The sequence below is a fragment of the Yersinia nurmii genome (assembly GCF_001112925.1).
Classification (GTDB): Bacteria; Pseudomonadota; Gammaproteobacteria; order Enterobacterales; family Enterobacteriaceae; genus Yersinia; species Yersinia nurmii.
Genome location: NZ_CPYD01000011.1, coordinates 1 through 57,671 on the forward strand (window position 1 = coordinate 1; position 57,671 = coordinate 57,671).

Consider the following 57,671-nt stretch of genomic DNA (forward strand, 5'->3'; position numbering starts at 1 on the left):
AGATGAGAGAGGATCTCTTATTTCTTGGAAACATTATCGTGTACTGCTGATGCGGATAGATACATCGAACGCATCAGATATTAAGTGGCCACTAAAGCCTGAGTGATTTGGAATATTTGGCAGGGACGCCGGTCGGATCTGGATTGTGCTGGTCGATTTTGGCCATCCTTAAATCTGAGTTTGTGCTTTTATAAAAACCATACTGGTTTCGGCAGGTAAGGGTGTGTTTATCATTGTATTCAGTAGTGATAATATGGTTACTCATTTCGTGGCGAGTTAGAAGACACAAAACGATATGTGTACCAAGTTGCGTACCAATTTAACAAGCGTGGGTTAAATTGTGAATGCAACTCTTTGAATTCAAACAATAATTGTATATTACATGTGATCTGTCGTGTGGGTCACCACTGTAAATAAGGAATTAGAATGCCCGTAATTACCCTTCCTGATGGCAGCCAACGTCATTTTGACAAAGCTGTTTCTGTGCTTGATGTCGCTATGGATATCGGTCCCGGGTTAGCAAAAGCCTGTATCGCTGGCCGTGTTAACGGTGAGTTGGTGGATGCGACCGATCTGATCGAATCCGATGCGCAATTAGCCATTATTACCACCAAAGACGCCGAAGGGCTGGAAATTCTCCGCCATTCCTGTGCGCATTTGTTGGGACACGCTATCAAGCAGCTGTGGCCAAACACCAAAATGGCGATTGGTCCGACTATCGACAACGGTTTCTATTATGACGTCGATTTGGAACAGACTCTGACGCAGGAAGACCTGGATCTGCTGGAAAAGCGGATGCATGAGCTCGCTGACAAAGATTATGATGTGATCAAGAAGAAAGTGAGCTGGCAGGAAGCTCGCGATATTTTTGCAGCCCGTGGCGAAGAATATAAAGTGGCGATTCTCGATGAGAATATCAGCCGCGATGATCGCCCAGGTCTGTATCATCATGAAGAATATGTCGATATGTGCCGTGGTCCACACGTACCGAACATGCGCTTCTGTCATCATTTTAAATTGCAAAAAACCTCCGGCGCTTACTGGCGCGGCGATAGCAAAAATAAAATGTTGCAGCGCATCTATGGCACCGCGTGGGGTGATAAAAAGCAGCTAAACGCCTATTTGCAGCGTCTGGAAGAGGCCGCCAAGCGTGACCACCGTAAAATCGGTAAACAGCTTGACCTCTATCACATGCAGGAAGAAGCGCCTGGCATGGTGTTCTGGCATAACGACGGTTGGACTATCTTCCGCGAGCTGGAAACCTTTGTGCGGATGAAGCTCAAAGAGTATCAATATCAGGAAGTTAAAGGCCCATTCATGATGGACCGCGTACTGTGGGAAAAAACCGGTCACTGGGAAAACTATGCTGAGCATATGTTTACCACTTCATCGGAAAACCGCGAGTACTGCATTAAGCCAATGAACTGTCCAGGGCACGTACAGATCTTTAACCAAGGGTTGAAATCTTACCGTGACCTGCCGCTGCGTATGGCAGAATTTGGTAGCTGTCACCGTAACGAACCGTCCGGCGCTTTGCATGGTCTGATGCGCGTGCGTGGCTTTACTCAGGACGATGCTCACGTTTTCTGTACTGAAGAGCAGGTTCGCGATGAAGTCAATAGCTGTATTAAGATGGTGTACGATATGTACAGCACCTTCGGCTTTGAAAAGATCGTGGTGAAATTGTCTACTCGCCCGGAAAAACGTATCGGTAGCGACGAACTCTGGACTCGGGCTGAAGAAGATTTGGCCGCAGCGCTGACTGAAAATGGTATTCCGTTTGATTATCAGCCGGGTGAAGGGGCGTTCTACGGACCAAAAATTGAGTTTACTCTGCATGATTGTTTGGATCGTGCGTGGCAGTGTGGTACCGTACAGCTCGATTTCTCATTACCGGGTCGCTTAAGTGCGTCTTACATCGGCGAAAACAACGATCGTCAGGTTCCGGTTATGATTCACCGGGCAATTTTAGGGTCAATGGAGCGCTTCATCGGTATCTTAACCGAAGAGTATGCTGGCTTCTTCCCTACTTGGATTGCTCCGGTGCAAGTTGTAGTGATGAATATCACTGATAGCCAAGCTGAATATGTCCAAGAAGTAACCAAAAAACTGCAAGATGCAGGGATTAGGGTGAAAGCGGACTTGAGAAACGAGAAGATTGGCTTTAAAATTCGTGAACATACGTTGCGTCGGGTTCCATATATGTTGGTCTGCGGCGATAAAGAGATCGAATCAGGCAAAGTTGCCGTTCGTACTCGTCGCGGTAAAGACTTGGGAAGCTTGGATGTCAACGTGGTCGTAGACAAGCTGCTAACAGAGATTCGCAGCCGTAGTCTTCATCAACTGGAGGAATAAAGTATTAAAGGCGGAAAACGAGTTCAACCGGCGCGTCCTAATCGCATTAACAAAGAGATTCGCGCCACAGAAGTTCGCTTAACAGGCGTTGATGGTGAGCAGATTGGCATTGTCAGTCTGAATGAAGCTCTTGAAAAAGCCGAGGAAGCTGGTGTTGATTTAGTAGAAATCAGTCCGAATGCCGAGCCGCCGGTTTGCCGTATTATGGATTACGGCAAGTTCCTCTACGAGAAGAGCAAATCGACGAAAGAACAGAAGAAGAAGCAAAAAGTTATTCAGGTCAAGGAAATCAAATTCCGTCCTGGTACCGATGATGGCGACTATCAGGTCAAACTACGCAACCTGATTCGCTTTCTGGAAGATGGCGATAAAGCCAAAATCACCCTGCGGTTCCGTGGGCGTGAAATGGCGCACCAGCAGATCGGTATGGAAGTGCTTAACCGCGTCCGTAAAGACCTGTGTGAAGATTCTGATCTGGCCGTTGTCGAGTCCTTCCCGACTCGTATCGAAGGTCGTCAGATGATCATGGTGCTCGCACCTAAGAAGAGACAGTAAGGCATTCAAGTAGCAGGTTTCATAGCGCCTTGTGCGGTATGAGCCTGTTCGCCTAGCTAGCTCGTTGTAATTAACAATGCGAAGTGGATATATTCAATGCCAAAGATTAAGACAGTACGCGGCGCCGCTAAGCGCTTCAAAAAGACCGCCAACGGTGGTTTTAAGCGTAAGCATGCTAACCTGCGTCATATTTTGACCAAAAAAGCTACTAAGCGTAAACGTCATTTACGTCCTAAAGGCCTGGTATCTAAGAACGATCTGGGTCTGGTCGTGGCATGTCTGCCGTACGCATAAGTATTTTTGGTTTGAATTAAGACGATAGGAGAAGTACATGGCTCGCGTAAAACGTGGTGTGGTAGCACGTGCACGTCACAAAAAGATTTTAAAGCAGGCGAAAGGTTACTACGGTGCCCGTTCGCGCGTTTATCGTGTTGCATTCCAGGCAGTGATCAAGGCAGGCCAATACGCCTACCGTGACCGCCGTCAACGGAAGCGTCAATTCCGCCAACTGTGGATTGCACGTATTAACGCAGCTGCTCGTCAGAGCGGTCTGTCTTACAGCCGTTTCATCAATGGTCTGAAAAAGGCTTCTGTTGAAATCGACCGTAAGATCCTGGCTGACATCGCAGTATTCGACAAAGTGGCATTTGCCGCTCTGGTAGAAAAAGCGAAAGCAGCGCTGGCGTAAGTCAGAATGAAAGAGGGAGCTTGCTCCCTCTTTTAATCTTTGTAACCTTGGCAAATTTTGTCAGGATAACTAATCAGTCAACAGACTTATCGTTCAACAGCGTTTTGTTATTCGTAAGGTTAGATAATGATGCAATCAGTTATTTTCCGTTTCTTTTTTTACTTTAGCACCTGATTTCAGGAGGCTTGCGCGTAAGAAAAGAAACGAAAAGTAGCGCCGAAGCCTCCCACCGTGGAGGCTTTTTTGTTTCTATACCTCAAGTATGTGCTTGAACCTATTGAACCAAGGTTTCCAATTCTGGCCGCACGCAGTAAAATATGTGTCAGAAGATCAATATCTTGTTGTTCGATAACGTCTAGGCCTCTGTGGGACAGGGCGCAATAATAGAGAGAATTTTTACACAAAACAGTTTTATCCAGCGGTTTAAATAGCAGTTTAATAACTACAAGCGGGCCATACCGGCCAGAGGAAGAGGAAAACAATGCCACATCTCGCAGAGCTGGTTGCCAAAGCTAAAGCAGCCGTAGAAGAGGCCCAGGATGTTGCCGCGTTGGATTTGGTGCGCGTCGAATATCTAGGCAAAAAAGGCCATTTGACCCTCCAAATGACGTCGCTACGTGAGCTGCCAGCCGAAGAGCGCCCAGCAGCAGGTGCCGTGATTAATCAGGCAAAACAAGAGGTTCAGGACGCGTTGAATGCGCGAAAAGAACTGCTGGAATCAGCAGTTCTGAACGCGCGTTTGGCTCAAGAAACTATCGATGTCTCGCTGCCTGGTCGCCGGATGGAAAACGGGGGCTTGCATCCTGTTACCCGTACCATCGATCGCATCGAAACCTTTTTTGGTGAGTTGGGCTTCTCCGTGGCGTCAGGCCCGGAAATCGAAGATGACTATCATAACTTTGATGCGCTGAATATTCCGGCTCATCATCCGGCGCGTGCCGATCATGATACCTTCTGGTTCGACGCAACGCGTTTGCTGCGCACTCAGACTTCAGGCGTGCAGATTCGCACCATGCAGGGCCAACAGCCGCCAATCCGTATTATTGTTCCTGGCCGGGTTTATCGGAATGACTACGACCAAACGCACACACCTATGTTCCATCAGATGGAAGGTTTGATTGTCGACCGCGATATCAGCTTTACCAATCTGAAAGGTACTTTGCATGATTTCCTGCAAAACTTCTTTGAGGAAGACCTACAGATCCGCTTCCGCCCATCCTATTTCCCGTTCACCGAACCTTCTGCCGAAGTGGATGTGATGGGTAAAAACGGTAAATGGCTGGAAGTATTAGGCTGCGGTATGGTTCACCCTAACGTATTGCGTAACGTCGGTATTGATCCAGAGATCTACTCTGGCTTTGCTTTCGGGATGGGCATGGAGCGTTTAACCATGCTGCGTTACGGCGTGACCGACCTGCGTGCATTCTTCGAAAACGATCTGCGTTTCCTCAAACAGTTTAAGTAAGGCGGGTATATCTCATGAAATTCAGTGAATTTTGGTTACGCGAATGGGTAAACCCAACCATTAGCAGTGACGAATTAGCCCACCAAATCACCATGGCTGGACTGGAAGTTGACGGCGTTGATGACGTCGCCGGTGCATTCCACGGCGTGGTCGTTGGTGAAGTTGTGGAGTGCGGGCAGCATCCCAACGCAGACAAATTGCGTGTAACGAAAATTAATGTCGGTGGTGATCGTCTGCTAGATATCGTCTGCGGCGCACCTAACTGTCGTCAAGGGCTGAAGGTTGCTGTAGCGACCGTGGGCGCGGTTTTACCGGGTAATTTTAAGATTAAGGCTGCGAAACTACGTGGTGAACCTTCAGAAGGGATGCTGTGCTCATTCTCTGAACTGGGTATTTCTGACGATCACGACGGGATTATCGAGTTGCCACTGGATGCGCCAATTGGCGCCGATATCCGTGAATATCTGCAACTGAATGATAAAACTATCGAAATCAGCGTTACGCCAAACCGTGCCGACTGTTTGGGTATTCTCGGTGTTGCTCGCGATGTCGCGGTAGTGAATCAGTTAGCTTTGACCGAACCGGATATGAGCCCGGTTGCTGCAACCATCAGCGATACCTTCCCAATTCGCGTGGATGCGCCGCAGGCGTGCCCACGTTATCTGGGACGCGTAGTGAAGGGGATTAACGTTAAGGCCGCTACGCCGTTGTGGATGCGTGAAAAACTGCGTCGTTGTGGTATCCGCTCTATCGATCCGGTTGTTGATGTGACTAACTACGTATTGTTAGAACTGGGCCAGCCGATGCATGCGTTTGACGTGGATCGTATCGACGGCGAAATCATTGTTCGTATGGCTGCAGAAGCGGAAGAGTTGACGCTGCTGGACGGTACTAAAGCCAAACTGAGCGCAGATACGCTGGTTATCGCCGATAAGCAGAAAGCGCTGGCTATGGCCGGTATTTTTGGCGGCGAACATTCAGGCGTTAATGAGGCAACTCAGAACGTATTGCTGGAATGTGCTTTCTTTAATCCGCTGTCCATCACCGGGCGTGCGCGCCGTCAAGGTTTGCATACCGACGCTTCACATCGTTATGAGCGTGGTGTCGACCCTGCGTTGCAACATAAGGCGATGGAACGAGCAACGCGTTTACTGATGGATATTTGTGGCGGTGAAGCCGGTCCGATTATTGACGTCACTTCAGAAGCAGATTTGCCGAAACGCGCCACGATTAATCTGCGTCGTGAAAAACTGGATCGCCTGATCGGTCATCATGTGCCAAGTGAACAGGTTACCGATATCTTGCGTCGTTTGGGTTGCCAGGTGACTGAGCAGTGTGATAACTGGCAGGCAGTTGCACCGAGCTGGCGTTTCGATATGGAAATCGAAGAAGACTTGGTGGAAGAAGTTGCTCGTATTTACGGTTACAACAATATCCCAGATGTGCCGGTAAAAGCAGATTTGGTGATGACCAAACATCGCGAAGCTGACCTACCATTGAAGCGTGTGAAGGCATTATTGGTCGATCGTGGCTATCAAGAAGCAATTACTTACAGTTTTGTTGATCCAAAAATCCAGGCTTTATTGCATCCGAGTCAAGAGCCTCTGATTTTGCCAAGTCCGATTTCCGTGGATATGTCGGCAATGCGCTTGTCTTTACTGACGGGTCTGCTAACGGCGGTGGTTTATAACCAGAATCGTCAGCAATCTCGCCTGCGTTTGTTTGAGAGTGGTTTACGCTTTGTTCCTGATAATACAGCAGATTTAGGTATTCGACAGGACGTAATGCTAGCTGGTGTGATTGCCGGTAACCGCTATGATGAGCATTGGGATCTGGCGCGTCAGCCGGTGGACTTCTATGATTTGAAGGGGGATTTGGAAGCAATTCTGGAGCTTACCGGCAAATTATCTGACGTTCAGTTCCGTGCAGAATCGCATTCCGCACTGCATCCGGGTCAAAGTGCTGCAATTTATTTAGCGGGAGAACACATTGGTTTCATTGGTGTAGTTCATCCTGAACTGGAGCGTAAGCTCGATCTGAACGGCCGAACTGTGGTGTTCGAATTGTTGTGGAATAAGGTCGCAGACCGCGCCGTGCCTCAGGCCAGCGAGATTTCGCGCTTCCCGGCAAACCGTCGAGATATCGCTGTTGTGGTGGCCGAAAACGTTCCCGCAGAAGATATTTTGGCAGAGTGTAAGAAAGTTGGCGCAAATCAGGTAGTTGGCGTAAACTTGTTTGATGTGTACCGTGGCAAGGGCGTAGCCGAGGGTTATAAAAGCCTCGCTATTAGTCTGGTGTTGCAGGATACCGCCCGTACACTGGAAGAAGAGGAGATCGCCGCTACCGTTGCAAAATGTGTAGAGGCGTTAAAACAGCGATTCCAAGCATCCTTGAGGGATTGAACCTATGGCGCTTACTAAAGCTGAAATGTCAGAACATCTGTTTGAAAAGCTTGGGCTTAGCAAACGGGATGCCAAAGACCTGGTAGAGTTATTCTTTGAAGAGGTACGTCGTGCTCTGGAGAATGGCGAACAGGTCAAATTGTCTGGCTTTGGCAATTTTGATCTGCGAGACAAAAACCAACGTCCGGGCCGTAATCCGAAGACCGGTGAGGACATTCCTATTACGGCGCGCCGTGTGGTGACTTTCCGTCCTGGGCAGAAGCTAAAAAGCCGGGTAGAGAATGCCACTCCCAAAGAGTGAGTAATCCGACAAAAAAGGCCGCGTAAGCGGCCTTTTTCTTTTTTAAGCTTATAGCTAGTAGAGCCAGAAATGCGATTTCTCTTTATTCATCCTGGGGAAGCGGTGAAGATCGCGGACACAATCATCGAGATGAAAGCCAACATAATGAAAACCACCCGAATTACGGGAATCACGGGCAACCGTCCAATTCACCGCAGTAGGGGGCCAGCATCGCTAAGGAATTTCTACGCTTTCCTGCCGTGTCTCTCTCGTAGGAAGGCGTCAATGATTGTATTTACGAATAAAATCCGCGTCCTTGCTACACAAAACTTTCACTTGTCCTGCTAACCCCCTAATATCTGTCATTAAACCTAGGCGCCAAGCCTTTTTCTATCTCGGATCATGATCCTGTTTTCCCAGTCATGTTCTGTCAGCAGGATTGCAGAATGTTATGCAGATAAGTCAGACATTTATCTTACTCCAACAGCGCCAGCTGCGGCGGGATCGTCGTTATCTCGGGCTTCTCGCCTGCGGCATGTTACTGGCTCTGTCGCTTGCTCTTTGCGCGGGTGAGGTTTGGATATGGCCCGATCGGTGGCTAAGCGCCGGTGGAAAATTATTTGTATGGCAACTGCGTTTACCTAGAGCATTAGCTGTAATGATGGTTGGTGCCAGTCTGGCGGTAGCGGGAGCCATAATGCAAAGCTTGTTCGAGAATCCGTTGGCCGAACCGGGGTTATTAGGCGTGGCGAACGGCGCTGGGCTGGCGCTGGTGCTGGCGGTTTTATTTGGGCACGGCTTGCTGCCGGTGTGGGTGCTGAGTCTGAGTGCAATTATCGGTGCGTTGCTAATGACCTCGCTGTTACTGGCCTTTGCCCGACGCCGACGTTTAACCAATGCCAGATTGTTGCTGGTTGGTGTAGCTTTGGGGATTGTATGCAGTGCAGTGATGACGTGGGCGGTTTATTTCAGTACCAGTCTGGATCTACGTCAGCTGATGTATTGGATGATGGGCGGTTTTAGCGGGATAGATTGGCGGCAGTGGTTACTCGTGTTGCTGTTATTGCCAGTGGTGATTTGGCTTTGTCTGCAAGGAAGAATCCTGAACTATATGGCGCTGGGAGAACAGCAGGCTCGACAGCTTGGGGTCTCACTTCATCTGTGGCGAAATCTATTAGTGTTGGCTATCGGTCTGCTGGTAGGCACCAGCGTTGCATTAGCCGGTGTGATTGGCTTTGTCGGTCTGGTGATCCCACATATTTTGCGATTAACCGGGCTGACCGATCAGCGATTCCTGTTAACAGGCTGCGCTCTGGCCGGGGCAGGAGTGCTACTGCTCGCCGATGTGATTGCCCGTGTTGCCTTGTTTTCCGCGGAATTGCCGATTGGCGTGGTGACCGCAACGCTGGGAGCACCGCTGTTTATCTGGTTACTGATTAGGGTGAAAAGCGTAGAGTAGTGAACGGATAACCTGCTTATCGTCGCTTCAAGAGGACTTTGCATTAATATCGCTCAAGGTTAATTCGGTAAAGGTTTAGCTCTCTATAATAAAAATTTAACTCTCTACAATAAGGATGACATCCGATGACCGCTCCGATTTATGCAACTGAACTACATACCATCGATCATCAAATGACGTCGTTGAAGGCCTATAAAGGCTCTGTGCTGCTGGTGGTGAACGTTGCCTCCGAGTGCGGACTGACCAAACAATATGAAGGTCTTGAAAAACTGTACAAAGCCTATCATCACCAAGGTTTTGACGTTTTAGGATTTCCGAGCAATGAGTTTGCCGGTCAGGAGCCAGGCAGCGATGAAGAGATCCAGGCATTTTGCCGTGGTACCTTTGGCGTAGAATTCCCGATGTTCAGTAAAGTAGAAGTTAATGGCCCAGGCCGTCACTCCTTGTATCAACAATTAATTTCCGCTAAGCCACAGGCTTTAACGCCTGCGAACAGCGAGTTTTTCCAGCGAATGAGCAGTAAGGGGCGAGCACCAAAACAGGTCGGCGATATATTGTGGAACTTCGAAAAGTTCCTAATTGGCCGGGACGGCACGGTTATTCAGCGTTTCTCACCGGATATGACGCCGGAAGATCCGACAATCATTGCTGCGATCGTTCAGGCGCTGGCTCAGCACTAGTTTTCACTTAACTTATTAGCTAACGAGATTATTGTGACGTTATTGCAACTCAAGGATGTCAGTGTTGCGGGCCGATTGGCCCCGTTTTCAGCGCAGGTTGATGCTGGGTTGCAAATACATCTTATTGGCCCGAACGGCGCGGGAAAGAGTACCTTGCTAGCCTGTGCCGCGGGTGTATTACCTGCCGCAGGGTTTATTTCGCTGGGCGCAATGCCTCTTGCGCAGTATTCCGGCGCTGAATTAGCGCGGTATCGGGCTTATCTCAGTCAGCAGCAGACTTCGGTTAGCCTGATGCCGGTATTTCAATATCTCTCGTTGCATCAGCCCGTAGGTGCGGATTCGGAAGCCGTGGCGATAACCATCGGTTATTTATGTGAAAAATTACGTTTAGCCGATAAGCTGCCGCGTTCTCTCACTCATCTTTCCGGCGGAGAATGGCAGCGGGTTAGGCTGGCGGCTATTTTGTTACAGGTATGGCCAACGGTAAATCATCATAGCCAACTATTACTACTTGATGAGCCAACCAATAGCCTTGATGTGGCGCAAAAAGTTGCGTTAGACGCGCTGCTACGGGAGTTTTGCGCCAGCGGTCGCAGTGTGATTGTCAGCGCTCACGATCTGAATCATAGCTTGCAACAGGCCGACAGAATCTGGTTACTGGCGCAGGGAAAACTGGTTGCGCAGGGCGAAACGCGGGAAGTGATGCGACCAGAGATATTATCGCCGGTTTTTGAGGTGGATTTTCAATTACACAGTTTCAATCAACAGAATTGGATTGTCTGTCAGAGTTAATATTCATTACATTAAATTATTTAGATTGTTAATTATTCAATAATTTAATAGCGGATATAAGATGGCGTTGGCCTAGCTATTATTAGAAGAGGTTGACTCTGTTTTTTCGCTCAATTCAATATAATAACCCAATGGCACCATCGATATTTTATAGATTGGATTATATGTCTAATGCAATTATTGCTTGGTAAGGAAGTCACTCCGTCAAACTTTCTCAGAGGGCCACTATCGGTGAGCCATTTAAGGCAATTTCATCTTATTATTTATGAATTATTGGTTGCTATAGGTTTTGAGGCTCCAGAGATAGCTGAAAATCAAGATATCATTACGTTGACCATTGATGATGCTTTGCAATTAAATCTCTGCGCTATAGATCAAGAATACTGGATGCTTCAGGCCCTTGTGGGTATGGTGAGCAAATTGTCATTAAAGGAAATGATTGGTTTATTGAATAAAAATAGGCCAACAGATTATTTGTGGCAGCCGGTTTTTGCCTTTGATGAAAAAAATGATGTGATCTGTTGGCTACGGCTTCCGCTATATGGAATGGATATACCAGGGTTGTTATCCATAATGGAACAGTTTATTTCAGATGCGCGTATAGAGCGGATAGAGTCGGATGGTTTTTCTCTATAAATGTCTTTTTCTTTATTCTGTTATGAGGGTGCTAGCATGGTGGGTAAACCAATTGAAAACAATGACTATTTAAATATTGGGTTGGGTCTTAAAAGCGAAAAAAATCGGGTGCTTGGTATGGATAATAAAGGCCAGTGCGTAACATTTGGTCGCTTCTCAGCCTACTTACATCCACATCAGGTCAAAAGATTTTTAGTTGAAGCTAAAAAAACTGAGTATGGAGTGAATATCAACGGAACGAAGATAACTTATGGCGCCGTAATTCGTCAGGCGAAAAACTTATCTCATAACGAATATGAGATTGGGCACGTTTTTGATAAAATAAGTCACAAACATCGTTTAAAAAGTCAGCTCATCACTTAAAATACAAAGGCATTTCTACCTTCGTCAAATGAGTCATATGTAGTAAGTAACATGAAATTTCAAGTGAAAGAGGAACAGTCGGATTTGATTTTGACTGTTCATCGATATCCTCACATATAGTGAATACGCATTAAGCTGGGTCATTATTGGCAGAGATGGGGAACATCGCTGCCAATGTACATTATTTTCGATAATAAGATATTGATCAGACCTTTTCTGTATTTTCTTATCCTTTCGTGCACACCACCCTAACTTCTTATTTCTGAATAACGCGATGCAGCAATGAATGACTGAGGTATGGTTATTTTATTAACCCAAAGCGTCACACAAAGAGTTTATTATTTTATTTAAATCATTTTCATAAATTATATGGTTATCATTATTTTGGGGTTTTGGTTATTTATATAACTGAAACTGAGTTTAAATCTGAAAACATTCACGTTTGTTTGGTTTGTGTAGCCAAAAATGAAATTTACTCTCTTGATTTATCAGAACATTTACATTTAGTCACTTCTGGCTAAACTTTACGCATACAACACAAAATAATGCTTTTTTTTCTGTTCTTAAGGTTGGATTAAGATTCATTGTCTACATTTATCAGTGCTGTGCAGTGAGAGCAATCGTGGCCGCGTTTAGTTTTCGTTAACTTACTCCGACTTATAGTGACGTTAAATTTGTTGTGTCCTACTGGGTACATTCATGGAAAATTTCTTACCTTTCTCTGTTCCTGCTATTGGCAGTGAAGAAATTGCTGCCGTTACAGAAGTTCTGACATCAGGGTGGATTACCACCGGACCGAAGAATCAACAATTAGAACGCGAGTTTTGCCAGGCTTTTGGTTGCAAACATGCCGTAGCGGTGTGTTCTGCCACGGCGGGAATGCATATTACTTTAATGGCGCTGGGAGTTGGGCCGGGCGATGAAGTGATTACACCTTCTCAAACCTGGGTTTCTACCCTCAATATGATTGAGTTATTGGGCGCTGTTCCGGTGATGGTCGATGTTGATAGGGACACACTGATGGTAAGCGCTGAAAGTATTTCCGCCGCTATTACCCCTAAAACCAAGGCGATTATTCCGGTGCATTATGCTGGCGCGCCCTGTGATTTAAACAGGATTAGGCATATTGCTCGTCAACATCAGATTCCGCTGATTGAAGATGCGGCGCATGCGGCTGGAACGCGCTACGGCGATAAATGGATAGGGCAGCAGGGAACGGCGATTTTCTCTTTCCATGCGATTAAGAATATGACCTGTGCCGAGGGTGGATTAATCGCAACCGATGATGACGCGCTGGCTGAAAAAGTACGTCGTTTAAAATTTCATGGGTTAGGCGTTGATGCTTTTGATCGTGAGCTAAAAGGCCGTAGTCCGCAGGCAGAAGTGGTCGAACCGGGATATAAATATAATTTATCCGATATTCACGCGGCTATTGCTGTGGTGCAACTTAAACGGCTGCCGGAAATAAACGCTCGCCGTCAGGCATTGGCTGAACGTTATATTCAGGCATTGGCAGGTTCACCGTTACAACCTTTGGCATTGCCTGATTATCCTCATCATCACGCCTGGCATCTATTTATGGTTCGGGTGGATTTTGAGCAGTGCGGTATAAACCGGGATCACCTCATGGCGGAATTAAAAGCCTTGGGTATTGGCTCTGGTCTGCATTTCCGTGCGGCTCATACGCAAAAGTATTATCGCGAACGTTATCCTGATTTAACTTTGCCAAATACCGAGTGGAATTCAGCCCGGCTTTGTACTTTGCCTCTGTTCCCCGATATGAAAGATAGCGATGTTGACCGCGTGGTCAACGCATTAGCAACTATTATAGGGCCTCGCCGTGTCACAGCCTGAAGAAATAAATAAAGTCTCGATTGTTATCCCTGTTTATAACGAACAGGAGAGCTTACCCGCATTATTGGAGCGAACCTCGGCGGCTTGCCAATTATTACGTCAGCCTTATGAAATTATTTTGGTGGATGACGGCAGCAGCGATAATTCGGCAGAAATGCTCACTGCTGCGGCAGAAAAACCGAATAGCTGCATTATTGCCGTATTGCTAAACCGTAATTACGGTCAGCATTCTGCCATTATGGCAGGTTTTAATCAGGTCAGTGGCGATCTGGTTATTACGTTAGATGCGGATTTGCAAAACCCGCCGGAGGAAATTCCCCGTTTAGTTAGCGTTGCCGAAGAGGGTTATGACGTGGTCGGTACCGTGCGTGCTAATCGTCAGGATTCTATGTTCCGTAAAACGGCGTCCAAGATGATCAACATGATGATCCAAAAAGCGACCGGGAAATCGATGGGGGACTACGGCTGTATGTTACGTGCCTACCGTCGGCATATCGTTGATGCGATGTTACACTGTCACGAGCGCAGTACTTTTATTCCGATACTCGCCAATACCTTTGCCAGAAAAACCACGGAAATTAAGGTTCATCACGCCGAGCGCGAGTTTGGCGACTCCAAATACAGTCTGATGAAGCTGATTAACCTGATGTACGACCTGATCACCTGCCTGACAACCACGCCGTTGCGTTTGCTCAGTCTGGTTGGCAGCGTCATCGCACTGTCAGGTTTTACCCTATCGGTATTGCTGGTGGCATTACGTTTGATTTTTGGCCCGGAATGGGCTGGCGGCGGCGTGTTCACGCTGTTCGCGGTGTTATTTATGTTTATTGGGGCACAATTCGTTGGTATGGGTTTACTCGGTGAATACATCGGGCGAATTTACAACGACGTACGCGCTCGCCCCCGTTATTTTGTGCAAAAAGTGGTCGAGTCTCAGCAGACCAAAAAAACTCAGGAAGAAGAATGATGAAAGCGATTGTATTTGCCTATCACGATATTGGCTGCGTGGGAATTAATGCACTGGTTGAAGCGGGTTATGACGTTCAGGCGGTGTTTACCCATACTGATGATCCGAAAGAGAATCACTTTTTCTCTTCCGTTGCGCGGGTTGCCGCCGATCTACAATTGCCGGTGTTTGCCCCCGAAGACGTCAACCATCCTTTGTGGGTTGAGCAGATCCGCGAAATGCAGCCGGACGTCATTTTTTCATTCTATTATCGTAACTTGTTGAGCGATGAAATTTTATCTCTGGCTCCGCAGGGCGCATTCAACCTGCACGGCTCATTGTTACCACGCTACCGCGGTCGTGCGCCGATTAACTGGGCGTTGGTAAAAGGTGAAACCGAAACCGGCGTAACCTTGCACAAAATGGTGAAACGAGCGGATGCGGGCGACATCGCAGGTCAGCGTAAAGTAGCTATCAGCGATACGGATACGGCGCTAACGTTACATGCAAAAATGCGCGATGCCGCGCAGGCTCTGTTGCAGGATTTATTGCCAAAAATGAAGCGTGAGCCGTTAACGCTAACGCCACAGAATGAAGCGGACGCCAGCTATTTTGGTCGCCGTACCGCCGCCGATGGCGAAATCGATTGGGTTAAATCCGCTCGCGAATTACATAATCTGGTACGCGCAGTGACAGAACCTTACCCTGGTGCATTCAGCCATTTGGGACAGCGTAAGTTGATTGTTTGGCGTGCCAGGCCACTGGACATCGAGCACCAAAAATTGCCGGGAACCGTCCTTAGCACCAATCCATTGGTGGTAGCCTGTGGTGAGGGCGCGCTGGAAATCATCGCTGGCCAAGGCGAATCTGGACTGTACGTGCAGGGCAGCCGTTTGGCATTGGAAATGGGGATGGTCGCTGACGTACGTTTAGGGGTTAAGCCGCTAAATAAAAAGAAAAGACGCACCCGAGTCCTGATTCTGGGCGTCAATGGATTTATCGGTAACCATCTGACTGAACGTTTATTACGTGACGACGGCTACGAAGTTTACGGTCTGGATATCGGTTCTGATGCGCTGGGTCGTTTTATGCATAATCCGCGCTTCCATTTTGTTGAAGGTGATATCAGCATTCACTCGGAATGGATTGAATATCATATTAAGAAGTGCGATGTGATATTACCATTGGTCGCGATTGCCACGCCGATTGAATATACCCGTAATCCGCTGAAAGTTTTTGAACTGGATTTTGAAGAGAACCTCAAAATCGTGCGTGACTGCGTGAAGTACAATAAACGTATTGTTTTCCCATCGACCTCTGAAGTTTATGGTATGTGTGATGATAAAGAGTTTGATGAGGATCATTCTCGTCTGATTGTCGGGCCGATTAATAAACAGCGCTGGATCTATTCTGTCTCCAAGCAATTATTGGATCGAGTTATTTGGGCATATGGCGAAAAAGAAGGTCTGAAGTTTACCTTATTCCGTCCGTTTAACTGGATGGGGCCGCGTTTGGATAATCTGGATGCTGCTCGTATCGGTAGCTCCCGTGCCATTACTCAGTTGATATTGAATTTGGTGGAAGGTTCGCCAATCAAACTGGTTGACGGCGGGGAACAGAAACGCACCTTTACTGATATTAACGACGGTATTGAAGCCTTATTCCGCATCATTGAAAACCGCGAAGGGCGTTGCGACGGTCAGATTATCAATATTGGTAACCCGACTAACGAAGCCAGCATTCGTGAACTGGCTGAAATGCTGTTGGCCAGCTTTGAGAAACATGAATTGCGCGACAAATTCCCGCCGTTTGCTGGCATGAAAACCATTGAAAGCAGCGCTTATTATGGCAAAGGGTATCAGGACGTCGAACATCGCACGCCGAGCATTGAAAACGCCCGTCGTTTGTTGAACTGGCAGCCAGAAATCGCCATGCAGCAAACTGTCGCTGAAACGTTGGACTTCTTCCTGCGCAGCGCGCTGGACGATCAATCCATTGAACAGGATGATGGGAAGGCTAAATGAAACGAGTGGGCCTGAGGATTGACGTCGATACTTACCGTGGCACCCGCGATGGGGTGCCTTCACTGTTGAGTGTGTTGGATAAACACGGTATTCAGGCCAGTTTCTTTTTTAGCGTTGGGCCGGACAACATGGGGCGCCATTTATGGCGCCTACTACGTCCCCGTTTCTTATGGAAAATGTTGCGTTCAAACGCAGCTTCGCTGTACGGCTGGCAGATTCTGCTGGCCGGTACCGCTTGGCCGGGCAAGTTAATTGCCAAACATTTAGGCTACGTGATGAAAGAAACGCAGACTGCCGGTCATGAAGTTGGCTTGCACGCTTGGGATCATCAGGGCTGGCAGGCAAAAGTCGGTACTTGGTCGGAAGAACAGCTCAAAGATCAGATTCAGCGTGGCGTGGATGCATTGCAAGACTGTATTGACGGGCCGGTTAGTTGCTCTGCGGTCGCCGGGTGGCGCGCCGACGAGCGAGTATTAGCAGCGAAACAGCCGTTTAACTTTAGCTATAACAGTGATTGCCGCGGCACTCATCCTTTTCGGCCAATATTGCCTGATGGTAGTGAAGGCAGTGTACAAATTCCCGTAACATTACCGACTTACGATGAGGTCGTCGGCAGTGAAGTCCGTCCACAGGATTTTAACGATTTTATTCTGGATGCCATTCTGCGGGACAGCGGAGTACCGGTTTATACCATTCACGCCGAAGTTGAAGGAATGTCACAAGCCGCGATGTTTGAAAATTTATTAGTGAAAGCGCAGAAGCAAGGAATTGAATTTTGCGTTTTAAGCTCATTGTTACCGGAAAATCGTTCAAGCTTGCCGATAGGCAAAGTTGCGCGTTCTGCTTTCCCAGGCAGAGAGGGGTGGTTAGGCTGTCAGTCTGAGGTGACAAATTCATGAGCGACGCGTTAAAAAAAGGTGGCGTAGCGCTACTGGCGGTCTTTTTTGCTGTGTTATATATCCTGCCCTTGAACGGCCGTTTACTGTGGCAACCGGATGAAACCCGCTATGCGGAAATTAGCCGAGAAATGCTACAGCAGGGTGATTGGGTCGTGCCGCATTTATTGGGTATTCGTTATTTTGAAAAGCCTATTGCCGGATATTGGTTTAATAATATCAGCCAGTGGATCTTCGGTGATAATAACTTTGCGGTACGTTTTGGCTCAGTATTCAGTATTGGACTCAGCGCCATTTTGGTATTTTGGCTGGCGACATTAATGTGGCGTAATCGTAATACCGCGCTGCTGGCTAGCCTGATTTATCTCTCTTCACTGCTGGTATTCAGTATCGGGACTTATAGCGTTCTCGATCCTATGATTACGCTGTGGCTGACAGCATCGATGCTGTGTTTTTATCTGACGCTAAGGGCCAAAACCTCCCGACAGAAAATGACCGCCTATGCATTTTTGGGGCTGGTTTGTGCCATGGGCTTTATGACCAAAGGCTTTTTGGCATTGGCCGTTCCAGTGATTGCGGTTATTCCCATTGTGATTCAACAGCGTCGAACCAAAGAGCTGCTGCTGTTTGGCCCGATAGCTATCATCAGTGCCTGTTTGTTGAGCCTGCCTTGGGCGTTAGCGATTGCGCAACGTGAACCTGACTTCTGGCATTATTTCTTCTGGGTGGAGCATATTCAGCGCTTTGCCGAGAAAGACGCACAGCACAAAGCGCCATTCTGGTATTACCTGCCGCTGATTTGTCTGGGCGTATTACCTTGGTTAGGACTGTTGCCGGGGGCATTGCTCAAAGGCTGGCGTGAGCGAGTTGCTCGTCCCGAATTCTTCTTCCTGCTGAGCTGGGCAGTGATGCCGTTTATATTTTTCAGTATCGCAAAAGGCAAATTGCCAACCTATATTCTGCCGTGTATTGCGCCGATATCATTGCTTATGGCGGCTTATGCGCAGGATTGTGTGGCTAAGTTGCAAATGCGCGCGCTGAAGGTAAACGGCTACATCAATCTGATTTTCGGCACCGTCTGCGCGTTGGCCGTACTGTTGATCGGTTTGGGCGTATTTTCTCATTTGGTGGTGTATGCCGCCGATGAGAAAATTAAAGTGATTCTCGGGACACTGTCATTTGCTGCATGGGGATTTGTCGGCTATCTCAGCCTACGACAAAATGCCCGCCATTGGCGCTGGGCGGCCGTTTGCCCGCTGCTGTTTGCGTTGCTGGTGGCGTATGTTATTCCGCAACAGGTGATTAACTCCAAGCAGCCGCAGTATTTTATCCAGCAAAACAGCGCGGAGCTTGAGCAAAGCCGCTACATACTCTCGGATGGCGTCGGCGTGGCTTCGGGTCTGGCTTGGGAGTTGAAACGTAGTGATATCATTATGTTCAGCGAAAAAGGCGAAGTGAATTATGGTTTAGCCTATCCGGATGCGGCGGATCGTTACGTCAGTTTTGAAGATTTTCCTCAATGGCTGGCTAAGGCGCGTAAACAGGGGAATGTTTCACTGGTCTTGCAGTTATCCCGAGGTGAAACCTTGCCAGAAAGCCTGCCTGCAGCGGATCAGGTGACGCAAAACAGCAGAATGGCGTTGCTGTGGTATAAGCAAATTCCATGATGAGTTACTTGCTGTTATTGATGGTGAGTCTGCTGACCTGCGCCGGGCAGCTATGTCAAAAGCAGGCGGCTCAGATTTGGGCTACAGACCAACCGCGCCGTCGTGCTCACACCGTTAGGTGGTTAGCTACGGCGGTGCTGTTGCTCGGATTGGGGATGTTGCTGTGGCTTCGGCTGCTGCAACACCTGCCTTTAAGCATCGCTTACCCTATGCTCAGTTTTAACTTTGTCTTGGTCACGCTGGCATCACGCTTTTTCTTCGGTGAAACCGTTGGCGTGCGCCATTGGTTAGGCATTGTCGCCATTATGTTGGGAATTCTGCTGATGAGTTTACCGTGATGAAAGGTTACTGCTGGGGAATCGGTAGCGTGCTGTTGGTGACGTTGGCGCAGCTATTATTGAAATGGGGGGTGATTCATTTACCGCTGATTAGCTGGGCTGGCTTGGATCTGCAATTCTTCACCGATCATCTGTCGCCACTTGCCGCCGTCACGGCGGGTTTAGTCGGCTATGCATTCTCGATGCTGTGCTGGTTCTTTGCCTTGCGTTATTTGCCATTAAATCAGGCTTATCCGCTCTTAAGTATTAGTTATGCGCTGGTTTATCTGGCGGCGGTTACTTTGCCTTGGTTCCACGAAAGTGCCACTTTATTAAAGACGCTGGGAGCCGCAATTATCCTGTTTGGCGTTTGGTTAATACATTCGAAGCCGATTAAATAGCTTTAACAATATTATCTTATTCAGATAACTTGTTTTTTTCGCGCACGAAATATAGATTAGCCAGATGAATTCAGCATGATAGCTTGGTTTTCTTATGGTTTCCGCTCAAGGAAAGCCAACCGGGCTTAATATTCGGTGAGAGATCTATGCGGATGCGTTTTTGGATTTTTCTGGCCTGTCTTATTCTTGCCGGGTGTAGTAGCAGAGCTCCAGCACCCAGCGGACACCTATCTGACCCGATAGTCGTTGTCGCACAGTTAAAAGAGCAATTGCGTCAATGGCAGGGGACGCCGTATCAGTATGGCGGAATGGACCAGCGCGGCGTCGATTGCTCCGGTTTTGTCTATCGTACTTTCCGCGATCGTTTTGATATGCAATTACCCCGAACCACTGAAGCGCAAACCAATCTGGGCACCAAAGTATCTCGCGATGAGCTGATGCCGGGGGATTTAGTGTTCTTCAAAACGGGTAGTGGAGGGAATGGATTGCATGTTGGTATTTACGATACTAATGATGAATTTATTCACGCATCTACCAGTAAGGGCGTCATTCGCTCTTCGTTAGAAAATGTGTACTGGAAACGCGTTTACTGGCAGGCGCGCCGCATCTAACCGCCGATAAACAGCCGTAACTATGTTATCTTAACGGCTGTTTATTTTGGTGCGGAGCCCTTTATGCCATCCCTTCGTTTATTCATTTCTGATTCCTATGATCCTTGGTTCAATTTGGCTGTAGAGGAATGTATTTTCCGCCAAATGTCGCCGGATCAGCGAGTGCTTTTCCTCTGGCGAAACGATAATACCATTGTCATTGGCCGTGCTCAGAATCCGTGGAAAGAGTGTAATACGCGGCGTATGGCCGAAGACGGCATTAAACTGGCGCGTCGCAGCAGCGGCGGTGGGGCGGTATTCCACGATATGGGCAACACCTGCTTTACCTTTATGGCGGGCAAACCTGAATACGATAAAACGGTTTCCACTCAAATTATTCTTAATGCCCTCAAGACATTGGGTATCGACGCCACGGCCTCGGGTCGTAATGATCTGGTTGTTGTCACGGAAGGTGGCGAGCGCAAAGTTTCTGGCTCTGCTTACCGGGAAACCAAAGATCGCGGCTTCCATCATGGAACCTTATTAATTAACGCCAATTTAGGGCGTCTGGTTGATTATCTTAATCCCGACCCCAAGAAACTACAGGCGAAAGGCATTGCCTCGGTGCGGTCGCGTGTCGCTAATCTGGTCGAGCTCATACCGAGTATCGATCATAAGCAGATTTGCAGAGCCATAGAGCAATCCTACTTTGATTACTACGGTGAACGCGCGCAGGCAGAAATTATTTCTCCACAAGCATTGCCGGATTTACCGGGCTTTAGCGAGCAGTTTGCCCGCCAAAGTAGCTGGGAATGGAATTTTGGTCAGGCGCCAGCTTTTAATCATCAAATGGACACGCGTTTTCAGTGGGGCGGCGTTGAGGTGCATTTGGATGTATTACGTGGTTCTATCGAGCGTAGCCAGATATTTACCGATAGCATGAATCCAACGCCGCTGGAAACATTGGCCGAGCGGTTACCGGGCGTCGCTTATCGTCCTGAAGCGGTGGACGCACTTTGTCAGACGTTGATCGCAGATTTTCCTGATTCACAGGCTGAATTAGTTGAACTACGCCATTGGCTGGTTGAGGAACTGAAGTAATGCCGGATTTTGATAACAGCTATAGCCGGGAGTTACCTGGATTTTATACCCGTTTGCGGCCAACGCCGTTAAAAGGCGCGCGTTTGCTGTACCACAGCGCATCGCTGGCAGCAGAACTTGAACTGGATGACAGTTGGTTCTCCGGCGATAAAGCCAAGGTTTGGGCTGGGGAACAATTGCTGCCGGGAATGGATCCGCTGGCTCAGGTATATAGCGGTCATCAGTTCGGCGTATGGGCAGGGCAATTGGGAGATGGACGGGGAATTTTGCTCGGTGAACAGCAACTGAGCGATGGTCGTCAGCTGGATTGGCACCTGAAAGGCGCGGGGCTGACGCCTTATTCACGAATGGGGGATGGGCGGGCGGTGTTACGCTCGGTAGTGCGTGAGTTTCTGGCCTCTGAAGCACTGCATCATTTAGGTATTGCCAGCAGTCGTGCACTCACCATTGTGACCAGCGAGAATCCGGTATTCCGCGAACAGCCTGAGCGCGGTGCGATGTTGTTGCGAGTGGCGGAAAGTCATGTTCGTTTCGGTCATTTCGAACATTTCTATTATCGCCAGCAGCCAGAACAGATTAAGCAATTAGCTGATTACGTCATTGCCCGCCATTGGCCGGATTTAAGTGACGAAGCTAGGCCTTATCTGGCTTGGTTCACCGACGTGGTAGCGCGCACGGCGAGAATGATTGCGTCCTGGCAAACGGTAGGTTTTGCTCATGGTGTAATGAATACAGACAATATGTCGATTCTTGGTATCACCATGGATTATGGCCCGTTCGGTTTTCTGGATGATTACCAGCCGGACTATATTTGTAACCATACCGACCATCAGGGACGCTATGCCTTTGATAATCAACCGGCGGTGGCTTACTGGAATTTACATCGTTTGGGGCAGTCTCTATCCGGATTACTGACGGCGGCAGAGCTACAGCAGGCATTGGACGCCTACGAGCCGGCGCTGATGGCGGCCTACGGGCAGCAAATGCGCGCCAAACTGGGCTTTTTCACTACCGATAAACAGGATAACGATTTGTTGACCGGTTTATTGAGCCTGATGATGAAAGAAAAACAGGATTACACCCGTACGTTCCGTCGACTCAGTGAAACGGAGCAATCTTCCGCTCATTCACCACTGCGGGATGACTTTGTCGATCGGGATGCCTTCGATAGCTGGTATGCGCAATATCGGACGCGGCTACAGCAAGAAACTATTGATGACGCTCAACGGCAGCAGGCGATGAAGTCAGTGAATCCTAAGCTGATTTTACGCAATTACTTGGCTCAGCAAGCGATTGAGCTGGCAGAAAATGACGATATCAGTGCATTGCACAGGCTGCATTTGGCGTTGCAACAGCCTTATGCCGATAATGCTGAATATGACGATTTGGCTGCTTTGCCGCCAGATTGGGGAAAGCATCTGGAGATATCCTGTTCCAGCTAGAAGAACCATGAATATTTATATTTCAAATATAACTGGTTGGGAGGACCAAGTGGAAACGCTTGGCCTCCGTTTTTTATGCCCCTCTACCTGTAACGCGGCTGCTCCAAATTTAACCGTTTAGTTTTAACCAGTTGGCCCTTAAACGTTTGGTACAAATCATCTGAGCACATACGGGGAATAATGGCGTGGGCTAGCAATATCTAATCTAACCTGCGCAGTCCGAGTGGCTGAAAATCATATGCGCAGGTTAGATGATGGGAAGGGGATTATTGTCGTAAATAAACCTGTGGCAACTGATTTTCAGGATGACTGTACACGCCTAAATCCGCCTGATACCAACGGGTTAGTATGTCGGTATGCAGCACTTCCTGTGGCGTACCTGCGGCGACCAATCGGCCTTGATGCAGCAGTAAAATCCGATCGGCATACAGCGCGGCCAGATTGAGATCATGCAGGACACAACAGACCGACAACGGTTGTTTCTGCGTGAGCTGCCGCAACAAACGCAAACTGTGCTGCTGGTGGTGTAAATCCAGCGCCGAGGTTGGTTCATCGAGGAACAAACAGCGCGGAGACGGTTCTCGTTGCCAGAGCTGGGCCAGCACGCGGGCTAGCTGAACGCGCTGCTGTTCACCGCCAGAAAGCTGGCGATAATCGCGTTTAGCCAGGCTAGTACAGCCGGTTTGTTCCATAACCTGTTGTACTGCCTCGCGTTCCTGTAGTTTCCCGTGGGGCGTCCGCCCCATCGTCACCACCTCTTCCACGCTGAACGGGAATTTTAGGTCGCTGTATTGGCGCATCACTGCCCGGGTTTTCGCCAGTAGCGACTGCGGCCAACTGGCCAGGGATTTGCCTAACATATGGCAATCGCCGCTGCTGGCGGGCAAATAGCCGGTGAGCAATCGCATCAGCGTGGACTTCCCCGCCCCGTTAGGGCCGATAATGGCGATCATTTCGCCGCTGCGAATCTGTAATGACACGTCTTGTATGAGCTGACGTCCACCCAAAGCGAAACACAGGTTTTGCGCATCCAGTAATAGCGGTTGACTCGAATGAGAGGAAAATGCTGAATTATCCACGGGCGCGCTCCGGTTGACGTAATACCAGCCACAGGAAGTAAGGGCCGCCGATCAGGCTCGTGATCAACCCTACCGGCATTTCCGCAGGTGCAACCAGAGTACGAGCGATAGTATCGGCGGTCAGCAGCAGACAGGCTCCACCCAAAGCCGCGCCGGGAAGCAGCCAGCGATGATCGGCACCTAAACGCATCCGAATCAGGTGGGGAATCACCAGACCGATAAAGCCAATGACACCGCTTAAAGCTACGGCGGCACCTACCAGTAATGCGCTGAGGAGTAACAGCAATAGCTTAGTGCGATTAACGTTAACGCCAAGATAATGCGCTTCTTCGTCACCTAATTGCAGCAAATTGAGTTTGCGCGCCTGGAATAACGTGGCCGCGCAGGCTGGCAGTACAAGCGAAGCGGCGATCAGTAAGGTTGGCCATTGAACCTGACTCAGGCTGCCCATCATCCATAGGGTAAACTGACGCAACTGCTGATCGTTGCTGAGATAGCTGAGAACCCCAATTGCCGCCATGCACAAAGCGTTAATGGCGATACCGGCCAACAGCAATCGGGACAGATTGCCGTGGCCAAACCGGCTTAGGGAGAAGATCAGCAGCGAAATTAGCAAACTACCGATAAACGCGGCGATGATATGACCGTAAAAGGCCAGTACGCTGGGAAGACTAAAAGGCAAAACGATAACCATCGCGACGCACAACGCCGCGCCGCTGCTGATGCCCAGTAAACCGGGATCGGCCAGCGGGTTGCGAAACAAGCCTTGCATCACTGCACCTGAGGTTGCCAGCGCACAACCCACCACGATAGCCAACAGCACGCGAGGTAAGCGAATATTCAGCCAGATCTGCCAAGAGGCATCGTCCAGCGAACTGTTCCACAGCGTGCGAAATGACAGCGTTAAAGCCCCCATATTGGCGGAACCAAGAGCCAAGAGAACCAACAGCGTTAGCAGGCCGCCCAGCGCATAACCGGGTGGCAAGTATCGTCTCATTGACTCTGCTCCGCCGCCGCACGTATCTTGAGAAGCACATTCGGCGTCTCCAGGCCAAAACCCAACAGCGCCATATCATCCAGAATCAACACGCGCTTGTGTTTACCGGCTGGCGTTAAGGACAGACCGGAAAGCAGCCAGACTTTATCGATGCCGCCGAGGGATTTCACGCCATCGGTGGTCAGTAAGAGTAAATCCGGTGCGCTGGCGATCACGCCTTCCTGCGACAGCGGGCGATAGCGGTTAAAGCCCTGCATGGCATTTTGCGCGCCCGCAGCGCGAATCATCGCGTCCGCAGCGGTATGCTGGCCAGCGGCCATAGGCGCGACGCCACCGTGGCTCATCACAAACAGCATTTTGACCGGCAGGGCGGTAGTGTTAACCGAGGCCAGTTTTTGCAGATAAGTTTGGCTAAGCTGCTCGCCTTTATCTGCCTGATTGACTGCAGTGGCGATCAGGGCAATCTTTTCAGGTACGGCTTCTGGCGTGGTATCACCGGGAATGGTGACCACTTTCACGCCGCTATCGGTCAACTGTTTAAGCACCAGAGACGGTTCGGCCAGTTGGCTGGCAATAACCAGCGTTGGCTTCATCGCCAGAATCCCTTCGGCATTGAGCTGGCGCATATAACCTACGTCCGGTAGGCTGCGAATGGCTGCTGGGGTCAGGCTGGTACTGTCGCGGGCGACCATTTCTGAACCTACGCCTAGGGCGTAGGTAATTTCAGAGACATCGCCACCAATAGTAACGATGCGTTCGGCCGCGACACTAGCCAGTGGCAGCGCCAATGTTAATGTCAGAAGCCAATTTTTCATGCGGCGATGTCCTTGGTTGCCAATGAAGCAATCTGCTCGCGCCATTGGATCTGCTCAGGCTGACCTTCGCTGCGCTGACCAAATAATTGCGCAATTTGGGTGCCATCTGCGGCAAACAGTTCAAGACTAGTGACAAAACCGTCTTTAGTCGGTTTGCGCGTTACCCAGCTTTCGGCAATGGTGCTGGCAATCAAATGCAGAGTGAAGCGACGGTTGTACACGTTAACCCATTCCTGGAAAGGCGCTTCTTTCTCAATGTGTGGCATGACACGTTCAATCTGACCGGTAAAGATCTGCACGCAGCCGCCGTTGCCGACAAAGATCATGATTTCATTTTGTTGTTCTTTAGCCGCGTTCAGAATTTGCACCAGCGCGCTGTTATCCACCGGATAAGCCAAATCATCGCCGACGGCGCGGAAAGCCTGCTGGCGCGTCAGGTTGTTACGTTTCAGCAACTGGAAGAACTGGTGAATGTCGGTCATTGCCCGCCATTCCTGATCGATTTGCTGATGATTGTCATTCGGTGTCACTTCAGCGGAATCAGCCTTAGGATGAATAACGATCTCCGGGTTGTTATCGGTACAGTATTTCTCGACCAAAGCATGCCATGCAGCCATGTCGGTCTCATCAGTGTTATACACTTTATGAACTGCATTACCTTGTAGATCAAAGAATTGGAAGCTAAAACGCTCGCCGTTTTTAGCTGCTTCACGCAGAGCGAAAACGGCATCCCACTGGCCGAGGAACAGACGCAAATCCAGTTCACGCGGATTTAGGATCAATCCAGCGTGGCCGTTCAGGCTCTGATTCTGGTAGCGACCCATTTGCTCGTGTACCGCGTAACTATTGCGAGTAATAGATTTGGTCACGCCAACCGCTTCAAGTTCGGTCAGCAGAGTGCGAGCGTCCACGTTAAGGCGCTCGGCACCGTGACCTACGCGAGCGTGGGTCAATTCAGCTTCGCTGATACCAAGGATCTCTGCCAGATCGCGTGCAAATTTGCCTGGATTGTCGAGTTTAGCGCGCTCATATTGGGTAAACAGTATTGCTGACATTCATTCTCTCCTGCTGGGAAATACCTGAGCCAGAGTCGGGCCTAGCTCAGGCAATTTAGACGGGGTAACTCATACCTAGGGATGAATTACCATTGATAGCTAACGAACAGTTTGGCGTTGCGACCATCCTGCGGAATACCTTGTGGTGAGTAATATTCTTTATCGAAGGCATTACCCAGCACGGCGGTGGTCGTCACCCCTTTGAATTGATCGCGGCCTTTATAGCTAATGTAGAAATCATTGACGCCGTAACCGGCTTGCTGTTTGGTGCTGCGGGTCACGATGTTGTTGCGTTCAACCATAGTGGCGACCCAACCGGCAGAGAAGCCTGTCGAAGCAATCGGGATATCCAATGCGCTGGTGACGGTGTCTGGATTGCTGCTGTCGAGGAATTCGCCGGTGTCCATATTTTTGCCGCGGGTACGGTTATAGGCCAGATTCCAGCTAAACCAATCGGTTTGGTAATCCATGGTGGCATCCCAACCCCAGATTTTGGCGCGGTTAATATTGATAGAGGTGGTAGTGAAGGTATCGACTCTCATATCAATTTTATCTTTGGCCTGCGTATCAAAGTAGCTGGCCTTGAATTTCAGGCTATCGTTCCCGGCTAAAACGCCATCAAAGTTCAGGCCGAAACCGAACTCCTGCGTAGCATTGCTTTCGGGGCGAAGATTCGGGTTAGGTTTCCAATAGTTATTAAAACGCCCCATCGAGAAGTGTTTGGAATCATTATATATTTCGCCCATTGTCGGGGCGCGGAAGGCTTGGGCATAAGAGCCGAAAACCATCAGCCAGTCGGTTGGGTTTACGGTGACAGCACCGCGAGATGACCATTTATCTGCGTCAACATCGGCATTACCCTGGCTGCTGGCGCTGTAGCTGTCGAAACGCGTACCCGCCAGCAGGGTCACCGGCAGATCCCGTAGTGTGATTTCGTCCTGCGCCCAGCCGGAAGCAAAGTTGATTTTTGCCTGAGGGAAGCTGGTGGTGGCGCCGCCCGGCGTTTGTTCCTGACGATAAGCTTCGGTGCCGTAGGTCAACAGGTGTGATGCTGCGCTGTCTGTGAACAGGCGAGTACGGTTTTCCAGTTTCGCGCCGTGGGTTTTCTGCTCACGACCTTCAAAGCCGGTACCCGGGGTAGTGGTATCAATATTGACATCGGAGTAGTAGGCCGTTGCCGTGGCATCCAGCCAATCCTGGCCCTGCGGATGCAGCGTATAACTTAACTGCGCGTCGCGCTGAATGGTCGAGCGGTTGGTCATCAAGTTACCGGCGGAAGCGGCGGGCGTTTGTGGATTCTTTGGCTCACGGGCGCGGTTATTGTAATAGCGCAGGTTGGTGCTTAGAGACTGATTATCATCAATGGTCCAAGTCCCTTTCGCCAGAACGTTGCTAATCGCTTCGTCATTGGGGGCGTTGAAACCATTGCTCTGGCGAATATTACCGACGTCGCGAGTGCCAAATGAAATCAAACCGTCCAGATCATCGGTTTTACCGAAGGCAGAAGCGCCCATGCCCAAGCTATGGTCACCGGTAGCACCTAAGCCAAATACGCGGTAACCGGTATTGTGACCCGGCTCCAGCAGATCGGCGGCATCCACAGTTTGATAGGAAATAACGCCACCCAATGCGCCGCTGCCGTATAGCATGGCCGCTGGGCCACGCACGATTTCAATCTGTTTGACCAGCATAGGATCGAGGAAGGTGCTATTGATATGGCCGGTGTCGGTGCCTTGACGGATGCCGTCGACCAGTGTCAATACGCCGTTACGGTTATAGCCGCGCAGGCTGACGTCCTGACCGTTAGTGCGCCCCGTGCCTGAAATTAGGATGCCCGGCACGCGACGCAGCATATCGGCTGAGGTGCTGGCCGTCTGGCTGAGCGGTGAATCCCCTTCAATAACCGTCACCATCATTGGTGCGTCAAAGCTGCTGCGAGGGTTACCCGTGGCGATAACGGTCATGGTTTCACTGGAATGAGCCGCTTTTTTCTTGGCTGTTTCTGTTGTGGCAGCGGATTCGCTCAATGTGGTAGTCGCAGCGTAGGCCAGCGAAGGAATGGCGCAGGCGATAGCCAAACTTAGCGATGACGCACGGAACAACGTAGATGAAACACGAGACATCTGGCAATTCTCCATATGTAGTTAAACATAATCATTAGAATGCTGGCTGCCTCGATCGGACGATCTGGGTGGCTCGCGAAAAAGTATCTCAAGGAACAGTTATTATTTGGTCAATATCAACTTGCCGGATTTGGTCTGCCGCAGCTGATAAAATTGCCCTTGATGGTTGATAATGACGAGTCCATGTCTACCAAGCAGTTGCTCGCTATTGATGCAAGCAGGTTGCTCCAACGGCGGGGGCGAATCTTCCGTTCCGCTAGCAGTTGCAGGATACAAATTGCTGTAAGTAGAGTTATTCATTAGATGCAAACAGAAATGGTTATCAATTTGATAATCATTATCATGTGAATGAGAGGTTACATCAAGTAAAATATTGCCATGGACAACTTTTTTGATTTCCTGCTGTCTCTTGTCTATCTCATTAATTACAAAAAGAAAAAATTATATACAAAACAACTCTTCTGATGAAAGCGACGAGACGATAGCCGAATAGGCTAATTTATTTAACAATTGGGGTTATTATGTTATGTAAAAGTCAGCGCTGAGGAAGAAGGGAATTCAGGAAGAATCAACCAGTTCAGATGCCTGATGACATCTGAATCTGGCCAAATTTGAAGCAACAATGATTAACGCTGATTGTCGGTTGGGGCAGGTTAGAAACGGGTATTCACCGCGTCATTCAGAATCGCTAATAAATGTTCGGTATCGGCCCAGCTCAGGCAAGGATCGGTGATGGATTGGCCGTAGGTTAACGGCTGTCCGGCCACGATTTTTTGCGTGCCTTCGACCAGGAAACTCTCCGCCATCACACCTACGATGGCCGTAGAACCGGCGCGAATTTGCTGACCGATATCTTCGGCGACGTCCAACTGGCGACGATGCATTTTCTGGCAGTTGCCGTGGCTGAAATCGATCACCAAATGCTCGGGTAAATCGAATTCACGCAGGCTATCACAGGCAGCAGCAATGTCTGCCGCGCCGTAGTTAGGCTGTTTACCGCCGCGCATAATAATGTGGCCGTAAGGGTTACCGCTGGTTTGGTAGATGGTCATCTGTCCGGTTTTGTCCGGCGACAGGAACATATGACCGGCCTGAGCCGCACGAATGGCGTCAATGGCGATGCGGGTGTTGCCATCGGTACCGTTTTTAAAGCCAACCGGACAGGACAACGCTGACGCCATTTCACGGTGGATCTGACTTTCCGTGGTGCGCGCGCCGATTGCACCCCAGCTAATTAAATCGGCAATATATTGCCCGGTTACCATATCCAAAAACTCGGTGGCGGTTGGTAATCCCAATTCATTAACGCTCAGCAGCAGCTTACGTGCCAATTCTATGCCCAGATTGACCTGACAGGAGCCATCTAGCGTCGGATCTGAGATCAAACCTTTCCAGCCCACCACGGTGCGAGGCTTCTCGAAATAGGTTCGCATCACGATTTCCAGTCGATCCGCATAGCGTTCCCGCAGTACATTCAAGCGAGTAGCATAATCAATGGCAGCACCCAGATCGTGAATAGAGCAGGGGCCGACCACCACTAATAGACGAGGATCTTCACCGGTCAGGATTTTTTCAATACGCTTACGTGACGCTGTCACGTTACTTGCTACGTCGGAAGAGATAGGCAACTTGTCCGCCAACTGCTGTGGCGTGATCAGGCTATCGATGCGCGCGGTCCGCAGTTCATCTGTTTTATGCATGGATATTCTCTAAAAATGTTCTTCTCTGCGGCAGGAATACCGGGAAGTGATGGCGATCACAATAAACCAAAACCAGACGAATTCAACCGCCGCAGAGGAGATTAATAGAATTTATATCGAATTCGGAATGATCAATCATTTATATGAATACAACCTTAAAACATCCGGCGACTCATGCCTAAAATATCTAGGATTTTGGTGGATATCTCTTCAACGGAATAATTGGTGGAATTTAGATAGCGGATTTGATTCTTGCGAAACAGCGCCTCGACTTCGCCGACTTCCATACGACACTGTCGCAAAGAGGCATAACGACTGTTTTCCCGCCGCTCCTCCCGAATCGCTGCCAGCCGCTCAGGGTTTATGGTTAAACCGAACAGTTTGTGCTGAAAGGGTTTAAGCGCCGCAGGTAACTGCAGATTATCCATATCATCGGCAATAAAAGGGTAATTGGCGGCACGAATACCAAATTGCATCGCCAGATACAGACTGGTGGGCGTTTTGCCGCAGCGGGATACGCCCAGCAAAATCACCTGCGCCTGATCCAGATTGCGCAACGAAATGCCGTCATCATGAGCCAGCGCATAATCGATAGCGGCGATACGTGCGTCGTATTTTCCCAAATTGCTTTCGGTCAGGCCGTGGGTGCGGTTAAGTACCGGCTGAGGCGCAATGCCCAGTTCGTCCTGGAGTGGCGCAACCAGCGACTGGACGATGTCCTGACAGAATCCCTCACTACGTTGGATAATCTCGCGTACTTCCGACGAAATAATCGAATAGAACACCAGCGGGCGGACGCCGGTAGATTGATAAATCTCATTTATCTGCTGGCAAACCGCTTCTGCACGGGCGGCGCTTTCGACAAAAGGTAAGGTAAAAGTCGTGGCATTAACCGGAAACTGCGATAGCACGGCGTGTCCCAATACTTCCGCCGTAATGGCGGTACCGTCTGAAATATAAAAAACGCTTCTTTCCACCCTGACTCCTTTAAGCCACTGTCCGAATAATCATCTGTGATCTGTCTGATAGTGTGCCTTATTCCCGATTTGGGTAAAGCTTTTGCCGCAGAATTGCCCTTAAAAAATTTTTTTGTGTTGGGTTGATCGATTCACCTGTCCATAGCTAACGGAGCATTGTGCTAGTCTGATTCCTGCTGTTTAACAGCAAAGATAACTTTTATTCGTACCCTACTGAATGTAAAAAGGATTGTTTAGATGTCGAACAATGGCCGAACCCTGCGTAATGTGCTTTGGTACAACCAGCTTGGTATGCACGATGTTGACCGTGTGGGCGGTAAGAATGCCTCCCTGGGTGAAATGATAACCAATCTTTCTGAACTGGGCGTTTCTGTTCCCAACGGATTTGCCACCACGGCCGAGGCGTTTAACGACTTTCTCGAGCAAAGTGGCGTTAACCAACGTATTTATGAGCTGCTGGATAACACCGACGTTGATGATATCGCGCAGTTGGCTAGCGCCGGTGCTCAGATTCGTCAATGGGTGATTGATACGCCGTTCCATCCTGAGTTTGAACAAGCCATTCATGAAGCTTATCAACAGCTAGCCGACGGCGAGCCGGAAGCCTCCTTTGCCGTGCGCTCCTCGGCAACGGCGGAAGACATGCCCGATGCGTCCTTTGCGGGTCAACAAGAAACCTTCCTCAACGTTCAGGGTATCGATGCGGTGATGGTGGCAATTAAACATGTGTTTGCCTCCCTGTTTAATGACCGCGCCATCTCTTATCGGGTGCATCAGGGTTACGATCATCGCGGCGTGGCGCTGTCTGCTGGCGTTCAGCGGATGGTTCGCTCCGATCTGGCCTCGTCCGGCGTGATGTTCACCATCGATACCGAATCCGGTTTTGATCAGGTGGTATTTATCACCGCCGCCCACGGTTTGGGTGAGATGGTGGTGCAGGGCGCGGTTAACCCTGATGAATTCTACGTTCATAAACCTACGCTGCGTAATGGCAAACCGGCCATTGTGCGTCGCAATATGGGTTCGAAAAAAATTCGCATGGTGTATGCCGATAGCCAAGAGCATGGCAAACAGGTGTGTATTGAAGATGTGCCGGAAGATCTGCGCAATCGTTTCGCTTTGACAGATAAAGAAGTTGAATCCCTGGCTCATCAGGCTTTACTGATTGAGCAGCATTATGGTCGCCCGATGGATATCGAGTGGGCAAAAGACGGTCACACCGGCAAGCTGTTTATCGTACAGGCGCGTCCGGAAACCGTTCGTTCCAATGAACAAGTGATGGAACGCTACCTGCTGAACAACCAGAGCGAAGTGCTGGTGGAAGGGCGAGCTATCGGTCACCGAATTGGTTCAGGTCCGGTCAAAGTTATTCATGATATCAGCGAAATGGATCGCATTCAGCCCGGTGATATTCTGGTGACAGATATGACCGATCCGGATTGGGAACCTATCATGAAAAAGGCGTCGGCCATTGTCACCAACCGAGGGGGACGTACCTGTCATGCGGCGATTATTGCCCGTGAACTGGGGATTCCTGCGGTTGTGGGCTGTGGTGATGCCACCGACCGTCTGTGTGAAGGCCAGAAGGTGACCGTATCCTGCGCCGAAGGGGATACCGGCTTTGTCTATCAGGACCTGCTGGACTTCTCGGTGCAAAGCTCCGAAGTGACCGAGCTGCCTGAATTACCGCTAAAAATTATGATGAACGTCGGTAATCCTGATCGTGCCTTTGACTTTGCCCGTTTGCCAAACGAGGGGGTCGGTCTGGCGCGTCTGGAGTTTATTATCAACCGCATGATTGGCGTGCATCCAAGGGCGCTGCTGGAGTTTGATAAGCAGGAACCGGCGTTGCAGGCTGAAATTAAAGCGCTGATGCACGGTTACGACGATCCGGTCGAGTTTTACGTTGGTCGCCTGACCGAAGGTATTTCGACGTTGGGCGCGGCTTTCTGGCCAAAACGCGTGATCGTGCGTCTGTCTGACTTCAAATCCAACGAGTACGCCAATCTGGTGGGTGGCGCCGCTTACGAACCCCACGAAGAAAACCCGATGCTGGGCTTCCGCGGCGCTGGGCGTTACGTGGCCGATAGCTTCCGCGATTGCTTCGCGTTGGAATGTGAAGCGGTCAAGCGAGTGCGTAACGAAATGGGGTTAACCAACGTTGAAGTCATGGTGCCATTCGTGCGTACTGTGGCGCAGGCGGAGGCCGTGGTAGCCGAACTGGCTAAGCAAGGGCTGAAGCGTGGCGAGAATGGTTTGAAGGTCATTATGATGTGTGAAATCCCCTCGAACGCATTATTGGCCGATCAATTCCTCGAACATTTCGACGGATTCTCGATTGGTTCGAATGATATGACACAGCTGACGTTGGGCTTGGATCGTGATTCCGGCGTGGTATCAGAGCTGTTTGATGAGCGCAACGAGGCGGTGAAAGCCTTGCTGTCGATGGCGATTCAGGCGGCAAAACGTCAGGGTAAATACGTCGGGATTTGTGGGCAGGGCCCGTCAGATCACGCCGACTTTGCTCTGTGGCTGATGGAGCAGGGCATTGATAGTCTGTCTCTGAACCCGGACACCGTCGTGCAAACCTGGATGGATTTGGGGCAGGTTAAACCTGTAACCCATTAATATCTAAGGCTCGTCACTCTTTAAAGATCCGTAGCTTAGGCTGCGGATTTTTTTATGGAGATTTATAACCTTTAGAAACTGTTTTTTAGTGGGAATATAAGGGGGAGAGGCAATGATTTATTATTTTGCCCGGAGGACAAAAAAAAGCCCATCATAGGAGACAGGCAAAGACTACACACAGCAATTAGGGTATTCGGTGCTGATATTACGATAAAGCAATAATCTACTGATTTATTTAAATATCTTAAATGAGGCGTTGATTAATAATAATCTTAGAGAAAATAAGTTAGATAGTCATTAAGAATCATCCTAATAAAAACAGTTGTTTATCAGTGACTAAATGAAAGAGTGTGGGCGGTTTTATAGAGAATGACAATGCTGTTTTAATAAACTTGAGTTTCTTAACGCGAAAACAGAATGGAGTGTGTTGAGCTTAAGGCGTTATCTATTATTTAGGTAAGGAGGAAATGAGTATTTAGGCAAGGAGAAAATAATGGCTCGCCAGTATTACCAACGAGCCAGTGTGCTATTAGAGTTCGTCTAAGTGTTTAGCGACTTCGGCGACATCTTCTACCGGCTCTGGCGCTTCATGAATCCAGGCGGTCACCAGGCGATATGAGACGGCCAGAACCACCGGGCCAATAAACAGGCCAATCATGCCGAAGGAAAGCAAACCACCGATAACGCCAGACAGAATGAGGATCATCGGCAGGTCTGCGCCCATACGGATCAGCACTGGTCGCAGTACACCGTCCAGCGTTCCGACCACGCAGCTCCAGACTAATAGTAGAGTGCCAAAAGTATTGTCCCCGCTCCAATACAGCCAGATAACCGCAGGAACCAGCACGAGTAAGGGGCCAAGTTGCGCGACGCAGCAAACAAACATCACTACCGTCAATAACATGGCGTAGGGGATGCCGGCGATAGCCAGTCCAATTCCGCCCAGAATCCCTTGCACCAGTGCGGTAACAACCACGCCCAACGCTACGGCCCGAATGGCTTGCGCCGCCAGTATGACCGCAGCATCGCCGCGTTTTTCTGCCAGACGTACGGCAAAATGGCGAATCCCCAATGCGACGCCCTCACCGTGGAAATACAGCAGGATACTGAATAACACCATTAGAGTCAGATGTAGCAGGAAGCGGCCAACGTGAGCGGCCTGAGCCACAAACCAGGTGGCGGTTTCCCCCACGTAAGGCTGAACTTTCGCCATGAGTGCATTACCGCCGCCGGCTATCAGGGTATGCCAGCTGCTGTAGAGTTTGTTACCGAGCATCGGAATAGATTTTAGCCATACCATTTCCGGTATCTGTAAATTCGCCGGGCTGCTGGCCCATTTAATTAACGGAGCGCTATTCTCCAAAATGCTACTGACTAAGAGCGCAATGGGGATAACGAACAGCAGAATTAACAGCAGTGTCATAATGACAACGGCTAATGAGCGCCGCCCCCAAAGTAACCCCTGCAAACGAATCAATAAAGGCCAGGTAGCAATAACCACCATTCCCGCCCAGGCGAACCCCATAATAAAGGGTTGAACCACCCAGAAACTGGCAATGATCATTATCATAATGAAAATCACGCCAAATATGAGTTTGGGTAAGTCGTAACGATGTTGCTGCGGGTAATTCATCGGTGAGTTCTCGTTTCGATAAGTATGGCAAGGTCGCCGTATTCGGACTGATTGTCTAATCATGGTGTATTTTTGCGTAATTTAACAGATTCATAGCATTTTTACTGACGGGGCGGAGTCATAAAAACACGTTTATTTTGCAAGATAGATTCATTCGGCTTGAATCATCCTGTTAGGGAAATAGTCTGTGTAACAGAGATAGAATGCCGCAGAGATAGATTCGACCATAATGGCCTATCGGCGCGGAAGGGTTTACATCATCTTATACTAAGCCCATATCCTGTTTTACAACGCCGGTTTTACCGTAATTTTTGCCGCCTGAAAGTTTCTGGCGTGGGCTTTTTTACGCGCTAAGCGTGTTAATCTGTTTGTTGGAAGGAGCAATATAAAATGTTGATCGTTAATCAATTATTATTCTATTCCTCCCTGCAATGAGCTAAGCCTTTCTCATCATTCTGAATTGTCATAAATGATTCGACAAGAGCATTAACAAGCGGCTAACCTTTCTGCCACTGGAGTACGTATATTCGCTGATGTGACAGGGTGATGCGCGGCGGATGGCGTGTGTGAAAACAACATAGATAGGGTCAACCATAATGATCCCACGGATTTCTCAGGCCCCTGGTGTCTTACCGCTGGTGCTGGACTTTTTGGAAGCATTGAAGCAAAACGGTTTTACCGGCGACACCGCCACTGATTATGCCGACCGCCTGACGATGGCGACGGATAACAGTATCTACCAATTGCTGCCCGATGCGGTGGTATTTCCGCGATCCACCGCCGATGTCACCCTGATTAGTCGTCTGGCCGGAGAGTCGACGTTTCAATCGTTGACCTTTGCCCCACGCGGCGGCGGCACGGGCACCAATGGTCAATCGCTGAATACCGGTATTGTGGTGGATATGTCCCGCCATATGAATCGCATTCTGGAAGTCAACACCGAGCAAGGTTGGGTGCGAGTTGAGGCCGGTGTGATTAAAGATCAGCTTAATCAATATTTGCGTCCGCACGGCTATTTCTTCTCTCCCGAACTCTCTACCAGCAACCGTGCCACGTTAGGCGGCATGATTAATACCGATGCTTCCGGGCAAGGCTCGTTGGTGTATGGCAAAACGTCCGATCATGTTTTAGGTCTGCGAGCGGTGCTATTGGGTGGCGAACTGCTGGATACTCGCGCACTGCCCACTGCTCAGGCCGAAGCTATTGCCGCCGAGGACTCGGTAATTGGGCGTATTTATCGCAGTGTGCTGGATAGCTGTTGGGATAACCGCGCGTTGATTCTGGAAAAATTCCCCAAGCTGAACCGTTTCCTGACCGGTTACGATCTGCGCCATGTTTTGAGTGATGATCTTCAATCATTTGATTTGACACGTATTCTGTGCGGCGCAGAAGGCACTCTGGCCTTTATTACCGAAGCCACGCTGGACATTACCCGCCTGCCGAAAGTGCGGCGGTTGGTGAACGTTAAATATGACTCCTTCGATTCGGCATTGCGTAATGCGCCTTTCATGGTGGAAGCCAAGGCGCTGTCGGTGGAAACGGTGGATTCTAAGGTGTTGAATCTGGCCAGAGAAGACATTGTGTGGCATTCGGTTAAAGAATTGATCACCGATGTGCCAGATAAGACGCTATTGGGACTGAATATTGTCGAATTCGCCGGGGATGATCGGGCGCTTATCGACGGGCAAATGGCCTCTCTGTGTCAGCGGTTAGATGAACTGATGTCTATGCAGCAGGGCGGTGTGATTGGCTATCAGATTTGTGACGATCTGGCCGGTATTGAGCGCATCTACGGTATGCGCAAAAAAGCCGTAGGATTGCTCGGGAACAGTAAAGGTCAGGCTAAGCCCATTCCTTTTGCCGAAGATACCTGCGTTCCGCCGCAAAATCTGGCGGACTATATCGTCGAATTCCGTCAGTTGCTGGATAGTCATAACCTGAGTTATGGCATGTTTGGCCACGTAGATGCTGGCGTGCTGCATGTGCGTCCGGCTTTGGATATGTGCGATCCGCAACAGGAAATGCTGATGAAACAGCTCTCCGATCGGGTCGTCGAGCTGACGGCGCGTTACGGGGGTTTACTGTGGGGAGAACACGGAAAAGGTTTCCGCGCTGAATATAGCCCGGATTTCTTCGGTGAAAAACTGTATCACGAACTGCGGCGCATTAAATCTGCCTTCGATCCGCTCAATCGCCTGAATCCGGGGAAAATCTGTGCTCCGTTAGACAGCGATGCGCCGATGATGAAAGTCGATACCTCGGCAAAACGCGGCGTGATGGATCGGCAAATTCCGCTGAAGGTGCGCACGTCATTCCGCGGCGCGATGGAATGTAACGGCAACGGATTATGCTTTAATTTCGATGCTCGAAGCCCGATGTGCCCTTCGATGAAAATCAGCGGTAACCGCATTCATTCACCGAAAGGTCGCGCCACATTGGTGCGGGAATGGCTGCGTTTACTGAGCGAGCAGGGCGTCGATCCTCTTGCGCTGGAAAAAGGCCTGGCTAATCGTCAGCCTAGCCTGCGTGGATTGATCGAAAAAACCAGACATAGTTGGCGCGCCAATCGAGGGGACTACGATTTTTCCCATGAAGTAAAGGAGGCGATGTCGGGCTGTCTGGCCTGTAAAGCTTGTTCGACTCAATGTCCGATTAAGATTGACGTGCCGGGGTTTCGTTCGCGCTTCCTGCAGCTGTATCACACCCGTTATCACCGCCCGTTGCGAGATTACGTGGTCGCTGGCGTGGAAAGCTATACCCCGCTGATGGCCAAGGCGCCCAACGTAGTCAATTTTTTCCTGAAACAGCCGTGGGTGAGCGAGCTGAGCCGCCGGAGTATTGGGATGGTGGATTTACCGCTGCTCTCGACGCCGACTCTGAAGCAGGCGCTGTCCGGCCACTATGCCAGCACGATGACGTTGGAACAGTTGGAACAACTGAGCGATGAAGAACGTAGCCATCATGTGCTAATCGTACAGGATCCGTTTACCAGTTATTACGATGCGCAGGTGGTGACTGATTTGGTTCGGTTGGTGGAAAAGCTCGGTTTTAATCCGGTATTGCTGCCATTTTCTCCTAATGGTAAAGCCCAACATATCAAAGGTTTTTTACAGAGATTTGCTAAAACCGCGAGTAAAACCGCCGAGTTTCTTAATCGAATTGCCTTGTTAGGAATGCCGCTGGTGGGCGTCGACCCGGCCTTGGTACTGTGCTATCGCGATGAATATCAGGAAATTCTTGGCGATCGTCGCGGTCACTTTAAGGTGCAACTGGTACATGAATGGTTACAGGCGACATTACCGGAGCGCCCAGCGCAGCCATTGAAGAATGAACCTTGGTATCTGTTTGGCCACTGTACTGAAAGCACCGCGTTACCGACCAGCGGGCAGCAATGGGCGGGAATATTCTCACGCTACGGCGCACGGTTGGAAAACGTTAGCGTTGGCTGTTGCGGCATGGCGGGCACCTACGGTCACGAATCGAAGAATCTCCATAACTCGATTGGCATTTATGAACTATCATGGCAGCAGGCATTGCAGAAATTGCCGGTAAAACGCTGTCTGGCAACGGGTTATTCATGCCGTAGCCAGGTAAAACGAATGGAAGGAAATAGCCTCAGGCATCCATTACAGGCTCTATTGGAGATAGTTTAATGCTTTGGAAACGAGCAGCTACGCTGGCAGATCTGAATCAAGTGGGTGAGGGTTGCATGGTGTCCCATTTGGGCATCGAAATTACCCGCATCGGTGACAACGAAATCGAAGGGACAATGCCGGTGGATCACCGTACGCGCCAACCTTTTGGTTTATTGCACGGCGGCGCGTCTGTGGTGCTGGCGGAGTCGCTAGGCTCAATGGCGGGTTATCTATCCACCGAATGTGATCAACAGGTGGTAGGGTTGGAAATTAATGCCAACCACCTGAGAGCGGTTCGGGAAGGGGTGGTTCGCGGCGTGTGTCGGGCGGTTCACGCTGGCCGCACTCATCAGGTTTGGCAGATCGAGATTTTCGATCAGCAGGATCGGCTTTGCTGTACATCACGCCTCACTACGGCAATTTTAGGTCGCTAGCGTCTGTCTTTATTTGCCTAATCTAAAGCGGTATTTTCAGAACCGGACAGCGCCGGTTCTGAATATTTCTTAATCCTTGTCAGACACAGTTTCCTTTCATTCAACCCCTTACCCGCGAACGGCTTATTTCTTCACGATCAAATCGGTAACTTTTTGCCGCAGAGGTTTCCTCCGAGGGGGATTTTCGGCTAAAGTTAGCGTAGAAATAGGTATTTCCTATGAATGTTTTAAATTATCAGAAGCAAAGGGAAATTAGCCTCTGATAATGCAGGGTTTTCAGTTATTATTATGAAATATATTGTGTAATTTCATAGTGATAATATGGTGCGACTCTCCTCCGTATTTTCTGGCCATCGCAGCGTTCCTTACTGGTTGCCGCCTCATCCGGGGTTAAAAAGGCGCTTTTCTTAATATCCCTGCAAAACAAACGGTTGAAGTGATAATTATTATCACTACCATTGTGAACAATCTGTGTTGACGCCGAATGATGTTCAACCAGCATAATAACAACTAATAAGGTTGTTGAGATAGATAAGGTAGGTCATATGCAACAGGATACAGTTGGTACATTTTCCCTCGACGACAATGATTGGCTGGGCGTCACCATTACTGACAGTGCTGCCGCGCAGATTACCCGTTTAATGCAGCAAGATCCCGACGTGAAAGGGCTGCATCTGGGCGTTAAACAATCTGGTTGCGCTGGGTTTGCCTACGTGATGGACATGGCAAAAAATCCCGCCAATGACGATCTGGTTTTCGAGCATGGCGAGGCCAAAATTTTTGTACCGTTAAAAGCGATGCCTTTTATTGATGGCACGGAAGTAGATTATGTCCGCGAAGGGCTGAATCAGATCTTTAAATTTAATAATCCTAAAGCTCAGCATGCCTGCGGTTGTGGCGAGAGTTTTGGCGTTTGAGTGATGTAAACGAAATGACACGAAGCAATGTAGAAGTGCCAGATGATGTGCAGGCTTGGGTCAGTGATGGTCGTTACAAAGAGGGCTTCTTCACCCAGTTAGCCACCGATGAATTGGCCAAAGGCATCAACGAAGATGTGGTGCGCGCGATTTCGGCCAAACGTAACGAACCTGAGTGGATGCTGGAATTCCGCCTCGGCGCTTATCGAAGCTGGCTGGAGATGGAAGAACCGCATTGGCTGAAAGCCGACTATCAAAGCCTGGATTATCAGGATTACAGCTATTACTCGGCGCCATCTTGCGGGAGCTGTGATGACAACTGTGGTTCCCAACCCGGTGCAGTGCAGCAGCCAACTGACGGCGACGATCTCGGCACCGCCGCCAATGATTATCTGACCGCAGAAGTGGAAAATGCCTTTGCCCAGCTGGGGGTTCCGGTTCGTGAAGGGGCTGAAGTGGCGGTAGATGCGATTTTTGATTCGGTTTCGGTCGCAACCACCTATCGGGAAAAACTGGCTGGCCACGGGATTATTTTCTGCTCTTTTGGCGAAGCCATTCAGGAATACCCAGATTTGGTCCGCAAATACCTCGGCAGCGTAGTGCCAGCTAAAGATAACTTCTTTGCCGCATTGAACGCCGCCGTAGCCTCGGACGGCACCTTCGTATACGTGCCGAAAGGTGTGCGTTGCCCGATGGAGCTCTCTACCTACTTCCGTATTAACGCGGCGAAAACCGGTCAGTTCGAACGCACCATTTTGATTGCCGATGAAGACAGCTACGTAAGTTACATCGAAGGTTGTTCTGCACCGGTGCGTGATACCTACCAGCTGCATGCGGCGGTGGTGGAAGTGATTCTGCATAAAAATGCCGAAGTGAAATATTCCACGGTACAAAACTGGTTTGCAGGTACGGCTAGCACTGGCGGCATTCTTAACTTTGTAACCAAGCGCGCTCTGTGTGAAGGGGAAGGTTCGAAAATGTCGTGGACCCAGTCGGAAACTGGCTCGGCCATTACCTGGAAATACCCGAGTGTGATTTTACAGGGCGATAATTCCATCGGCGAATTCTTCTCCGTGGCGTTGACCAACGGTTATCAGCAGGCCGATACCGGCACCAAGATGATCCACATCGGCAAAAATACTAAATCCACCATTATCGCCAAGGGGATTTCCGCCGGTCATAGCCAGAATACCTATCGCGGTCTGGTGAAAATCCTACCGAGTGCGGAAAACGCCCGTAACTTTACCCAGTGCGACTCTATGCTGATTGGGCCGGATTCCGGCGCGCATACCTTCCCTTACGTGGAAGTGCGCAACAACAGCGCTCAGTTGGAACACGAAGCCACCACTTCCAAGATTGGCGATGACCAACTGTTCTATTGTCTGCAACGGGGCATCAGCGAAGATGACGCTATCTCGATGATCGTCAACGGATTCTGTAAAGATGTATTCTCGGAATTACCGCTGGAGTTTGCCGTCGAAGCGCAGAAATTGCTCGCCATTAGTCTGGAACACAGCGTGGGTTAACCCCGTGGCATTTGCACCGCACAGCGTTGCGCCACGGCGCACAAAGGAAACAGCATGTTAAGCATCAAGAATTTAAAAGTCAGCGTAGATGGCAACGAGATCCTCAAGGGCCTGAATCTGGAAATCAAACCCGGTGAAGTTCACGCCATCATGGGGCCGAACGGCTCCGGTAAAAGTACCTTGTCCGCCACGCTGGCCGGCCGTGAAGAATATGAGGTCACCGAAGGCGAAGTGATCTTTAAAGGTAAGGACCTTTTGGATCTTGACCCAGAAGAACGCGCCGGTGAAGGGGTTTTCCTGGCGTTCCAGTATCCGGTGGAGATCCCCGGCGTCAGTAACCATTTCTTCCTGCAAACGGCAGTGAATGCGGTACGTAAATACCGTGAAGAAGAACCTTTGGATCGCTTCGATTTTTCCGATTTCATTGAAGAAAAAATTGAACTGTTGAAGATGCCGGAAGATTTGCTGTCTCGTTCGGTGAACGTGGGTTTCTCTGGCGGTGAGAAAAAGCGTAACGACATCCTGCAAATGGCGGCGCTGGAGCCAGATCTGTGCATTCTGGATGAAACCGACTCCGGTTTGGACATCGATGCGTTGAAAATCGTGGCAAACGGGGTGAACTCTCTGCGCAATGAAAAACGTGCTTTTATTATCGTAACCCACTATCAACGCATTCTGGATTACGTGAAACCCGACTTCGTACACGTGTTGTATCAGGGCAAAATTATCAAGTCCGGTGACTTCTCGCTAGTGAAACAGTTGGAGGAGCAAGGCTATGGCTGGCTTACCGACCAACAGTAATAAACTGCATCAGCACAGCGCCGCGGTATTGCAGCAACTGAGCCAATTGGCACAGCAGAGCGCTCGCGGGGGGCGTGCCGATAGCCATTGGCAGCAGGCTCAGCAGTTGGGTTTCCCAACCGCACGGCATGAAGACTGGAAATATACGCCGATTGATCGCCTGCTAGAACAACGTTTTGGTTTTGCTCAGACGCAGGTTAGCTCACAGCAGCTAATCGCGTTGGCGCTGCCGTTGGACGCCTATCGTCTGGTCTTTGTGGACGGACGTTTTGACGCCAGCCTGAGTGATACCGAATTCGGTGTTTATCGGGTTAGCCCGCTTACCGCCGCCGCCGAATTGCCTGCCCCGGTGCAGTCTGAAGTATTCCTTCATCTGACGGAAAGTCTGGCGCAGGAAGGCTCCGTGATTCGCCTGCCTGTGGGAAAACAGGCGGAAAAACCGCTTTATCTGCTGCATATCAGCTCTGGTACAGATGCTGAACGGGTGAATACCAGCCACTATCGCCACCATGTAGTGCTGGAAGCTAATACTCAGGCTGATATTGTCGAGCATTATGTCAGTCTGAATGATTTGCCTCACTTTACCGGCGCGCGGCTGACAATTTCTGTCGGCGACAATGCCCAACTGAGCCACTGCAAGCTGGCCTTTGAAACGCCACAAAGCTATCACTTTGCTCATAATGACGTGGTGATGGGACGTGACGCTCGCGCCCGCAGCTATAGTTTCCTGCTGGGCGCCGGCCTGACTCGCCATAACACCAGCGCCCAGCTTAACGGCGAGGGCGCTAGTTTGTCGATGAACAGCCTGCTGTTACCTATTGGCCGTGAAGTTTGTGATACCCGAACCTATCTGGAACATAATAAAGGTTATTGCGAAAGCCGTCAGCTACACAAAACCGTGGTGCGGGAGCGGGGCAAGGCAGTGTTTAACGGCATGATCAAGGTGGCACAGCACGCGCTGAAAACCGACGGTCAGATGACCAATAACAACCTGTTGTTGAGCAAACTGGCAGAGGTGGATACCAAACCGCAGCTGGAAATTTATGCCGATGACGTGAAATGCAGTCACGGTGCGACCGTCGGGCGGATTGACGCCGAACAGATGTTCTATCTACAGTCCCGCGGCATCAGTCGGGCCGATGCTCAGCAAATGATTATCTTTGCCTTCGCCGCTGAATTGACCGAGGCGATAAGCAACGAAACCATCCGTAAACTGGTGATGGAGCGGATTGCCGAGCGTTTGGCGGGAGAACAATAATGAGAGAACCACTATGAGTTACCCGCTGGAACGCATTCGCGCCGATTTCCCACTGCTTGGCCGTGAAGTTAACGGCCAGCCGCTGGCCTATCTGGACAGCGCGGCTAGCGCGCAGAAACCCAATGCAGTGATTGAGCGCGAGCTAGAGTTTTACCGCAGCGGCTATGCGGCGGTGCATCGTGGAATTCACACCCTTAGCGCTGAAGCGACTCAGTCGATGGAGCAAGTCCGCCGTCAGGCGGCAGAATTTATCAATGCGGCCTCGCCGGATGAAATCGTTTTTGTGAAAGGCACCACCGAAGCTATTAATCTGGTGGCAAACAGCTACGGGCGACATTGGCTCAAAGCTGGTGACAGTATTATCATCACCGAAATGGAGCATCACGCCAATATTGTTCCCTGGCAGATGCTGGCTCAGGAACGTGGCATTGAAATTCGCGTCTGGCCGATTACCCCAAGCGGCGAATTGAATCTGAGCGTTCTGCCGCACCTGATCGATGATACGACTCGTTTGCTGGCGATTACCCACGTTTCCAACGTATTGGGTACGGTTAACCCGATCGAGCAAATCGTGGCGACGGCCAAGGCCGCCGGTTTGTTGGTGTTGGTGGACGGCGCGCAGGCGGTGATGCATCAGGCAGTGGACGTACAGAAGCTAGGCTGTGATTTTTATGCTTTCTCCGGCCACAAACTGTATGGGCCGACCGGTATTGGTATTCTGTACGGGAAAAGCGAACTGTTGCAGCAAATGCCGCCGTGGGAAGGCGGTGGGGCGATGATTAAAACCGTCAGCCTGACCGAAGGAACCACCTACGCCGATGCGCCGGGGCGCTTTGAGGCCGGTTCGCCGAACACCGCAGGTATGATGGGTTTAGGCGCGGCAATGAGCTACCTCAATGAGTTGGGTCTGGAGAACATACAGCGCTACGAGCATGAGCTGATGACCTACGCCGTCGAAGCACTGCAGCAGGTTGAAGGGTTGATTATGTATGGCCCAGCGTCGCGGGCGGGGGTCATTGCCTTTAATCTGGGGCAACATCATGCCTTTGACGTAGGTAGTTTTCTCGATCAATACGGGATTGCCATTCGTACTGGTCATCACTGTGCGATGCCATTAATGCAGCACTACGGCGTGCCGAGCATGTGCCGCGCGTCTCTGGCGGTTTATACCAGCCGAGAGGATATCAACCGGCTGGTGGCGGGGTTACAACGGGTCAAGCGTTTGCTAGGCTAAGTGAAGCCAAACTCCGTAGCGCCTGTTGGTCAGCGCGTTGCCGTTATCAAAGCTGGCTAGGGTCTCGGTCAGCTTTATTTTTTTACCGTATTAGGAAGCCTCTCCATGGCCACGTTGCCAGATAAGCAAAAATTGATTCGCAATTTTTCCCGCTGCCATAATTGGGAAGAAAAATACCTATACGTGATCGAATTGGGCGCAATGTTGCCGCCATTGAGCGACGCCGATCGCCAGCCAGAAAACCTGATTAGCGGCTGCCAGAGCCAGGTGTGGATCAGCATGACGTTGGCCGAGCAAGGCACTGTTCATTTTGCCGGTGACAGCGATGCGACCATCGTAAAAGGGTTAGTCGCGGTCGTCTTTATTCTGTATCAGGGTTTAACTCCGCAGCAAATTATCGATCTGGACGTTCGCCCTTATTTTGCCGATTTGGCTTTAAGCCAGCATTTAACTCCGTCTCGATCTCAGGGATTGGAAGCAATGATTCGCGCTATTCGTAATAAAGCATCATTATTAGTCTGAGTGACCTTTCTTCCGAGGCAGCTTGTCTGCCTCTCAGAACCTTCTTAATCATTGAGTTAATCTATTCACCCTTTATTGTTATAAGAATATTTTTGCGAAGTCGGTCACAGTGTTAAAACGGTGATATTTCAGCAGGTTAAATCTTGTATGGGGGGCGAAAAAGGCAAAGAAAAATTAATTTCTAACACGTTGATTTCTAGAGAAATAAATTGCCTTTAGAATCATTACTGTTAGTATAGTTTTGCCAATTATTGGCTATGAAAATCACACGAACGAGCTCGCCGTATAAACCGAATTTGAAGAAGTGATGTAGGAACTAAGCATGAAACGTGCATTAACTTTGATAGGTATGTTATTCGCCACCTGTATGGCAGGCAGTATCACTGCGGCCAATGCAACTGAATATCCTCTGCCACCGGCCAATAGTCGTCTTATTGGTGAAAATACTACCTTTACCGTTCCAAACGATGGCCGTCCGCTGGAGGCTATTGCTGCCGATTATAAAATCGGTCTGTTGGGTATGCTGGAAGCCAACCCAGGCACCGATCCGTATTTACCTAAGCCGGGTTCAGTGTTAACCATTCCAACGCAAATGCTGCTGCCAGACACCCCGCGTGAAGGCATTGTGATTAACCTGGCAGAACTGCGTCTGTACTACTATCCAAAAGGTCAGGATAAAGTCATCGTTTATCCAATAGGTATCGGCCAGTTAGGGCGTAATACCCCAATTATGACGACCTCCGTCAGTCAGAAAATCCCGAATCCAACCTGGACACCAACGGCGAATATTCGTAAACACTATCTGGCGCAAGGTGTGACTTTACCGGCCGTTGTTCCTGCCGGTCCGGAAAACCCTATGGGTCTGTTTGCGATGCGTCTGTCTGCCGGTGCCGGTGAGTACCTGATTCACGGTACCAACGCTAACTTCGGTATCGGTATGCGCGTTAGCTCTGGCTGTATCCGTCTGCGTCCTGACGATATTCAGGCGCTGTTCAACTCGGTACCTAAAGGCACCCGGGTACAGATTATCAATGAACCGATCAAATATTCTGTTGAACCAGACGGTAAACGCTACGTAGAAGTTCACCAGCCGCTGTCCCGTACAGACAATGACGATCCGCAAACCATGCCAATCGCACTGAGCGCCGGTGTGAAAGCTTTTATGGCCAATGGCGAGACAGATACCGCCGTGGTTGAAAGTGCGATTGTACGCCGTTCTGGGATGCCCGTATTGGCCAGCAAAGGGATGACAGCGACTGAAGCTGTTCCGGCTGTTGTAGCCCCTCTGGAAGCGTCACAGACTGAAGAACAGACTATCCCTAAGCTTACCCAGCCGGGCCCAATCTATTCTGAGTCTCACTAATAGCCGCAAATAAGCACCTCGATGTTGCAGGACAAGATGAAAGCAAGGACGCTTTCATCGCTCAAGCGGATAAATAAATCGACTTACCGGATAAGGATAAAGTGCAAATGGCAAAGGTGAGGGGATTGTTCGAGGTAAAAAAAATGGCGCACAATGTGCGCCATTTTTCATTGAAGTAATATTACTTCTTGTAAGCGTGAGCTTGGTTGTCCAGACGTTGGTTAGCGCGTGCTGCATCGTCTTTAGCTGCTTGAACGTCAGAACGGATTGCGTTCACGTCGTTGCTCAGTTGGTCAACTTTAGCGTTCAGAGTCTGAACGTCTGAAGACAGTTGATCAATTTTAGCATTGCTTGAACAACCAGCCAGCATAGTAGAAGCCAGAATTACCGCGCCCAGTACAAGTTTAGTACGATTCATTATTAACACCCTCTAGATTAAGTTAATCTCCATGTAGCGATACAAGTATTACACAAACTTTTTTCGAAAGAGAATAAATTTTTTATGTTAATGAGCTTTATTTTGATCGTTCGCTCAAAGAAGCGTCTGGTTTTAAAAAATCGTTAAAAAATAAAAACAAAACCAATGTATTCCATGGGACAAGTCTTATTTATAAAACAGCATGTAGCGGGGGCGGGATTAAATGTTTTTTGAGAAAGGACTGGCACCGAAAGATAAAAGAAAAACGCCGCTGTAATAAGCGGCGTTTAAATATATTCAGCAGAACAACGCGAGTTGTATTACAGAACGTGTACTGAAGAAGTATTGGTTGTGCCGCTTGGTACCAGTGCGCCAGAAACCATCACCACTACGTCACCTTTCTGTGCCAAACCGCTTGCCAATGCCGCTTCTTTACCAATGCGGTAGAAGTCATCGGTAGAGGCGATTTCTTTCACCACGGAAGGGATAACGCCTTTGGTCAGAATTAACTGACGCGCCGTCACTTCATTGGTGGTTAGCGCCAGAATAGTCGCGGTTGGGAAGTATTTTCGTACGGATTTGGCTGACTTGCCGCCGCCGGTCGCAACGACGATCAACGGAGCACCCAGTTTCTCTGCGGTTTCAACTGCACCACGGCAAACGGCTTCGGTGATACGCATTTTGCGGTTGTCGTTCAGTGATTCGATGCGGCTAGGCATAACGCGATCTGTACGCTCACAGATGGTCGCCATGATGCTCACTGACTCCAGCGGGTATTTACCCTTAGCGCTCTCACCGGACAGCATCACTGCGTCGGTACCGTCCAGAATGGCGTTAGCTACGTCGCCAGCTTCTGCACGGGTAGGGCGCGGGTTTTTGATCATGGAATCGAGCATTTGGGTGGCGGTGATGACCACTTTACGTGCGCGGTTACATTTCTCGATCATCATCTTCTGCGCGAAGATAACTTCTTCAACCGGGATTTCAACGCCCAGATCGCCACGAGCAACCATGATACCGTCAGAGGCTTCCAGAATTTCGTCGAAGTTATTCAGGCCTTCCTGGTTTTCAATTTTGGAAATGATCTGAATGTGTTCGCCGCCGTGGGCTTTCAGGTGCTCACGGATTTCCAGCACGTCAGAACGTTTACGGATAAAGGAAGCCGCAACGAAGTCAACGCCTTGCTCACAACCAAAGATCAGGTCGCCTTTATCTTTTTCAGCCAGAGCAGGCAGTTGGATGGAAACGCCTGGCAGGTTAACGCCTTTGTTTTCGCCCAGATCGCCGTTGTTCAGTACTTTACAAACGACGGTGCTTTCAGTGACTTCAATCACTTCCATACCGATCAAACCGTCATCAACCAGCACGGTGTTACCGATTTTCAGGTCAGCGGCGAAGCCCGCGTAAGTAACGGCGACAGTTTGGTTGTTACCAATTACGCTCTGGTCGGTGGTGAAGGTGAAAGTCTGGCCAGCAACCAGTGCCACGTCTTTACCGCCTTCCAATTTCATGGTGCGGATTTCCGGGCCTTTGGTGTCCAGCAGAATGCCCGCTTTCAGACCGGTTTTCTCCATAACCGCACGGATATTTTTGATACGTTGACCGTGCTCAGCATAGTCACCGTGGGAGAAGTTCAAACGCATTACGTTCATGCCTGCTTTCAGCAGGTTGGTCAACATTTCTTCAGATTCGGTTTTTGGCCCGATAGTACAAACAATTTTAGTCTTTTTCATGACGGATTTTTCTACAAGTTGTGATGGATAAAAAGCGAAAGAATCCGCCAGCCAAGCTGACGGAACGGAATGTGGGGTGTGTCTGGTGTAATGAAACAATACTAAGAATAGGTGACAGTTGAAGAGATCGAGCGGAAAACTTTTGCGCAGGACTTCGCGCTGGGCCTGTCTGCGACAGCCAATTGAGGAGTTGTATTTTTTTAGCGTATCTATAGATCAAGATGCTGAAACCATTCAACTGAAACGACGGTTCGCATTATACGGTGTAAGTGACCGGAAATGAAATGAAAATCAAATTCTCATCACCTGTTTTGATAAAAATCACGCAAATGTAGCGCAAACCGAGGCGCTCAGCGCGATTTGTTGCGCAACAGTCAGTGATTAAGCATACAGAGTGTAAATTTTATGTGACATGAAAGACTATACAGCGAATAAAACTGAGGTGAATGAGATGAACCGTCAGGAAGTTGAAACAGCGAATTTAGGCATTTTGCGAGTCATGAGAATTGCAGTTGAGAATGAGACGAATACAGGAGCAAGCGCGGGAGAATCAAGATTTGGTGCGTCCGAGTGGACTCGAACCACCGACCCCCACCATGTCAAGGTGGTGCTCTAACCAACTGAGCTACGGACGCACTGAATAATCTTGTCAATCTGATGTTTGAATGGTGCGTCCGAGTGGACTCGAACCACCGACCCCCACCATGTCAAGGTGGTGCTCTAACCAACTGAGCTACGGACGCATCGATTATTACCGACCATCAAAGGTGACAGCGGGGACGAATATTAACGGGCAGTCCGTCCTCTGGCAAGGAGAAAAACGCAATTTTATTCGTAATTTCACGCGATTGCTGAGCTTTCGCTCATTGCGCCGTTTTTTTCTCCATCTTTGATTCAGATTTTCCTGCACCGAGCGGAATAACCCGGCGCAGGTTTTTAGATCTTCATTTCCCGAATCATAACCACGACGAGTTTAATGTGCGGCACGCTGCAAAATAAACTGGGCGGGTTGCCTTTGCAGCCAGCGAATTCGCAATGCCATCAGAATTGCCGCAGCGGTCAGACCAATAATGAAACCGGTCCAGAAACCGCTTGGCCCCATTGCTGGCACCACGTAATCGGTCAGCGCCAGAATATAGCCGCTTGGCAAACCTAACACCCAATAAGACGTAAAGGTGATAAAGAAGATAGACCGGGTATCTTTATAGCCGCGAAGTACGCCGCTGCCGATCACCTGTACCGCGTCAGACAGCTGATAAATCGCCGCCAGTAGCATCAGATGAGACGCCATAATCACCACTTCCGGCGTTTTGTTGTAGAGCAGGGCGATTTGTTCGCGAAATATCACGGTCAAGATCGCCGTCACCATCGCCAAACACAAGCCCACGGCGATGGCGGTATAGGCCGAAACCTGCGCGGCTGCAACAGAGCCTTCGCCTAAACGGTGTCCTACGCGAATCGTTGCCGCTACGCTAAGAGACATCGGTAACATAAACATCAGCGAACTGAAGTTAAGCGCGATCTGATGTCCAGCAACCGGCACAATCCCCAATGGGGAGACCAACAGTGCCACGACGGCAAAGAGCGTCACTTCAAAAAACAGCGCGAGAGCAATGGGCAGACCCAGGCCGCTCAGGCGTTTCATTACATGCCAATCCGGCGGTGCGAAGCCTTTTTCTAGCTTGATATCCTGCTGAGAGCGGGCTTTAGTCACATACCAACGCATCATCAGGAACATCACCCAGTACACGCTGGCGGTTGCCACACCACAGCCCACGCCGCCCAGCGCCGGTGCGCCAAACTTACCGTAGATGAAGATGTAGTTGATGGGAATATTGACCAGCAGGCCAAGAAAACCAATTACCATCCCCGGTTTGGTCTTGGATAACCCTTCACACTGATTACGCAAAACCTGGAAGAAAAGATACCCCGGCGCGCCCCACAGAATCGCGTGCAGGAAGCCTACGGCTTTTTCTGCCATGACCGGATCGATATTGTGCATTCGGGTGATCACATGGTCGCTGTGGTACAGCAGAGCCATAATCAGTACCGATAATATCGACGCCAGCCAAAAGCCCTGGCGAATCTGATGAGCGATTTGGCCACGTCGACCTGAGCCATTTAATTGAGCCACGGTTGGCGTTAATGCCAAGAGCAGGCCATGACCGAACAGGATAACCGGGAGCCAGATTGAGGTACCGACGGCGACGGCCGCCATGTCGGTGGCACTGACCGAGCCGGCCATAATAGTATCGACCACCCCCATGGCAGTTTGAGATACCGAGGCGATCACCACCGGAATAGCCAGCGCTAATAAGCAGCGGACTTCTGTTAGATACTTTTGCAAGTACACACCTTTCTAATAATGTTGGGATTAAGCAGGCTAATAGTTACGATGATATAATATCGTCCTTGAGGGCAAATATTGTACCGTCTCTTAAAGCTTAAGCAATCATTTGTAACTTATTATCAATGAAGTAGATGAGCTTGCAGATATTTACCTTTCGCGAATTGGTTTTCAGGTTTTTCTAGGGCAAACTGAGGTCAATCAAGTTAATTTTCCTCGCTATAGATAACGAATAAGAGGCATTGCCTATGTTTACCGGTATTGTTCAGGCCACCGCGCCGGTCGTGGCCATCGATGAAAAAGCCAATTTCCGCACCCACGTCATCAAATTCCCTACGGATATGTTGCCCGAGCTGACTTTAGGCGCATCAGTGTCTCACAACGGTTGCTGCCTCACGGTGACCAAGGTGGAAGGCGATTTGGTCAGCTTTGACTTAATTAAAGAAACGCTGCGCATTACCAATCTTGGTCAGCTACAGGTGGGCGATCAGGTGAATCTGGAACGCGCGGCTAAATTCAGCGACGAAATCGGCGGTCACCTAATGTCTGGGCACATTACTTGCACCGCCGAGATTGCCAAAATTTACACGTCTGAAAATAATCGCCAGATCTGGTTCCGTATGCCAAGTGAAGATTTGATGAAATACGTGTTGCACAAAGGCTTTATTGGTATCGACGGTATCAGCCTGACCATTGGCGAAGTGGAAGGGAAACGTTTCTGTGTGCATTTGATTCCTGAAACGCTGGAGCGCACCACCTTGGGCAAAAAACGGTTGGGGCAGACCGTCAATATCGAAATCGATCCGCAAACCCAAGCGGTGGTTGATACGGTAGAGCGTGTATTGGCTCAGCGGGATATCGCTGGTGCGGCGGCGTGTTTGGCCAGTGACATGGCGGCTAAAACGCAAGCGTAATATGACAGCGCTGAATCGAAGCAAACACCACACGGTGGGACAGATGCTACTTTAATCGGCCTGAGAAAAAAGAAAAGGGATAACAGCCTAGGCCGTATCCCTTTTTTGATCCCGTGAATGAGGCGTCAGCGAGGAACGCGAAGACCGCCATTAACGCCGCGCGGGCTGAACAATACCTGCCAGAGCTGAATATCTCTGGCGCGGAAGGCGCCGGCGCAGGCATTCAGGTAATAGCTGAACATTCTCTCAAATCGCTCCGAATATTTTTCAGACAAAACTGGCCACGCGGCGCGGAATTTTTCGTACCACGCCATCAGCGTGCGGTCATAGTCAGCGCCAAAGTTGTGCCAATCTTCCATAATGAGTCGCGACTCGCTGGCGTCGGCAATCTGTCGAATCGAAGGCAGGCAGCCGTTAGGGAAGATATAGCGGTCAATCCACGGATCAACGCTCAGATTGCTGCGGTTCGCGCCAATAGTGTGCAGTAAGAACAGACCATCGGGTTTTAGATTGCGTTCGACCACTTCAAAATAGGTTGGATAGTTCTTTGGCCCAACGTGCTCGAACATACCGACGGAAACAATGCGGTCAAACTGTTGATGCAAATCCCGATAGTCTTGCAGCAGGATAGTGACATCCAGTCCGGCGCAGCGCTCTCTCGCCAGTTTTTGCTGTTCGGCAGAAATAGTGACGCCTTGAACGGAAACGCCGTAATGACGAGCGGCAAAAGCGGATAACCCACCCCAGCCACAGCCGATGTCCAGCAGTTTCATACCCGGTTTCAACTGCAATTTTTCACAGATCATGCGCAGTTTATTTTCCTGCGCTTGTTCCAAATTTGCGGCGTCCTTCCAGTATCCGCAGGAATATTGCATGTGGCTGTCTAGCATTTCGCGAAACAGATCGTTGCCAAGATCGTAATGTTCTTTTCCGACGATCCAGGCGCGTTTTTTCGATTGCAGGTTAGTCAGGCGGGCGGCTGCGATGCGTAAGGTATCTTTGAAATGGTGGGGGAGTTTCTTTTCCAGACCGGCTCGTAGCACGCGCTGGAAAAAAATGTCCAGTCGTTCACAGTCCCACCATCCGTCCATATAACTTTCCCCAAGTCCCAGCGAGCCTTGCTGCAATGCGCGCTTAAAGAAATCAGGATTATGAACCTGAATATCGAAAGGTCTTGAACCATTGATTTCAATATTGGCCTGGCTCAGCATTTCATTTGCAATGCGATACCACGGATTTTCTTGAATACTTTGGTCTTCTATACAGGATGAACTCATAGTTTCTCCATCACTTTCTTCTGACTGATGTCCCGCAATAAACGAAAAAATTGCAGGCACATACCGAATAGGTATTGGCTACCTTGGTGTCTGATATCCAACTACGGACAGAGGAAGATTAAGAAGAAAACCTACTGCGTTTGGCACTAGGTTTACTCATCCTTAAGGATAAATGTAACGCGATCCTCGCGTACAGAATATGAATCTAATATGACTCTTTTATAACGGCTTTATTGATAACTGGGATCGAGTATAGGCGCGCCGGAAAGGTTTCTCAATAATAAATCCGTCCCGGCGCGTAAGAACGTCTGTAATAATTACCCTTAGGAATGATGACTCTCTGAGATTAATTCTCTTTGATTATCAAGGTTATTCTTATTTGTGGCATATAAATGGATGAAATAACCCAGCGCTGCAAATAATACTGTCAACACCATGACGGTCACGGTGGCTAATAACGGTTGAGCAATAAAGGCTGACACCAACATACTGGCAATAAAACAGGTTCCCAGCTGTAGGGTATTCTGCAACGCGGCGGCCTTCCCGGTGTTATTGGGAAAAGGAATTAATGCATTTGACACCACTATCGGGTAACAGGCACCGTTGACCAGCGCCATCACGCAGAATGGAATTAATAAAGTCAGTAGGCTAGGTTCTGTTAGGGTCGCCACCAGATATAGGGCGATCATGCTTAAGGCGTAACCAACCAGAAGCCACGGTAACAGGGAATTGCCTTTCATGTAATTCAGCGCGCTGCGACAGCCGTAACCACCCAGCAAAAAAGCCAGAGTTTGTGGGACGTAGCTCAGACCAATCACATTTGGGCTATAGCCCATATCGCCCAAAATAAAGGGGGAGCCGGTTAGCCAGGCAAAGAAACCAGCGCTGCAAGCGGCAAAAATCATGACGTTCCCGCTGAAGAGCGGCGATTTAATAATCTGCCAGAAGTTAAGATTATCTTTCTCACTCCCAACGTTTTCTGCATTCTTTTGCTTTTCTTTTAATAAAGCAGTCGGAATCAACAGCAACAGAGTAATAGCCAACAGCACCACGAAAATGGCGCGCCAGCTAAAGTGGTTCAGTAACCAGGCGCCCAGCAGCGGCGCTAATGCAGGAGAAAGGGCGACCAAAGGCATAATAGTGGCAAATACCCGATTGGCCTTGCCATCGCGATAACGGTCAATCACCAACGCTTGCCAGGTCACCGCTGCGGAACAGACGCCCACGGCCTGAACCAGACGTAATGCCAAAAGTTGTAGCGATGTTTGCACCCAAACCATTCCCAAACAGCCGAAGGCAAACAGACTTAAACCGAGTAATAGAACAGGTTTACGCCCCAATTTATCGGATAAAGGCCCCCAGACTAATTGCGCAATGGCGAATCCGGCGAGAAAAATGCTCAAACTGGCGCTGATCGAGCCAGCTGAAGCCTGCAAATCTTGCTGCATGGCGCCAAAAGCCGGCAAGTACATATCCGTGGCAAGGTATCCCAACATGCTCAGACCGGCGAGGTAGAACATAAAACTAGTGGATGTTTTCATTTTCGTTATTTGTCTCATTTATATGTATGCCCGTCATCTTTCGGACCGTAGCGGTGTTGACTGTCTTCGCTCCCCCCCAGACTCTTAGTGGACTAAGTTTCTGAGGATTCACGGAGTTGTCGCCTGGCTACAATCCGCAAACAGGTTATCTTTGCAGGAGAATTAATGCGGGGGGCATTCTATCCGGCTGGCTATTCCCCTGTGAAACGGTAATATTTGCATACTGATGTGAAAATAATTGAAGGCAAGACAATGTGGTCGGAATATTCACTGGAAGTGGTTGATGCGGTTGCCAGAACCGGTAGTTTCAGCGCTGCTGCGCAAGAACTGCATCGCGTGCCTTCTGCTGTCAGCTATACGGTCAGACAACTCGAGACATGGCTCGCAGTGCCGCTGTTTGAACGACGACACCGCGATGTGGAGCTGACGGCCGCGGGAGCGCTGTTTATTAGAGAAGCGCGAACTGTTATCAAAAAAATGATTGACACGCGTCGTCAATGTCAGCAGGTCGCTAACGGTTGGCGTGGCCATCTGGATATTGCTATCGACATTATTGTGAAGCCGTTGCGCAGCCGCCAGTTGGTGCTGGATTTCTATCGTCATTTTCCCGATATCGAACTGCGGGTGCATTTTGAGGTATTCAACGGCGTGTGGGATGCGCTGGCAGACGGTCGTGCCGATGTGGCTATTGGTGCGACGCGTGCGGTGCCGGTCGGCGGGCGCTTTACTTTCCGTGATATGGGGTTTATGAGCTGGCACTGCGTGGTCAGTGCTACTCATCCGCTGGCGTCTCAGAGCGGCCCTTTGACTGACGATCAGCTGCGGCCTTATCCTTCGCTCTGCATTGAGGACACCGCTCGTAATTTGCCGAAGCGTGATACCTGGACGCTGGACAACCAGCGGCGGCTGGTGGCTCCGGATTGGCAAACGGGCATTGACTGTCTGTGTGACGGTTTGTGTATTGGCATGGTTCCGGCGCATCGCGTCGAGCCGCTGGCCAAACAGGGTAAACTGGTAATTATTACGCTGGCTCAGCCCTTGCCTGATAGCCCTTGCTGCCTGAGCTGGGAGCAAAGCAACCATTCGCCCGCAATGGCGTGGCTGCTGGAGTACCTTGGGGATACGGAAACGCTGAATGCCGAATGGCTGCGAGCGGGTAACGGTGTAGAAAACATGCGGGAAGCCGTTTCAACGGGCTGAACGGCTTCCCGCCGCGGTTTTAACGACGATAATCGCGGAAAGGACCATCAGCAACAGAACGGCGTTCAACCAGTTTAGGATGTACTTCAATGGTTTGCGGATCTTCGCGCTTGCTGACAATACGATCCAGCAACATTGCAAAGGCGCTTTCGCCCAAACGTTCTTTTGGCTGATGAATCGTGGTCAGCGCCGGTGAGAAATAGCGCGCATTTCGCACATTGTCATACCCGATCACCGAAATATCCTGCGGAACGCGTAAACCTAATTCATCGGCAGCACAAATAGCACCCATAGCCATAATATCGCCGCCGCAGAAAACCGCCGTTGGGCGATGTTTCTGCGTTAAGATTTGATGCATGGCTTTATAACCGGATTCAGGTTCAAAATCTCCTTGAACCACCCATTCATCACGCAGTTTAATATTGGCTTCTTCCAGCGCTTTGATAAAGCCCTGATGGCGCCCACCGCCGGTATTGCGAGCCAGTTGCCCCGGAATGGCTCCAATATCGCGATGGCCGCGCTCAATCAAATAACGGCCAGCCAGATAACCGCCTTCAAAGGCATTATCAATAATGGAGTCGGTAAAATCGCCACGCGCGGTGCCCCAATCCATGACTACCATTGGAATATT

At 49.7% G+C, this 57,671-nt stretch carries 50 protein-coding genes, 2 tRNA genes, 1 other RNA gene, 2 pseudogenes and 1 other annotated feature (1 of these 56 running past the window's edge); of the genes and pseudogenes, 36 read left to right on the forward strand and 19 right to left on the reverse strand.

From position 1 onward, the window contains the following. From AD970_RS20355 to AD970_RS13660, 24 genes are all read left to right on the forward strand, one after another. Positions 1–106: tail fiber assembly protein (locus AD970_RS20355; protein WP_162199327.1), on the forward strand; the 106-nt coding region annotated here is incomplete at its 5' end. A 320-nt stretch (positions 107–426) separates the two neighbouring features. Continuing rightward, positions 427–2,355: a threonine--tRNA ligase gene (thrS, locus tag AD970_RS13550; RefSeq protein WP_049600033.1), complete on the forward strand. Its 1,929-nt coding sequence runs from the start codon at positions 427–429 to the stop codon at positions 2,353–2,355. Between the two features lie 3 nt (positions 2,356–2,358). Further along, complete coding sequence (gene infC, locus AD970_RS18950) at positions 2,359–2,910, forward strand: translation initiation factor IF-3 (protein ID WP_002227898.1); 552 nt, start codon at positions 2,359–2,361, stop codon at positions 2,908–2,910. A gap of 96 nt (positions 2,911–3,006) precedes the next feature. Continuing rightward, the gene (gene rpmI, locus AD970_RS13560) at positions 3,007–3,204 is read left to right on the forward strand and encodes a 50S ribosomal protein L35 (protein WP_002211834.1); all 198 of its coding nucleotides are present in this window, start codon (positions 3,007–3,009) and stop codon (positions 3,202–3,204) included. 37 nt (positions 3,205–3,241) lie between these two features. Further along, positions 3,242–3,598 carry a 50S ribosomal protein L20 gene (gene rplT / locus AD970_RS13565; RefSeq protein ID WP_004717737.1) on the forward strand — a complete coding sequence of 119 codons (357 nt, stop codon included), beginning with the start codon at positions 3,242–3,244 and terminating at the stop codon, positions 3,596–3,598. A 125-nt stretch (positions 3,599–3,723) separates the two neighbouring features. After that, positions 3,724–3,846 (forward strand) — a sequence feature (Phe leader region). Further along, a complete protein-coding gene (gene pheM, locus AD970_RS20570) occupies positions 3,728–3,772 on the forward strand; it encodes a pheST operon leader peptide PheM (RefSeq protein ID WP_353739695.1) in 45 nt (14 codons plus the stop codon). (Overlaps the previous feature by 45 nt.) 233 nt (positions 3,847–4,079) lie before the next feature. Beyond that, entirely contained in the window at positions 4,080–5,063 is a 984-nt protein-coding gene (gene pheS, locus AD970_RS13570; protein ID WP_049600035.1) for a phenylalanine--tRNA ligase subunit alpha, read from the forward strand. Between the two features lie 14 nt (positions 5,064–5,077). Then, positions 5,078–7,465 carry a phenylalanine--tRNA ligase subunit beta gene (gene pheT / locus AD970_RS13575; protein WP_049600037.1) on the forward strand — a complete coding sequence of 796 codons (2,388 nt, stop codon included), beginning with the start codon at positions 5,078–5,080 and terminating at the stop codon, positions 7,463–7,465. Between the two features lie 4 nt (positions 7,466–7,469). After that, positions 7,470–7,766 (forward strand): integration host factor subunit alpha, encoded by a 297-nt coding sequence (ihfA, locus tag AD970_RS13580; RefSeq protein ID WP_004717732.1) that lies wholly within the window; start codon positions 7,470–7,472, stop codon positions 7,764–7,766. A gap of 430 nt (positions 7,767–8,196) precedes the next feature. Further along, positions 8,197–9,204 carry a vitamin B12 ABC transporter permease BtuC gene (gene btuC, locus AD970_RS13590; RefSeq protein WP_049600041.1) on the forward strand — a complete coding sequence of 336 codons (1,008 nt, stop codon included), beginning with the start codon at positions 8,197–8,199 and terminating at the stop codon, positions 9,202–9,204. A 125-nt stretch (positions 9,205–9,329) separates the two neighbouring features. Then, positions 9,330–9,884 (forward strand): glutathione peroxidase, encoded by a 555-nt coding sequence (locus tag AD970_RS13595; protein ID WP_049600044.1) that lies wholly within the window; start codon positions 9,330–9,332, stop codon positions 9,882–9,884. A 33-nt stretch (positions 9,885–9,917) separates the two neighbouring features. Beyond that, positions 9,918–10,676: a vitamin B12 ABC transporter ATP-binding protein BtuD gene (btuD, locus tag AD970_RS13600; RefSeq protein WP_049600046.1), complete on the forward strand. Its 759-nt coding sequence runs from the start codon at positions 9,918–9,920 to the stop codon at positions 10,674–10,676. 171 nt (positions 10,677–10,847) lie between these two features. Next, entirely contained in the window at positions 10,848–11,312 is a 465-nt protein-coding gene (locus tag AD970_RS13605; RefSeq protein WP_049600049.1) for a CesT family type III secretion system chaperone, read from the forward strand. 36 nt (positions 11,313–11,348) lie between these two features. Then, positions 11,349–11,675, forward strand: a complete 327-nt coding sequence (locus AD970_RS13610; RefSeq protein WP_157045529.1) for a hypothetical protein — start codon at positions 11,349–11,351, stop codon at positions 11,673–11,675. A gap of 699 nt (positions 11,676–12,374) precedes the next feature. Then, positions 12,375–13,529 carry a UDP-4-amino-4-deoxy-L-arabinose aminotransferase gene (arnB, locus tag AD970_RS13615; RefSeq protein ID WP_049600053.1) on the forward strand — a complete coding sequence of 385 codons (1,155 nt, stop codon included), beginning with the start codon at positions 12,375–12,377 and terminating at the stop codon, positions 13,527–13,529. Next, positions 13,516–14,496 carry an undecaprenyl-phosphate 4-deoxy-4-formamido-L-arabinose transferase gene (gene arnC / locus AD970_RS13620; protein WP_049600056.1) on the forward strand — a complete coding sequence of 327 codons (981 nt, stop codon included), beginning with the start codon at positions 13,516–13,518 and terminating at the stop codon, positions 14,494–14,496. The genes arnB and arnC overlap by 14 nt, the downstream gene beginning before the upstream one ends. After that, positions 14,496–16,499, forward strand: coding sequence for a bifunctional UDP-4-amino-4-deoxy-L-arabinose formyltransferase/UDP-glucuronic acid oxidase ArnA (arnA, locus tag AD970_RS13625; protein ID WP_049600331.1), 2,004 nt, complete (start codon positions 14,496–14,498; stop codon positions 16,497–16,499). The genes arnC and arnA overlap by 1 nt, the downstream gene beginning before the upstream one ends. Beyond that, positions 16,496–17,398 (forward strand): 4-deoxy-4-formamido-L-arabinose-phosphoundecaprenol deformylase, encoded by a 903-nt coding sequence (arnD, locus tag AD970_RS13630; RefSeq protein WP_049600059.1) that lies wholly within the window; start codon positions 16,496–16,498, stop codon positions 17,396–17,398. Before arnA ends, arnD begins: the two co-directional genes overlap by 4 nt. Further along, complete coding sequence (gene arnT / locus AD970_RS13635; RefSeq protein WP_049600061.1) at positions 17,395–19,062, forward strand: lipid IV(A) 4-amino-4-deoxy-L-arabinosyltransferase; 1,668 nt, start codon at positions 17,395–17,397, stop codon at positions 19,060–19,062. Before arnD ends, arnT begins: the two co-directional genes overlap by 4 nt. Further along, positions 19,059–19,400: a 4-amino-4-deoxy-L-arabinose-phosphoundecaprenol flippase subunit ArnE gene (gene arnE / locus AD970_RS13640; protein ID WP_049600063.1), complete on the forward strand. Its 342-nt coding sequence runs from the start codon at positions 19,059–19,061 to the stop codon at positions 19,398–19,400. The genes arnT and arnE overlap by 4 nt, the downstream gene beginning before the upstream one ends. Further along, positions 19,400–19,780 carry a 4-amino-4-deoxy-L-arabinose-phosphoundecaprenol flippase subunit ArnF gene (arnF, locus tag AD970_RS13645; RefSeq protein WP_049600066.1) on the forward strand — a complete coding sequence of 127 codons (381 nt, stop codon included), beginning with the start codon at positions 19,400–19,402 and terminating at the stop codon, positions 19,778–19,780. Before arnE ends, arnF begins: the two co-directional genes overlap by 1 nt. Before the next feature lie 146 nt (positions 19,781–19,926). After that, positions 19,927–20,391: a C40 family peptidase gene (locus AD970_RS13650; RefSeq protein WP_049600068.1), complete on the forward strand. Its 465-nt coding sequence runs from the start codon at positions 19,927–19,929 to the stop codon at positions 20,389–20,391. Between the two features lie 63 nt (positions 20,392–20,454). Next, complete coding sequence (locus AD970_RS13655) at positions 20,455–21,471, forward strand: lipoate--protein ligase A (protein WP_049600070.1); 1,017 nt, start codon at positions 20,455–20,457, stop codon at positions 21,469–21,471. After that, positions 21,471–22,913, forward strand: a complete 1,443-nt coding sequence (locus AD970_RS13660; RefSeq protein ID WP_049600073.1) for a protein adenylyltransferase SelO — start codon at positions 21,471–21,473, stop codon at positions 22,911–22,913. Before AD970_RS13655 ends, AD970_RS13660 begins: the two co-directional genes overlap by 1 nt. Before the next feature lie 266 nt (positions 22,914–23,179). On the opposite strand, the gene AD970_RS13665 is transcribed toward AD970_RS13660, so the two are convergent. The 9 genes and pseudogenes from AD970_RS13665 to ppsR form a co-directional block, all read right to left on the reverse strand. Further along, a complete protein-coding gene (locus AD970_RS13665) occupies positions 23,180–23,947 on the reverse strand; it encodes a heme ABC transporter ATP-binding protein (protein WP_049600333.1) in 768 nt (255 codons plus the stop codon). A 37-nt stretch (positions 23,948–23,984) separates the two neighbouring features. Continuing rightward, complete coding sequence (locus AD970_RS13670; RefSeq protein WP_049600076.1) at positions 23,985–24,989, reverse strand: FecCD family ABC transporter permease; 1,005 nt, start codon at positions 24,987–24,989, stop codon at positions 23,985–23,987. Further along, the gene (locus AD970_RS13675) at positions 24,986–25,804 is read right to left on the reverse strand and encodes a heme/hemin ABC transporter substrate-binding protein (protein ID WP_049600077.1); all 819 of its coding nucleotides are present in this window, start codon (positions 25,802–25,804) and stop codon (positions 24,986–24,988) included. The genes AD970_RS13670 and AD970_RS13675 overlap by 4 nt, the downstream gene beginning before the upstream one ends. Continuing rightward, a pseudogene (locus AD970_RS20575) lies at positions 25,801–26,304 on the reverse strand (ChuX/HutX family heme-like substrate-binding protein); the annotation flags it as partial. The gene AD970_RS13675 and the pseudogene AD970_RS20575, both read right to left, overlap by 4 nt. Positions 26,305–26,399: 95 nt before the next feature. Continuing rightward, a pseudogene (locus tag AD970_RS20580) lies at positions 26,400–26,859 on the reverse strand (ChuX/HutX family heme-like substrate-binding protein); the annotation flags it as partial. Positions 26,860–26,945: 86 nt separating this feature from the next. After that, positions 26,946–28,982, reverse strand: coding sequence for a TonB-dependent hemoglobin/transferrin/lactoferrin family receptor (locus AD970_RS13685; RefSeq protein WP_049600083.1), 2,037 nt, complete (start codon positions 28,980–28,982; stop codon positions 26,946–26,948). A gap of 102 nt (positions 28,983–29,084) precedes the next feature. Further along, positions 29,085–29,282 (reverse strand): hemin uptake protein HemP, encoded by a 198-nt coding sequence (gene hemP, locus AD970_RS18960; protein WP_072080653.1) that lies wholly within the window; start codon positions 29,280–29,282, stop codon positions 29,085–29,087. Between the two features lie 353 nt (positions 29,283–29,635). Next, complete coding sequence (locus tag AD970_RS13695; protein ID WP_049600089.1) at positions 29,636–30,682, reverse strand: 3-deoxy-7-phosphoheptulonate synthase; 1,047 nt, start codon at positions 30,680–30,682, stop codon at positions 29,636–29,638. A gap of 155 nt (positions 30,683–30,837) precedes the next feature. Beyond that, positions 30,838–31,659, reverse strand: coding sequence for a posphoenolpyruvate synthetase regulatory kinase/phosphorylase PpsR (gene ppsR / locus AD970_RS13700; protein ID WP_049600092.1), 822 nt, complete (start codon positions 31,657–31,659; stop codon positions 30,838–30,840). A gap of 237 nt (positions 31,660–31,896) precedes the next feature. Here ppsR and ppsA point away from each other — a divergent pair, with 237 nt between their 5' ends. Continuing rightward, on the forward strand, positions 31,897–34,287 hold the full coding sequence (ppsA, locus tag AD970_RS13705) for a phosphoenolpyruvate synthase (protein ID WP_049600094.1): 2,391 nt from the start codon (positions 31,897–31,899) through the stop codon (positions 34,285–34,287). A gap of 136 nt (positions 34,288–34,423) precedes the next feature. Here ppsA and rprA read toward each other — a convergent pair. Then, positions 34,424–34,528: antisense sRNA RprA (rprA, locus tag AD970_RS18965), an RNA gene on the reverse strand. A gap of 288 nt (positions 34,529–34,816) precedes the next feature. After that, on the reverse strand, positions 34,817–35,920 hold the full coding sequence (ydiK, locus tag AD970_RS13710) for an AI-2E family transporter YdiK (protein WP_049600096.1): 1,104 nt from the start codon (positions 35,918–35,920) through the stop codon (positions 34,817–34,819). 596 nt (positions 35,921–36,516) lie between these two features. Between ydiK and ydiJ the strand changes: the two genes are divergently transcribed. The 9 genes from ydiJ (at position 36,517) to AD970_RS13755 (ending at position 47,610) form a co-directional block, all read left to right on the forward strand. Next, the gene (ydiJ, locus tag AD970_RS13715; protein WP_049600099.1) at positions 36,517–39,573 is read left to right on the forward strand and encodes a D-2-hydroxyglutarate dehydrogenase YdiJ; all 3,057 of its coding nucleotides are present in this window, start codon (positions 36,517–36,519) and stop codon (positions 39,571–39,573) included. Next, positions 39,573–39,989: a hotdog fold thioesterase gene (locus tag AD970_RS13720; protein WP_049600102.1), complete on the forward strand. Its 417-nt coding sequence runs from the start codon at positions 39,573–39,575 to the stop codon at positions 39,987–39,989. The genes ydiJ and AD970_RS13720 overlap by 1 nt, the downstream gene beginning before the upstream one ends. A gap of 545 nt (positions 39,990–40,534) precedes the next feature. After that, positions 40,535–40,906, forward strand: coding sequence for a Fe-S cluster assembly scaffold SufA (gene sufA / locus AD970_RS13725; protein ID WP_049600105.1), 372 nt, complete (start codon positions 40,535–40,537; stop codon positions 40,904–40,906). A gap of 14 nt (positions 40,907–40,920) precedes the next feature. Continuing rightward, positions 40,921–42,432, forward strand: coding sequence for a Fe-S cluster assembly protein SufB (gene sufB / locus AD970_RS13730; RefSeq protein WP_049600107.1), 1,512 nt, complete (start codon positions 40,921–40,923; stop codon positions 42,430–42,432). A 54-nt stretch (positions 42,433–42,486) separates the two neighbouring features. Next, entirely contained in the window at positions 42,487–43,233 is a 747-nt protein-coding gene (gene sufC, locus AD970_RS13735; RefSeq protein ID WP_049600110.1) for a Fe-S cluster assembly ATPase SufC, read from the forward strand. Next, positions 43,208–44,491, forward strand: coding sequence for a Fe-S cluster assembly protein SufD (sufD, locus tag AD970_RS13740; protein ID WP_049600113.1), 1,284 nt, complete (start codon positions 43,208–43,210; stop codon positions 44,489–44,491). The genes sufC and sufD overlap by 26 nt, the downstream gene beginning before the upstream one ends. Positions 44,492–44,504: 13 nt before the next feature. Then, on the forward strand, positions 44,505–45,725 hold the full coding sequence (sufS, locus tag AD970_RS13745; protein ID WP_049600115.1) for a cysteine desulfurase SufS: 1,221 nt from the start codon (positions 44,505–44,507) through the stop codon (positions 45,723–45,725). 105 nt (positions 45,726–45,830) lie between these two features. After that, complete coding sequence (gene sufE / locus AD970_RS13750; protein WP_049600118.1) at positions 45,831–46,247, forward strand: cysteine desulfuration protein SufE; 417 nt, start codon at positions 45,831–45,833, stop codon at positions 46,245–46,247. Between the two features lie 322 nt (positions 46,248–46,569). Next, complete coding sequence (locus tag AD970_RS13755; RefSeq protein ID WP_049600120.1) at positions 46,570–47,610, forward strand: L,D-transpeptidase family protein; 1,041 nt, start codon at positions 46,570–46,572, stop codon at positions 47,608–47,610. Between the two features lie 181 nt (positions 47,611–47,791). Here AD970_RS13755 and AD970_RS13760 read toward each other — a convergent pair whose 3' ends face one another. From AD970_RS13760 to AD970_RS13780, 5 genes are all read right to left on the reverse strand, one after another. After that, positions 47,792–48,028 (reverse strand): major outer membrane lipoprotein, encoded by a 237-nt coding sequence (locus AD970_RS13760; RefSeq protein ID WP_005165631.1) that lies wholly within the window; start codon positions 48,026–48,028, stop codon positions 47,792–47,794. 320 nt (positions 48,029–48,348) lie between these two features. After that, positions 48,349–49,761, reverse strand: coding sequence for a pyruvate kinase PykF (gene pykF / locus AD970_RS13765; RefSeq protein ID WP_049600123.1), 1,413 nt, complete (start codon positions 49,759–49,761; stop codon positions 48,349–48,351). A gap of 558 nt (positions 49,762–50,319) precedes the next feature. Beyond that, positions 50,320–50,396 (reverse strand) — tRNA-Val (locus tag AD970_RS13770). A gap of 31 nt (positions 50,397–50,427) precedes the next feature. Further along, positions 50,428–50,504, reverse strand: a tRNA-Val gene (locus AD970_RS13775). A gap of 230 nt (positions 50,505–50,734) precedes the next feature. Further along, positions 50,735–52,108, reverse strand: a complete 1,374-nt coding sequence (locus tag AD970_RS13780; protein WP_049600126.1) for an MATE family efflux transporter — start codon at positions 52,106–52,108, stop codon at positions 50,735–50,737. 248 nt (positions 52,109–52,356) lie between these two features. Between AD970_RS13780 and AD970_RS13785 the strand changes: the two genes are divergently transcribed. Next, positions 52,357–53,022, forward strand: coding sequence for a riboflavin synthase (locus AD970_RS13785; protein ID WP_049600129.1), 666 nt, complete (start codon positions 52,357–52,359; stop codon positions 53,020–53,022). A 125-nt stretch (positions 53,023–53,147) separates the two neighbouring features. Here the strand turns inward: AD970_RS13785 and cfa are convergent, their stop codons facing one another. Then, on the reverse strand, positions 53,148–54,299 hold the full coding sequence (gene cfa, locus AD970_RS13790; RefSeq protein ID WP_049600131.1) for a cyclopropane fatty acyl phospholipid synthase: 1,152 nt from the start codon (positions 54,297–54,299) through the stop codon (positions 53,148–53,150). Between the two features lie 323 nt (positions 54,300–54,622). Beyond that, positions 54,623–55,840 carry a purine nucleoside transporter PunC gene (gene punC, locus AD970_RS13795; RefSeq protein ID WP_049600133.1) on the reverse strand — a complete coding sequence of 406 codons (1,218 nt, stop codon included), beginning with the start codon at positions 55,838–55,840 and terminating at the stop codon, positions 54,623–54,625. A gap of 252 nt (positions 55,841–56,092) precedes the next feature. Between punC and punR the strand changes: the two genes are divergently transcribed. Continuing rightward, complete coding sequence (punR, locus tag AD970_RS13800; RefSeq protein ID WP_049600136.1) at positions 56,093–57,040, forward strand: DNA-binding transcriptional activator PunR; 948 nt, start codon at positions 56,093–56,095, stop codon at positions 57,038–57,040. 19 nt (positions 57,041–57,059) lie between these two features. Here punR and purR read toward each other — a convergent pair whose 3' ends face one another. Beyond that, on the reverse strand, positions 57,060–57,671 hold the 3' portion of the coding sequence (gene purR / locus AD970_RS13805; protein ID WP_049600138.1) for an HTH-type transcriptional repressor PurR. Its footprint extends 414 nt past the window's final position; only the last 612 of its 1,026 coding nucleotides appear in the window; the start codon falls outside the window, past its right edge; it ends in the stop codon at positions 57,060–57,062.

What these genes read in the sequence shown, in the direction of transcription:
- thrS (WP_049600033.1), top strand. Translation starts at nt 427, where the DNA reads ATGCCCGTAATTACCCTTCCTGATGGCAGCCAACGTCATTTTGACAAA.
- rpmI (WP_002211834.1), top strand. Translation starts at nt 3,007, where the DNA reads ATGCCAAAGATTAAGACAGTACGCGGCGCCGCTAAGCGCTTCAAAAAG.
- rplT (WP_004717737.1), top strand. Translation starts at nt 3,242, where the DNA reads ATGGCTCGCGTAAAACGTGGTGTGGTAGCACGTGCACGTCACAAAAAG.
- pheS (WP_049600035.1), top strand. Translation starts at nt 4,080, where the DNA reads ATGCCACATCTCGCAGAGCTGGTTGCCAAAGCTAAAGCAGCCGTAGAA.
- pheT (WP_049600037.1), top strand. Translation starts at nt 5,078, where the DNA reads ATGAAATTCAGTGAATTTTGGTTACGCGAATGGGTAAACCCAACCATT.
- ihfA (WP_004717732.1), top strand. Translation starts at nt 7,470, where the DNA reads ATGGCGCTTACTAAAGCTGAAATGTCAGAACATCTGTTTGAAAAGCTT.
- btuC (WP_049600041.1), top strand. Translation starts at nt 8,197, where the DNA reads ATGCAGATAAGTCAGACATTTATCTTACTCCAACAGCGCCAGCTGCGG.
- AD970_RS13595 (WP_049600044.1), top strand. Translation starts at nt 9,330, where the DNA reads ATGACCGCTCCGATTTATGCAACTGAACTACATACCATCGATCATCAA.
- AD970_RS13605 (WP_049600049.1), top strand. Translation starts at nt 10,848, where the DNA reads ATGCAATTATTGCTTGGTAAGGAAGTCACTCCGTCAAACTTTCTCAGA.
- AD970_RS13610 (WP_157045529.1), top strand. Translation starts at nt 11,349, where the DNA reads ATGGTGGGTAAACCAATTGAAAACAATGACTATTTAAATATTGGGTTG.
- arnB (WP_049600053.1), top strand. Translation starts at nt 12,375, where the DNA reads ATGGAAAATTTCTTACCTTTCTCTGTTCCTGCTATTGGCAGTGAAGAA.
- arnA (WP_049600331.1), top strand. Translation starts at nt 14,496, where the DNA reads ATGAAAGCGATTGTATTTGCCTATCACGATATTGGCTGCGTGGGAATT.
- arnD (WP_049600059.1), top strand. Translation starts at nt 16,496, where the DNA reads ATGAAACGAGTGGGCCTGAGGATTGACGTCGATACTTACCGTGGCACC.
- arnT (WP_049600061.1), top strand. Translation starts at nt 17,395, where the DNA reads ATGAGCGACGCGTTAAAAAAAGGTGGCGTAGCGCTACTGGCGGTCTTT.
- arnE (WP_049600063.1), top strand. Translation starts at nt 19,059, where the DNA reads ATGATGAGTTACTTGCTGTTATTGATGGTGAGTCTGCTGACCTGCGCC.
- arnF (WP_049600066.1), top strand. Translation starts at nt 19,400, where the DNA reads ATGAAAGGTTACTGCTGGGGAATCGGTAGCGTGCTGTTGGTGACGTTG.
- AD970_RS13650 (WP_049600068.1), top strand. Translation starts at nt 19,927, where the DNA reads ATGCGGATGCGTTTTTGGATTTTTCTGGCCTGTCTTATTCTTGCCGGG.
- AD970_RS13655 (WP_049600070.1), top strand. Translation starts at nt 20,455, where the DNA reads ATGCCATCCCTTCGTTTATTCATTTCTGATTCCTATGATCCTTGGTTC.
- AD970_RS13660 (WP_049600073.1), top strand. Translation starts at nt 21,471, where the DNA reads ATGCCGGATTTTGATAACAGCTATAGCCGGGAGTTACCTGGATTTTAT.
- AD970_RS13670 (WP_049600076.1), bottom strand. Translation starts at nt 24,989, where the DNA reads ATGAGACGATACTTGCCACCCGGTTATGCGCTGGGCGGCCTGCTAACG.
- AD970_RS13675 (WP_049600077.1), bottom strand. Translation starts at nt 25,804, where the DNA reads ATGAAAAATTGGCTTCTGACATTAACATTGGCGCTGCCACTGGCTAGT.
- AD970_RS13685 (WP_049600083.1), bottom strand. Translation starts at nt 28,982, where the DNA reads ATGTCTCGTGTTTCATCTACGTTGTTCCGTGCGTCATCGCTAAGTTTG.
- hemP (WP_072080653.1), bottom strand. Translation starts at nt 29,282, where the DNA reads ATGAATAACTCTACTTACAGCAATTTGTATCCTGCAACTGCTAGCGGA.
- AD970_RS13695 (WP_049600089.1), bottom strand. Translation starts at nt 30,682, where the DNA reads ATGCATAAAACAGATGAACTGCGGACCGCGCGCATCGATAGCCTGATC.
- ppsA (WP_049600094.1), top strand. Translation starts at nt 31,897, where the DNA reads ATGTCGAACAATGGCCGAACCCTGCGTAATGTGCTTTGGTACAACCAG.
- ydiK (WP_049600096.1), bottom strand. Translation starts at nt 35,920, where the DNA reads ATGAATTACCCGCAGCAACATCGTTACGACTTACCCAAACTCATATTT.
- ydiJ (WP_049600099.1), top strand. Translation starts at nt 36,517, where the DNA reads ATGATCCCACGGATTTCTCAGGCCCCTGGTGTCTTACCGCTGGTGCTG.
- AD970_RS13720 (WP_049600102.1), top strand. Translation starts at nt 39,573, where the DNA reads ATGCTTTGGAAACGAGCAGCTACGCTGGCAGATCTGAATCAAGTGGGT.
- sufA (WP_049600105.1), top strand. Translation starts at nt 40,535, where the DNA reads ATGCAACAGGATACAGTTGGTACATTTTCCCTCGACGACAATGATTGG.
- sufB (WP_049600107.1), top strand. Translation starts at nt 40,921, where the DNA reads ATGACACGAAGCAATGTAGAAGTGCCAGATGATGTGCAGGCTTGGGTC.
- sufC (WP_049600110.1), top strand. Translation starts at nt 42,487, where the DNA reads ATGTTAAGCATCAAGAATTTAAAAGTCAGCGTAGATGGCAACGAGATC.
- sufD (WP_049600113.1), top strand. Translation starts at nt 43,208, where the DNA reads ATGGCTGGCTTACCGACCAACAGTAATAAACTGCATCAGCACAGCGCC.
- sufS (WP_049600115.1), top strand. Translation starts at nt 44,505, where the DNA reads ATGAGTTACCCGCTGGAACGCATTCGCGCCGATTTCCCACTGCTTGGC.
- sufE (WP_049600118.1), top strand. Translation starts at nt 45,831, where the DNA reads ATGGCCACGTTGCCAGATAAGCAAAAATTGATTCGCAATTTTTCCCGC.
- AD970_RS13755 (WP_049600120.1), top strand. Translation starts at nt 46,570, where the DNA reads ATGAAACGTGCATTAACTTTGATAGGTATGTTATTCGCCACCTGTATG.
- AD970_RS13760 (WP_005165631.1), bottom strand. Translation starts at nt 48,028, where the DNA reads ATGAATCGTACTAAACTTGTACTGGGCGCGGTAATTCTGGCTTCTACT.
- pykF (WP_049600123.1), bottom strand. Translation starts at nt 49,761, where the DNA reads ATGAAAAAGACTAAAATTGTTTGTACTATCGGGCCAAAAACCGAATCT.
- AD970_RS13785 (WP_049600129.1), top strand. Translation starts at nt 52,357, where the DNA reads ATGTTTACCGGTATTGTTCAGGCCACCGCGCCGGTCGTGGCCATCGAT.
- cfa (WP_049600131.1), bottom strand. Translation starts at nt 54,299, where the DNA reads ATGAGTTCATCCTGTATAGAAGACCAAAGTATTCAAGAAAATCCGTGG.
- punC (WP_049600133.1), bottom strand. Translation starts at nt 55,840, where the DNA reads ATGAAAACATCCACTAGTTTTATGTTCTACCTCGCCGGTCTGAGCATG.
- punR (WP_049600136.1), top strand. Translation starts at nt 56,093, where the DNA reads ATGTGGTCGGAATATTCACTGGAAGTGGTTGATGCGGTTGCCAGAACC.